At 75.2% G+C, this 53,986-nt stretch carries 64 protein-coding genes (2 of these 64 cut by a window edge); 43 read left to right on the forward strand and 21 right to left on the reverse strand.

Features of this window, described 5'->3' with window-relative positions; all coding sequences use genetic code 11:
* The 4 genes in view from ACWIYF_RS03330 to ACWIYF_RS03345 are tightly spaced (at most 42 nt apart) and all read left to right on the forward strand, a layout consistent with a single transcriptional unit that may run on beyond the window.
* Window positions 1-862: the 3' portion of a sensor histidine kinase gene (locus ACWIYF_RS03330; protein ID WP_448626696.1), read on the forward strand. 326 nt of this gene lie to the left of the window's left edge; only the last 862 of its 1,188 coding nucleotides appear in the window; its start codon lies off the left edge, out of view; its stop codon occupies window positions 860-862.
* Window positions 859-1,542 carry a response regulator gene (locus tag ACWIYF_RS03335; protein WP_448626697.1) on the forward strand — a complete coding sequence of 228 codons (684 nt, stop codon included), beginning with the start codon at window positions 859-861 and terminating at the stop codon, window positions 1,540-1,542. Before ACWIYF_RS03330 ends, ACWIYF_RS03335 begins: the two co-directional genes overlap by 4 nt.
* Window positions 1,539-2,312, forward strand: a complete 774-nt coding sequence (locus ACWIYF_RS03340) for an SDR family NAD(P)-dependent oxidoreductase (RefSeq protein ID WP_448626698.1) — start codon at window positions 1,539-1,541, stop codon at window positions 2,310-2,312. Before ACWIYF_RS03335 ends, ACWIYF_RS03340 begins: the two co-directional genes overlap by 4 nt.
* Window positions 2,313-2,354: 42 nt before the next feature.
* Window positions 2,355-2,960: an NADPH-dependent F420 reductase gene (locus tag ACWIYF_RS03345; protein WP_448626699.1), complete on the forward strand. Its 606-nt coding sequence runs from the start codon at window positions 2,355-2,357 to the stop codon at window positions 2,958-2,960.
* A gap of 10 nt (window positions 2,961-2,970) precedes the next feature.
* Here ACWIYF_RS03345 and ACWIYF_RS03350 read toward each other — a convergent pair whose 3' ends face one another.
* Window positions 2,971-3,720, reverse strand: a complete 750-nt coding sequence (locus ACWIYF_RS03350) for a DUF4184 family protein (RefSeq protein ID WP_448626700.1) — start codon at window positions 3,718-3,720, stop codon at window positions 2,971-2,973.
* Window positions 3,721-3,766: 46 nt separating this feature from the next.
* Window positions 3,767-4,456, reverse strand: coding sequence for a TetR/AcrR family transcriptional regulator (locus ACWIYF_RS03355; RefSeq protein ID WP_448626701.1), 690 nt, complete (start codon window positions 4,454-4,456; stop codon window positions 3,767-3,769).
* Window positions 4,457-4,578: 122 nt separating this feature from the next.
* Here ACWIYF_RS03355 and ACWIYF_RS03360 point away from each other — a divergent pair, with 122 nt between their 5' ends.
* The 4 genes from ACWIYF_RS03360 (at window position 4,579) to ACWIYF_RS03375 (ending at window position 8,669) form a co-directional block, all read left to right on the forward strand.
* On the forward strand, window positions 4,579-5,505 hold the full coding sequence (locus ACWIYF_RS03360; RefSeq protein WP_448626702.1) for an NAD-dependent epimerase/dehydratase family protein: 927 nt from the start codon (window positions 4,579-4,581) through the stop codon (window positions 5,503-5,505).
* Between the two features lie 135 nt (window positions 5,506-5,640).
* On the forward strand, window positions 5,641-6,174 hold the full coding sequence (locus ACWIYF_RS03365) for an FABP family protein (protein WP_448626703.1): 534 nt from the start codon (window positions 5,641-5,643) through the stop codon (window positions 6,172-6,174).
* Entirely contained in the window at window positions 6,171-7,877 is a 1,707-nt protein-coding gene (locus ACWIYF_RS03370; protein ID WP_448626704.1) for a DUF885 domain-containing protein, read from the forward strand. Before ACWIYF_RS03365 ends, ACWIYF_RS03370 begins: the two co-directional genes overlap by 4 nt.
* 93 nt (window positions 7,878-7,970) lie before the next feature.
* Entirely contained in the window at window positions 7,971-8,669 is a 699-nt protein-coding gene (locus tag ACWIYF_RS03375; protein ID WP_448626705.1) for a gamma carbonic anhydrase family protein, read from the forward strand.
* Window positions 8,670-8,672: 3 nt separating this feature from the next.
* On the opposite strand, the gene ACWIYF_RS03380 is transcribed toward ACWIYF_RS03375, so the two are convergent.
* The 5 genes from ACWIYF_RS03380 to ACWIYF_RS03400 all read right to left on the reverse strand — a co-directional run bounded on the left by ACWIYF_RS03380 (window position 8,673) and on the right by ACWIYF_RS03400 (window position 13,723).
* The gene (locus ACWIYF_RS03380; protein ID WP_448626706.1) at window positions 8,673-9,380 is read right to left on the reverse strand and encodes a hypothetical protein; all 708 of its coding nucleotides are present in this window, start codon (window positions 9,378-9,380) and stop codon (window positions 8,673-8,675) included.
* 343 nt (window positions 9,381-9,723) lie between these two features.
* Entirely contained in the window at window positions 9,724-11,007 is a 1,284-nt protein-coding gene (locus ACWIYF_RS03385) for an SLC13 family permease (RefSeq protein ID WP_448626707.1), read from the reverse strand.
* Window positions 11,004-11,459 carry a CBS domain-containing protein gene (locus ACWIYF_RS03390; RefSeq protein ID WP_448626708.1) on the reverse strand — a complete coding sequence of 152 codons (456 nt, stop codon included), beginning with the start codon at window positions 11,457-11,459 and terminating at the stop codon, window positions 11,004-11,006. Before ACWIYF_RS03390 ends, ACWIYF_RS03385 begins: the two co-directional genes overlap by 4 nt.
* Before the next feature lie 35 nt (window positions 11,460-11,494).
* Window positions 11,495-12,802 (reverse strand): Na+/H+ antiporter NhaA, encoded by a 1,308-nt coding sequence (gene nhaA / locus ACWIYF_RS03395; protein WP_448626709.1) that lies wholly within the window; start codon window positions 12,800-12,802, stop codon window positions 11,495-11,497.
* 72 nt (window positions 12,803-12,874) lie between these two features.
* Entirely contained in the window at window positions 12,875-13,723 is an 849-nt protein-coding gene (locus ACWIYF_RS03400) for an aminotransferase class IV (protein ID WP_448626710.1), read from the reverse strand.
* Window positions 13,724-13,761: 38 nt separating this feature from the next.
* Between ACWIYF_RS03400 and ACWIYF_RS03405 the strand changes: the two genes are divergently transcribed.
* From ACWIYF_RS03405 to ACWIYF_RS03445, 9 genes are all read left to right on the forward strand, one after another.
* A complete protein-coding gene (locus ACWIYF_RS03405) occupies window positions 13,762-14,235 on the forward strand; it encodes a Fur family transcriptional regulator (protein WP_448626711.1) in 474 nt (157 codons plus the stop codon).
* On the forward strand, window positions 14,232-15,320 hold the full coding sequence (gene ygfZ, locus ACWIYF_RS03410; protein WP_448626712.1) for a CAF17-like 4Fe-4S cluster assembly/insertion protein YgfZ: 1,089 nt from the start codon (window positions 14,232-14,234) through the stop codon (window positions 15,318-15,320). The genes ACWIYF_RS03405 and ygfZ overlap by 4 nt, the downstream gene beginning before the upstream one ends.
* A complete protein-coding gene (locus ACWIYF_RS03415) occupies window positions 15,317-16,171 on the forward strand; it encodes a 3-keto-5-aminohexanoate cleavage protein (protein WP_448626713.1) in 855 nt (284 codons plus the stop codon). Before ygfZ ends, ACWIYF_RS03415 begins: the two co-directional genes overlap by 4 nt.
* A complete protein-coding gene (locus ACWIYF_RS03420) occupies window positions 16,168-16,731 on the forward strand; it encodes an RsiG family protein (RefSeq protein ID WP_448626714.1) in 564 nt (187 codons plus the stop codon). The genes ACWIYF_RS03415 and ACWIYF_RS03420 overlap by 4 nt, the downstream gene beginning before the upstream one ends.
* 8 nt (window positions 16,732-16,739) lie before the next feature.
* Window positions 16,740-17,756: an asparaginase gene (locus ACWIYF_RS03425; protein WP_448626715.1), complete on the forward strand. Its 1,017-nt coding sequence runs from the start codon at window positions 16,740-16,742 to the stop codon at window positions 17,754-17,756.
* Window positions 17,757-17,844: 88 nt separating this feature from the next.
* Window positions 17,845-18,354 (forward strand): helix-turn-helix domain-containing protein, encoded by a 510-nt coding sequence (locus ACWIYF_RS03430; RefSeq protein ID WP_448626716.1) that lies wholly within the window; start codon window positions 17,845-17,847, stop codon window positions 18,352-18,354.
* Window positions 18,351-19,109, forward strand: coding sequence for a hypothetical protein (locus tag ACWIYF_RS03435; RefSeq protein ID WP_448626717.1), 759 nt, complete (start codon window positions 18,351-18,353; stop codon window positions 19,107-19,109). Before ACWIYF_RS03430 ends, ACWIYF_RS03435 begins: the two co-directional genes overlap by 4 nt.
* A 130-nt stretch (window positions 19,110-19,239) precedes the next feature.
* Window positions 19,240-19,548, forward strand: coding sequence for a DUF2516 family protein (locus tag ACWIYF_RS03440; RefSeq protein ID WP_448626718.1), 309 nt, complete (start codon window positions 19,240-19,242; stop codon window positions 19,546-19,548).
* Complete coding sequence (locus tag ACWIYF_RS03445) at window positions 19,545-20,018, forward strand: PaaI family thioesterase (RefSeq protein ID WP_448626719.1); 474 nt, start codon at window positions 19,545-19,547, stop codon at window positions 20,016-20,018. The genes ACWIYF_RS03440 and ACWIYF_RS03445 overlap by 4 nt, the downstream gene beginning before the upstream one ends.
* A 61-nt stretch (window positions 20,019-20,079) precedes the next feature.
* On the opposite strand, the gene ACWIYF_RS03450 is transcribed toward ACWIYF_RS03445, so the two are convergent.
* Window positions 20,080-20,283 (reverse strand): PspC domain-containing protein, encoded by a 204-nt coding sequence (locus ACWIYF_RS03450; RefSeq protein ID WP_448626720.1) that lies wholly within the window; start codon window positions 20,281-20,283, stop codon window positions 20,080-20,082.
* A 23-nt stretch (window positions 20,284-20,306) separates the two neighbouring features.
* Here ACWIYF_RS03450 and ACWIYF_RS03455 point away from each other — a divergent pair, with 23 nt between their 5' ends.
* Complete coding sequence (locus tag ACWIYF_RS03455; RefSeq protein ID WP_448626721.1) at window positions 20,307-20,819, forward strand: O-acetyl-ADP-ribose deacetylase; 513 nt, start codon at window positions 20,307-20,309, stop codon at window positions 20,817-20,819.
* Here the strand turns inward: ACWIYF_RS03455 and ACWIYF_RS03460 are convergent.
* From ACWIYF_RS03460 to ACWIYF_RS03470, 3 genes are all read right to left on the reverse strand, one after another.
* A complete protein-coding gene (locus tag ACWIYF_RS03460; protein ID WP_448626722.1) occupies window positions 20,809-21,669 on the reverse strand; it encodes a spermidine synthase in 861 nt (286 codons plus the stop codon). The genes ACWIYF_RS03455 and ACWIYF_RS03460 overlap by 11 nt on opposite strands.
* A 4-nt stretch (window positions 21,670-21,673) precedes the next feature.
* Window positions 21,674-22,441 carry a maleylpyruvate isomerase family mycothiol-dependent enzyme gene (locus ACWIYF_RS03465; RefSeq protein ID WP_448626723.1) on the reverse strand — a complete coding sequence of 256 codons (768 nt, stop codon included), beginning with the start codon at window positions 22,439-22,441 and terminating at the stop codon, window positions 21,674-21,676.
* A gap of 132 nt (window positions 22,442-22,573) precedes the next feature.
* Window positions 22,574-23,428, reverse strand: coding sequence for a class I SAM-dependent methyltransferase (locus ACWIYF_RS03470; RefSeq protein ID WP_448626724.1), 855 nt, complete (start codon window positions 23,426-23,428; stop codon window positions 22,574-22,576).
* 34 nt (window positions 23,429-23,462) lie between these two features.
* Here ACWIYF_RS03470 and ACWIYF_RS03475 point away from each other — a divergent pair, with 34 nt between their 5' ends.
* Window positions 23,463-24,473 carry a UDP-N-acetylmuramate dehydrogenase gene (locus ACWIYF_RS03475; RefSeq protein ID WP_448626725.1) on the forward strand — a complete coding sequence of 337 codons (1,011 nt, stop codon included), beginning with the start codon at window positions 23,463-23,465 and terminating at the stop codon, window positions 24,471-24,473.
* 60 nt (window positions 24,474-24,533) lie between these two features.
* Here ACWIYF_RS03475 and ACWIYF_RS03480 read toward each other — a convergent pair whose 3' ends face one another.
* Window positions 24,534-25,319, reverse strand: coding sequence for an SDR family oxidoreductase (locus tag ACWIYF_RS03480; RefSeq protein ID WP_448626726.1), 786 nt, complete (start codon window positions 25,317-25,319; stop codon window positions 24,534-24,536).
* 100 nt (window positions 25,320-25,419) lie between these two features.
* Here ACWIYF_RS03480 and mshA point away from each other — a divergent pair, with 100 nt between their 5' ends.
* The 3 genes from mshA to ACWIYF_RS03495 are packed head-to-tail and all read left to right on the forward strand — an operon-like array spanning window position 25,420 to window position 28,861.
* A complete protein-coding gene (gene mshA, locus ACWIYF_RS03485; RefSeq protein ID WP_448626727.1) occupies window positions 25,420-26,754 on the forward strand; it encodes a D-inositol-3-phosphate glycosyltransferase in 1,335 nt (444 codons plus the stop codon).
* Window positions 26,751-27,293: a YbjN domain-containing protein gene (locus ACWIYF_RS03490; RefSeq protein WP_448626728.1), complete on the forward strand. Its 543-nt coding sequence runs from the start codon at window positions 26,751-26,753 to the stop codon at window positions 27,291-27,293. Before mshA ends, ACWIYF_RS03490 begins: the two co-directional genes overlap by 4 nt.
* Window positions 27,290-28,861: an MFS transporter gene (locus tag ACWIYF_RS03495; protein WP_448626729.1), complete on the forward strand. Its 1,572-nt coding sequence runs from the start codon at window positions 27,290-27,292 to the stop codon at window positions 28,859-28,861. Before ACWIYF_RS03490 ends, ACWIYF_RS03495 begins: the two co-directional genes overlap by 4 nt.
* A gap of 10 nt (window positions 28,862-28,871) precedes the next feature.
* Here ACWIYF_RS03495 and ACWIYF_RS03500 read toward each other — a convergent pair whose 3' ends face one another.
* On the reverse strand, window positions 28,872-29,630 hold the full coding sequence (locus ACWIYF_RS03500; protein WP_448626730.1) for a methyltransferase: 759 nt from the start codon (window positions 29,628-29,630) through the stop codon (window positions 28,872-28,874).
* Between the two features lie 60 nt (window positions 29,631-29,690).
* On the opposite strand from ACWIYF_RS03500, the gene ACWIYF_RS03505 reads away from it, so the two are divergent.
* A complete protein-coding gene (locus ACWIYF_RS03505) occupies window positions 29,691-29,990 on the forward strand; it encodes a hypothetical protein (protein WP_448626731.1) in 300 nt (99 codons plus the stop codon).
* Window positions 29,991-30,024: 34 nt separating this feature from the next.
* Complete coding sequence (locus ACWIYF_RS03510; RefSeq protein WP_448626732.1) at window positions 30,025-30,792, forward strand: phosphoglyceromutase; 768 nt, start codon at window positions 30,025-30,027, stop codon at window positions 30,790-30,792.
* 93 nt (window positions 30,793-30,885) lie between these two features.
* On the opposite strand, the gene phoU is transcribed toward ACWIYF_RS03510, so the two are convergent.
* Entirely contained in the window at window positions 30,886-31,545 is a 660-nt protein-coding gene (phoU, locus tag ACWIYF_RS03515; protein WP_448626733.1) for a phosphate signaling complex protein PhoU, read from the reverse strand.
* Between the two features lie 198 nt (window positions 31,546-31,743).
* Here phoU and ACWIYF_RS03520 point away from each other — a divergent pair, with 198 nt between their 5' ends.
* Window positions 31,744-32,934, forward strand: coding sequence for a sensor histidine kinase (locus ACWIYF_RS03520; RefSeq protein ID WP_448626734.1), 1,191 nt, complete (start codon window positions 31,744-31,746; stop codon window positions 32,932-32,934).
* Window positions 32,931-33,611: a winged helix-turn-helix domain-containing protein gene (locus ACWIYF_RS03525; RefSeq protein ID WP_448626735.1), complete on the forward strand. Its 681-nt coding sequence runs from the start codon at window positions 32,931-32,933 to the stop codon at window positions 33,609-33,611. The genes ACWIYF_RS03520 and ACWIYF_RS03525 overlap by 4 nt, the downstream gene beginning before the upstream one ends.
* A 31-nt stretch (window positions 33,612-33,642) precedes the next feature.
* Here the strand turns inward: ACWIYF_RS03525 and ACWIYF_RS03530 are convergent, their stop codons facing one another.
* Together ACWIYF_RS03530 and ACWIYF_RS03535 are read right to left on the reverse strand one after the other, a co-directional pair.
* The gene (locus ACWIYF_RS03530; RefSeq protein ID WP_448626736.1) at window positions 33,643-33,852 is read right to left on the reverse strand and encodes a DUF3072 domain-containing protein; all 210 of its coding nucleotides are present in this window, start codon (window positions 33,850-33,852) and stop codon (window positions 33,643-33,645) included.
* A gap of 10 nt (window positions 33,853-33,862) precedes the next feature.
* Complete coding sequence (locus ACWIYF_RS03535; protein ID WP_448626737.1) at window positions 33,863-34,054, reverse strand: hypothetical protein; 192 nt, start codon at window positions 34,052-34,054, stop codon at window positions 33,863-33,865.
* Window positions 34,055-34,135: 81 nt separating this feature from the next.
* Between ACWIYF_RS03535 and ACWIYF_RS03540 the strand changes: the two genes are divergently transcribed.
* Window positions 34,136-35,209, forward strand: coding sequence for a helix-turn-helix domain-containing protein (locus ACWIYF_RS03540; protein WP_448626738.1), 1,074 nt, complete (start codon window positions 34,136-34,138; stop codon window positions 35,207-35,209).
* Here the strand turns inward: ACWIYF_RS03540 and ACWIYF_RS03545 are convergent.
* On the reverse strand, window positions 35,102-35,914 hold the full coding sequence (locus ACWIYF_RS03545; RefSeq protein WP_448626739.1) for a hypothetical protein: 813 nt from the start codon (window positions 35,912-35,914) through the stop codon (window positions 35,102-35,104). The two genes, ACWIYF_RS03540 and ACWIYF_RS03545, sit on opposite strands and share 108 nt — an antisense overlap.
* 32 nt (window positions 35,915-35,946) lie before the next feature.
* On the opposite strand from ACWIYF_RS03545, the gene ACWIYF_RS03550 reads away from it, so the two are divergent.
* Genes ACWIYF_RS03550 through ACWIYF_RS03560 form a run of 3 tightly spaced genes read left to right on the forward strand, consistent with a single transcriptional unit; the run spans window position 35,947 to window position 38,381 of the window.
* Window positions 35,947-36,315 carry an iron chaperone gene (locus ACWIYF_RS03550; protein WP_448626740.1) on the forward strand — a complete coding sequence of 123 codons (369 nt, stop codon included), beginning with the start codon at window positions 35,947-35,949 and terminating at the stop codon, window positions 36,313-36,315.
* 45 nt (window positions 36,316-36,360) lie between these two features.
* Window positions 36,361-37,305: a Ppx/GppA phosphatase family protein gene (locus tag ACWIYF_RS03555; RefSeq protein WP_448626741.1), complete on the forward strand. Its 945-nt coding sequence runs from the start codon at window positions 36,361-36,363 to the stop codon at window positions 37,303-37,305.
* Window positions 37,305-38,381, forward strand: coding sequence for a hypothetical protein (locus ACWIYF_RS03560; RefSeq protein ID WP_448626742.1), 1,077 nt, complete (start codon window positions 37,305-37,307; stop codon window positions 38,379-38,381). The genes ACWIYF_RS03555 and ACWIYF_RS03560 overlap by 1 nt, the downstream gene beginning before the upstream one ends.
* A 74-nt stretch (window positions 38,382-38,455) precedes the next feature.
* Here the strand turns inward: ACWIYF_RS03560 and ACWIYF_RS03565 are convergent, their stop codons facing one another.
* Complete coding sequence (locus ACWIYF_RS03565; RefSeq protein ID WP_448626743.1) at window positions 38,456-39,022, reverse strand: type 1 glutamine amidotransferase domain-containing protein; 567 nt, start codon at window positions 39,020-39,022, stop codon at window positions 38,456-38,458.
* A gap of 62 nt (window positions 39,023-39,084) precedes the next feature.
* Between ACWIYF_RS03565 and ACWIYF_RS03570 the strand changes: the two genes are divergently transcribed.
* From ACWIYF_RS03570 to ACWIYF_RS03595, 6 genes are all read left to right on the forward strand, one after another.
* On the forward strand, window positions 39,085-39,825 hold the full coding sequence (locus ACWIYF_RS03570; RefSeq protein WP_448626744.1) for a hypothetical protein: 741 nt from the start codon (window positions 39,085-39,087) through the stop codon (window positions 39,823-39,825).
* Window positions 39,822-40,649, forward strand: coding sequence for a pyrroline-5-carboxylate reductase (proC, locus tag ACWIYF_RS03575; protein WP_448626745.1), 828 nt, complete (start codon window positions 39,822-39,824; stop codon window positions 40,647-40,649). The genes ACWIYF_RS03570 and proC overlap by 4 nt, the downstream gene beginning before the upstream one ends.
* A 342-nt stretch (window positions 40,650-40,991) precedes the next feature.
* A complete protein-coding gene (locus tag ACWIYF_RS03580) occupies window positions 40,992-41,255 on the forward strand; it encodes a helix-turn-helix domain-containing protein (RefSeq protein WP_448626746.1) in 264 nt (87 codons plus the stop codon).
* Window positions 41,256-41,572: 317 nt separating this feature from the next.
* Window positions 41,573-41,671: a 30S ribosomal protein bS22 gene (locus tag ACWIYF_RS03585; RefSeq protein ID WP_012854759.1), complete on the forward strand. Its 99-nt coding sequence runs from the start codon at window positions 41,573-41,575 to the stop codon at window positions 41,669-41,671.
* A gap of 10 nt (window positions 41,672-41,681) precedes the next feature.
* Window positions 41,682-42,788: an NAD-dependent epimerase/dehydratase family protein gene (locus ACWIYF_RS03590; RefSeq protein WP_448626747.1), complete on the forward strand. Its 1,107-nt coding sequence runs from the start codon at window positions 41,682-41,684 to the stop codon at window positions 42,786-42,788.
* 7 nt (window positions 42,789-42,795) lie between these two features.
* On the forward strand, window positions 42,796-43,692 hold the full coding sequence (locus ACWIYF_RS03595) for a lysophospholipid acyltransferase family protein (RefSeq protein ID WP_448626748.1): 897 nt from the start codon (window positions 42,796-42,798) through the stop codon (window positions 43,690-43,692).
* Between the two features lie 3 nt (window positions 43,693-43,695).
* Here ACWIYF_RS03595 and ACWIYF_RS03600 read toward each other — a convergent pair whose 3' ends face one another.
* From ACWIYF_RS03600 to ACWIYF_RS03610, 3 genes are all read right to left on the reverse strand, one after another.
* A complete protein-coding gene (locus ACWIYF_RS03600; RefSeq protein WP_448626749.1) occupies window positions 43,696-44,646 on the reverse strand; it encodes an HAD family hydrolase in 951 nt (316 codons plus the stop codon).
* Window positions 44,647-44,730: 84 nt separating this feature from the next.
* The gene (locus ACWIYF_RS03605) at window positions 44,731-45,870 is read right to left on the reverse strand and encodes a DUF5667 domain-containing protein (RefSeq protein WP_448626750.1); all 1,140 of its coding nucleotides are present in this window, start codon (window positions 45,868-45,870) and stop codon (window positions 44,731-44,733) included.
* A 133-nt stretch (window positions 45,871-46,003) separates the two neighbouring features.
* Window positions 46,004-46,711, reverse strand: a complete 708-nt coding sequence (locus tag ACWIYF_RS03610; protein ID WP_448626751.1) for a sigma-70 family RNA polymerase sigma factor — start codon at window positions 46,709-46,711, stop codon at window positions 46,004-46,006.
* A 217-nt stretch (window positions 46,712-46,928) separates the two neighbouring features.
* On the opposite strand from ACWIYF_RS03610, the gene ACWIYF_RS03615 reads away from it, so the two are divergent.
* From ACWIYF_RS03615 to hemB, 7 genes are all read left to right on the forward strand, one after another.
* A complete protein-coding gene (locus ACWIYF_RS03615; protein WP_448626752.1) occupies window positions 46,929-48,452 on the forward strand; it encodes an AMP-binding protein in 1,524 nt (507 codons plus the stop codon).
* On the forward strand, window positions 48,449-48,697 hold the full coding sequence (locus tag ACWIYF_RS03620) for a glutaredoxin family protein (RefSeq protein ID WP_448626753.1): 249 nt from the start codon (window positions 48,449-48,451) through the stop codon (window positions 48,695-48,697). Before ACWIYF_RS03615 ends, ACWIYF_RS03620 begins: the two co-directional genes overlap by 4 nt.
* 194 nt (window positions 48,698-48,891) lie before the next feature.
* Window positions 48,892-49,554, forward strand: coding sequence for a redox-sensing transcriptional repressor Rex (locus tag ACWIYF_RS03625; RefSeq protein WP_448626754.1), 663 nt, complete (start codon window positions 48,892-48,894; stop codon window positions 49,552-49,554).
* Window positions 49,551-50,915, forward strand: coding sequence for a glutamyl-tRNA reductase (locus ACWIYF_RS03630; protein ID WP_448626755.1), 1,365 nt, complete (start codon window positions 49,551-49,553; stop codon window positions 50,913-50,915). The genes ACWIYF_RS03625 and ACWIYF_RS03630 overlap by 4 nt, the downstream gene beginning before the upstream one ends.
* A complete protein-coding gene (gene hemC / locus ACWIYF_RS03635; protein WP_448626756.1) occupies window positions 50,912-51,871 on the forward strand; it encodes a hydroxymethylbilane synthase in 960 nt (319 codons plus the stop codon). The genes ACWIYF_RS03630 and hemC overlap by 4 nt, the downstream gene beginning before the upstream one ends.
* Before the next feature lie 44 nt (window positions 51,872-51,915).
* Complete coding sequence (locus ACWIYF_RS03640; RefSeq protein ID WP_448626757.1) at window positions 51,916-53,457, forward strand: uroporphyrinogen-III synthase; 1,542 nt, start codon at window positions 51,916-51,918, stop codon at window positions 53,455-53,457.
* Window positions 53,454-53,986, forward strand: partial view of a porphobilinogen synthase gene (hemB, locus tag ACWIYF_RS03645; RefSeq protein ID WP_448626758.1) — the 5' portion only. It continues 445 nt past the right edge of the window; 533 of the gene's 978 nt are visible here — the first part of the coding sequence; its start codon is at window positions 53,454-53,456; the stop codon falls past the right edge of the window. Before ACWIYF_RS03640 ends, hemB begins: the two co-directional genes overlap by 4 nt.

Here is a 53,986-nt window from a genome sequence, read left to right on the forward strand (position 1 = left end):
CACCGCGATCCTGCTGGCGCAGACGACGGCGATCCTCGTCGGTCCCGACAGCTCCGTCGCCAACGTCGCGTACGCGGTCGGGCTCTACGGCGGTGCGTGGCTGGCCGGGCTCGCCGTCCGGCGGCGGGCGACCCAGGCGGACACCCTCCGCGCCCTGGCCCGCCAGTTGCGGGAGGAGCAGGAGACGCTGGCCGGGATGGTGGTGGCCGCCGAACGGTCGCGGATCGCGCGGGAGCTGCACGACGTGATCGCGCACAGCGTCAGCGTCATGGTGGTCCAGGCCGGCGCCGCCGAGCAGCTGCTCTCCTCCGATCCCGCCCGCGCCCGCCGGGCGCTCGAGGCGGTCCAGGACACGGGGGCGCAGGCGGCGGCCGAACTCCGCCGGCTGCTCGGGGTCCTGCGCGCGGGTCCGGACGACGAGGGGCTCACGCCGGCGCCCGGTCTGGCCGACGTCCCCCGGCTGCTCGACCGGCTGCGCCTGGCCGGGCTCGACGTCGAGCACCGGACCGAGGGGACCGCCCGGCCGCTGCCCCCGGGCGTGGACCTGGCGGCCTACCGCGTGGTGCAGGAGGCGGCGACCAACGTGCTCAAGCACGCGGCCGCCAGCCGGGTGACGGTCACCGTCCGGCACACGGCCGCCGACGTCACGGTCACGGTGCAGGACGACGGCCGTGCCCGCCCGCAGGGCGCCGTGGGCGGGCATGGCCTCGTCGGCCTCCGGGAGCGGTGCGTGCTCTACGGCGGCGTGCTGCGCGTGGACGCCGGCCCGGCGGGGTTCACCGTCGAGGCGTGCCTGCCCCGGGGCGACGCCGCCGGGACCGCACCGCTCCCGGCGACCGCGGACCAGGAGGCGCGGCCGTGATCCGCGTCCTCGTCGCCGACGACCAGGCGCTGATCCGCGGAGGGCTCCGGCTGATCCTCGACGAGCAGCCCGACATCACCGTGGTGGGGGAGGCCGCCGACGGCCGCGACGCCGTCGTCCAGGCCCGGGCGCTGCGGCCGGACGTCGTCCTCATGGACGTCCGGATGCCGGTCATGGACGGGATCGAGGCCACCCGGCGGCTGCTCGCCGACGCCCCGCCCGACCTGCGGGTGCTCATCCTCACGACCTACGACCTGGACCGGTACGTCTACGACGCGCTGCGGGCCGGAGCCAGCGGGTTCCTCCTGAAGACGGCGCCACCGCGCCAGCTGCCGGACGCCGTCCGCGAGGTCGTCGCCGGGGACGTGATGCTCGCGCCCGCGGTCACCCGGCGGCTGATCGAGACGTACCTGGAGCGCCCGCCGCGGCCCGAGGGCGTCCCCGCGCCGCTGCGCGGGCTGACCGAGCGCGAACGGGAGGTGCTCCGGCTGGTGGCCCGGGGGCTGTCCAACGCCGAGATCGCCGGCGTGCTCTTCCTCGGGCAGGCCACGGTGAAGACCCACGTGCTGCGCGTGCTCGCCAAGCTCGGCGTGCGCGACCGCACCCAGGCCGCCGTCCTGGCCTACGAGTCGGGCTTCGTGCGCCCCGGCGAGGCCGACCGGGACGCGGTGGTGCCGTGACCGGCTCGTACGTGGTGACCGGCGGCGGCCGCGGGGTGGGGCGGGCGATCGTCGAGCGGCTGGTGGCCGACGGCGGCACCGTGGTCGTCCTCGAGCGCGATCCCACCGCGGTCGCCTGGCTGGCGGCGCACCCGCAGGGCCCGCGGCTGATCCCCGTCACCGGCGACGCCGGCGACGAGGCGGTCACCGAGGAGGCCGCCGACCGGGCCACGGCGGCCGGGCCGCTGCGCGGCTGGGTGAACAACGCCGCCGTCTTCCGGGACGCCGGCGTGGCCGTCACCCCGCCGGCGGAGGTGCTGGCCCTGATCACGGCGAACCTCGCGCCGGTGGTCACCGGCTGCACGACCGCCGTCCGCCGGTTCCTCGCCGCCGGCGGTGGCGGGGCGATCGTCAACGTCTCCAGCCACCAGGCCCAGCGGCCGGTCCGCGGCGCCCTGCCGTACGCGACGGCGAAGGCGGCCGTCGAGGGGCTCACCCGGGCGCTCGCCGTCGACCACGGCCCCGACGGGATCCGGGTCAACGCCGTGGCGCTGGGCTCGGTCGACACCGAGCGCTACCAGGAGTTCCTGCGCGCGCAGGGGCCGGAGGCGGCGGCCCGCACCTCCGAGCAGATGGCGGTCCTGCACCCGCTCGGGCGGGTCGCCACCCCCCACGAGGTGGCCGCCACCGTCGCCTTCCTGCTCTCGGACGCCGCGGCCTTCGTCACCGGCGCCGTGCTCCCCGTGGACGGCGGCCGCGCCGCGCGCGGACCGGACCCCGAGGAGGCCTGAGCGCCTTGCCGGCGCGCCCGGCCGGGTCGACGATGACCGGCCGTGGACATCGGCATCCTGGGCAGCGGGGTCGTCGGCCGGGCACTGGCCACCGGGTACGCCCGGCACGGGCACCGCGTGCGGATCGGCACCCGGCAGGCGGAGATCGAGGGCGTGCCCACCGCGTCACCGGCCGAGGTCGCCCGCGTCGCGGAGCTCGTCGTCCTGGCGGTGCAGGGACGGGTCGCCGTCGAGCTGGTGCGCTCGGTGGCCGACGAGCTCGAGGGCAAGGTGCTGGTCGACGCGACCAACCCGTTGGACATGTCCTCCGGGGGCCCGGCCCTGTTCGTCGGGACGACGGACTCCCTCGGCGAGCAGGTGCAGCGCACGGTGCCGGGGGCGCGGGTGGTCAAGGCCTACAACACGGTCGGCAACGCGCTCATGGTCGACCCCGAGCTGCCCGGCGGCCCGCCCACCATGTTCATCGCCGGGGACGACGCCGACGCCAAGGCCACGGTGACCGCGCTGCTGGAGGAGACCGGCTGGGACGTCGCCGACCTCGGCGGGATCGAGGCCAGCCGCTGGCTCGAGGCGATGTGCATGGCCTGGGTCGCCTACGGCGCGCGGACCAGCAGCTGGACGCACGCCTTCCGGCTGCTGCGGGGGTAGTGCGCCCCGGTCAGCGCCGGCCGGGGGCAGCGCTGCGCCGGCGGGCTGCGTGCCAGCCGACGGCCAGCAGGACGCCGACGACGAGAACGGCGCCGCCGGCCCACCGCGCGCCCGGGAAGACGGCGTCGTCGAGGCCGGCCGCGCTGCCGGCGGCCGCCGCGCCGAACCCGGCCCCTACGGCGAGCAGACCCGGCCACACCCACCGGGTGGCCGGCCGCGGCTCGACGGGGACGGGCGGGGTGCGCCGCCACCACCGGACGAACCAGACCAGCAGAACGACCCCGCCGGCCAGGCTGCTGACGTACTGGAGCCAGCGGTAGCCGGGCACGGGGCCCCAGGTCGCGGCCAGCGCGGGGAGGTGCTCGGTGCCCCAGCGGCGGGCGTGCGTGAACTCGTCCCAGAGCACGTGCGTGGCCGCGCCGAGCACGAGCGCACCCACGAGCAGCAGGGCCTGTCGCGCCGAGGCCACCCGGCCGGCCGGCACGGGGCGGACCCATCCCTCGAGCCGCGCCCGCAGCGGCGCCGGGGCGGTGGCCAGCGCCGGCGCGGCCAGCAGCCCGTGCCACACCAGCCAGGCCAGCGCGCCCAGCAGCAGGTCGGTCGTGACGACGGCGAGCGCGGTGTGCGTCGCGTACCACTGGGGCAGCGGCAGGTAGTACGGGAGATCGGGGGCCATGCTGCCGAGAACCAGCGCCGACGCGGGCAGCGGCGTGCGCAGGAACGGCAGCACGGCCGCCGGGTGGCTACCGGTGAACGGCACGGGACTCCCTCACGACGCGCGGGACAGCGGCGGCGACCCGCCCGGGTCAAGCGCGGCCGAGGCCGACGAGGCCGGCGAGCTCGCCCATCGCAAGGTCGAAGTAGCGGTCGGCGTCCTCCACCGATCCGACGAAGTGGCCGAACAGCTCGAAGCTGATCGTCCCGTAGATCGAGCTCCAGGCCAGCAGTGCCCGCACTCGCACCGCCTCGTCGAGCGCGGGGTGCTCCCCGCCGAGGACGTCGACCGCGTCGTCGCTGATCAGCCCGGGGTCGCGTTCCCCCTGGGATTCCGGCAGCAGCCCGGCACGGGCGGCGTCCCCCAGGATCCGGCCGAGCAGGACGCCGACGCGCGCGGCCGCGGGGACGGTGTCCTGCGGCGCCCGGTAGCCCGGCACCGGCGAGCCGTAGAGCAGGGCGTACTCGTGCGGGTGCGCCTGTGCCCAGGTCCGGACGGCCCGGCACACGGCCAGCCAGCGCTGCCCGGGCGGCGCGGACGGGTCGTCCGCCTTCTCGGCCGCCGTCCCGAGCGCGTCGTAGCCGTCAATGATCAGCCGGGTCAGCAGGTCGTCGCGGCTCGGGAAGTACCGGTAGAGCGCGGACGACGCCATGCCGAGCTCGCGCGCCACCGCCCGCAGCGACAGCGCGGCGGCGCCCACCTCGGCCAGCTGGCGGCGGGCCGCGTCGGTGATCTCGGCGGTCAGCTCCGCGCGGACGCGCTCACGGGCGGTGGTAGGCACCGGGCCATGCTGACCGACGAGAACGGTGAACGCAAGTGCGAGCACTGCTCTTGACAAGTCGCAATCGTCACATGAGCATCGTCCGCATCCGAGAGCACCGCTCACAAACCCAGGAGAACGTCATGGCACTGCACGTCATCGTCGGCAAGGGCCCGGTCGGATCGACGACCGCAGATGACCTCGTCGCCCGCGGCCACCAGGTGCGCATCCTGTCGCGCAGCGGTGGTCGCTCCACCGCCACCGTGGAGCACCGGCAGGTCGACGCCACCGATGCCGACGCGGTCGCCGCCGCCGCGCAGGGTGCCGCCGCGCTCTACAACGCGGTCAACCCGCCGTACCACCGCTGGGCCACCGACTGGCCGCCGGTCGCCGCCGCGCTGCTGTCCGCCGCCGAGCGCACCGGCGCCGTCCTGGTCACCATGGGCAACCTCTACGGCTACGGCCGGCCGTCCGGGCCGATGACGCCGGACTCTCCGCTGGCGGCGACCGACACGAAGGGCCGCGTCCGCGCGCGGATGTGGGCCGACGCGCTCGCCGCCCACGAGGCCGGCCGCGTCCGGGTGACCGAGGCGCGCGCCGCGGACTTCGTCGGCCCGCAGATCCCGGGCAGCCACTCGCACCTGATGCGCCAGCTGCCCGCGCTGCAGAAGGGCCGGCGCGCCTGGGTGGTGGGCGACCCCGACGTCCCGCGCGGCTGGTCGTACCTGCCCGACGTCGCCGCCACCCTGGTGACCCTCGCGACCGACGAGCGCGCGTACGGCCGGGCCTGGCACGTGCCGAGCGCGATCCGCTCCCAGCGCGAGGCGCTCACCGATCTCGCCCGCGCCCTCGGCCGCCCGGCGCCGCGGGTCAGCGGCATCCCGTGGGGCGTGCTGCGGGCCATCGGCGTCGTCTCGCCGCTGATGCGCGAGGTGGTCGACGTGAGGCACCAGTTCGACCAGCCCTACGTCATCGACGCCTCCGCCACCACGGCGGTCTTCGGCCTGACCGCGACCCCCTGGGACGAGGTCGTCGCCGCGGCCACGGGCCGGCTGCGCACGGCCGCCTGAGGAGCGGCTCCGGCGCCGTCCTACGGTGGGGGCCATGGTCTCTGCCTGGGTCCTCGTCGCCCTGACGGCGCTGGCCGCGCTGTGCAGCGCGTACGGCGCCTACCGGGTGGCGCGCCGGCCGCGGGGCGTTCGCCGGTGAGCACCCCGACCGAGCTGCCGGTGCCCGACACCGCCGACGTCCGCACCGGTCCGGAGGTCGACGACGGCCTCCTGGCCCTGCTGCCGCTGCTCGGCGAGTGGCACGGCGAGGGCCAGGCGGCCGGTCCGGACGGCGACCACCGCTTCGGCCAGTGGATCCGGTTCGCCCACGACGGGCGCGGGTTCCTCAGCTACGAGGCCCGGTCCTGGCGGCTCACCGACGACGGGCAGATCGTCGGGCCGGACTCGCGCGAGTCCGGGTTCTGGCGGCCCCGCGGCCGCGACGACGTGGAGCTGCTGGTGGCCAGCCCCGATGGCTGGGTGGAGATCTACGTGGGCCGCGCCCGGACGACGACCAGCTGGGAGCTCGCCACCGACGTCCTGGCCCGCACCCCGGACGCTCCCGACGTCGTCTCCGCCGTCCGGCTCTACGGCATCGTCGAGGGCGCGCTGATGTACGCCATCGACCGCGCCGGGCCCGATCAGCAGCTGCGACCCACCATGTCCGCCCGACTCGAACGGATCCGATGACCGCCGCCGCAACACCCGCCACGCCCCGTCAGGTCGCCGACACCTACGTCGAGGCGGTCAGCGACCTCGACCCCATCGTCGCCACCGCGCTGGGCAACCGGCCCGGCGACGACCGGTTGCCGGACCTGAGCCCGGAGGGGCTCGAGGCCGAGGCGGCCCTGGTCCGCGACACCCTGGCCGACCTGGACCGCGTCCTCGCCGAGAACCACGCCCTCGAGGACGACCCGATCGAGCGGCGCTGCGCCCGGCTGCTGCGGGAGCGGCTCGAGGCCGACCTCGCGTCCCACGAGCTGGGGGAGGGCTTCCGCTCGCTGAACAACCTGTTCAGCCCGCTGCACTCGACCCGCCAGGTCTTCTCGCTCATGCCCGCGCAGTCGGAGGAGGACTGGGCGGTCCTCGCCCGCCGCCTCGCCCGGGTGCCCGAGGCCTACAACGGCTACCGGCAGACGCTGGAGGAGGGCTCGCGGCGCCGGCTGTTCCTCGCCCCCCGGCAGGTCGAGACGGTCGTGGGCCAGCTGGGGGAGTGGCTCCAGGGCCCGTACTTCGCCACGTTCGTGCAGGCCGGCCCCGAGTCGCTGCGCGGGGAGCTGGAGACGGCGGCGCGCGCGGCCGACGAGGCGGTGGCCGGGATCCGCGACTACCTGCGCGACACCTACCTGCCGCGCACCGCGGGGACGCCGGATGCCGTCGGCCGGGAGCGCTACGCCGTCGCCGCGCGCCGGTGGACCGGCTCGGACCTGGGCACGGGCGGCGGGCTGGAGGAGGCCTACGCCTGGGGCTGGGCCGAGCACCAGCGGATCCTGGCCGAGCAGCGGATCGAGGCCGACAAGGTCGTCGCGGGCGCGACGCCGATGGAGGCCATGCGCTGGCTCGACGTGAACGGCGAGGCGGTCGAGGGCGTCGAGGCCGTCCGGGAGCGCCTGCAGGCGATGATGGACGAGGCGATGAACGCCCTCGACGGCACGCACTTCGACCTGGCCGGGCCGGTGCGCCGGGTCGAGGCGATGATCGCGCCGCCCGGCAGCGCCGCCGCGCCGTACTACACGCGCCCGGCGCTGGACTTCTCCCGGCCGGGCCGGACCTGGCTGCCCACCCTGGGCCGCGAGCGCTTCCCCCTCTGGGACCTGGTCTCGACCTGGTACCACGAGGGCGTTCCCGGCCACCACCTGCAGCTGGCGCAGTGGGTCTACGTCGCCAAGGACCTCTCGAACTACCAGACCTCGATCGGGTCGGTGGGGGCCAACGTCGAGGGCTGGGCGCTCTACGCCGAGCGGCTCATGGACGAGCTCGGCTTCCTGACCGACTCCGGTGCCCGGCTGGGGTACCTCGACGCGCAGCAGATGCGCGCCGTCCGCGTCGTGGTCGACATCGGCATGCACCTGGAGCTGCCCATCCCGGACGATGCCGAGGGCGCGATCGCCGACTCCCGCGGCAAGCCGTGGACGCCCGAGCGGGCGCGGGCCTTCTTCGGCGAGAACAGCGGCCGGGACCCGCAGTTCCTCGACAGCGAGCTGGTGCGCTACCTGGGCATCCCCGGGCAGGCGATCAGCTACAAGCTGGGCGAGCGGGCGTGGCTGGCCGGCCGCGAGGCCGCGCGGCGCAACCGCGGCGCCGGTTTCGATCTCAAGGCCTGGCACATGGCCGCGCTGTCGCAGGGCTCGCTCGGCCTCGACGACCTCGAGTCGGAGCTCGCCCGCCTGTAGCAGGGTGAGACGGCCCTCGACGCGTCGGGACGGCCGGAGTAGTTTCGCTCGCCTCCAGCTCGGGTCCGAGGTCCGTCGGAGGGGGCGAGCGGGATGACCGCCCGAGAGCACTACCTGCATCCCGTGGGCCGCGGCGCGGTGTTCGTCGAGCACCGGCACGCGCGGCCGACGGTCGACGAGTCCGCGTACGTGGCGCCGAACGCCGTGATCTGCGGAGACGTCACGATCGGTCCGCACAGCCGGATCCTGTTCGGCGCCGTCCTCACGGCCGAGGGCGGTCCGGTCGTGATCGGCGCGCACTGCATCGTCATGGAGCAGGCCGTCCTGCGCGGCGTGCCGCACCATCCCCTGCACGTCGGCGACAACGTGATGGTGGGTCCGCATGCGCACCTGACCGGTTGCACGATCGACGGGGACGTCCGCGTGGCCACCGGGGCGACGGTGTTCAACGGCGCGCGGCTCGAGACGGGCGCGGAGGTCGAGTTCGGCGCCGTGGTGCACGTCAACACCCGCGTCCCGTCGGGCGCCGCGGTGCCCATGGGCTGGTTCGCCGGTGGGGACCCGGCCGAGCTGGTCCCGCCGGGTGACTGGGAGCGGATCAGGGCGCTGATGGGCCCGCTGGACTACCCGGGCACCGTGTTCGGGGTGAGCCCGCCGCCGGGGGAGTCCGCGATGCCGGACATCGCCCGGCGGTACACGCGATCGCTGGCGCTGCACCGCTACGACGTCGTGCTCAACCCGGCCGAGGAGAAGGTCGCCGGCCTGGCCGCAGGTGCCGCCACTACTTCTTGACCGCTACTCCGGCGGCGGGTTGACCGGGTCGCTGTCGGGCGTCACCGGGTCGTCCGGCTCGGCCGGCCACGCCTCGACGCCGTCGGTGTCGAGCAGGGCTTCGACGGCGGCCGCGCCGGCGCCGACGTAGCTGCTCATCAGGTCGATGTCGGTGACCACGCACCAGCTGCGGTCGGCGGGGAACCACAGGTTCGGCCCCTGCTCGGCCGGTTCCGGCGCGAAATTGGCGGCGGCCAGCGCGAGCGGGCCGCGGACCAGCCGGTGGCCGCGCGTCCCGAGGACGAGGGTGCCGGCGTCGGCGGCCGCATCGGTCCAGACGCCGAACCAGCAGTCGTCGGGAGTCGCCGTGTGCCGCGCCAGGACGGCGGCCACGCGGGCGGCGACCGCGGCCGGCAGGTGACCCTCGGCGGGGGAGTCGTTCCACAGCTCGGGCTGGTCGTCGTCCGCCATGTAGTCCCAAGCGCCGGTGATCGCCGGCCACTGCATCAGCCGGTGCGCCGTCCGGTCGTTGAGCGCGGCGACCGCGGCCCACGGGACCTCGACGTCGTCGTCCCCCTCGTAGCTGATCGCCGGGTGCAGGACGCGGGCGTAGGCCGCGAAGACCGGCGGCACGAGCGAGGCGACGGTGGGCGGCTCGGCCGGGGCGAGCCCGGCGGTGATCCAGGCGCCGGCGGAGACGTCGCTCTCCACGGGGCGGCCGGCGAGCTGCACGCGACCTCCCCCCGAGAACGGACAACCCCCGGGCTGCTCCGCGGCGCCGGCCCCTGCGGGAGCAGGACGGCTGCACGCGGGCCGACTGGACAAGTGTCGGCGGCCCGGGGGTCGGGTGACTGTCCGGTTCTCGCTCGCCGCCGTACGACGGACGGGCGATCATGCCGTCGTTCGAAGGTCTCTCCGAACGGGCGGCCCATCTGGACGGCGGCTAGCGGACAGCCACCTCACGAGTCCGATAAGCATGCAAAGTTCGGACCACCTCCTCTCTCGTGTACCTCGACGGTACGTCGGGATTCCGGGGGTCGGCAACGGAGATTCTCGGCTGTGAGCGAACGGCGCATCAGCCCAGGAGGAAGTAGCGCAGGTAGAGATAGGGGACGCAGAGCAGGACCGTGACGACGGTGACCAGCAACCCGTAGCGCGCGAACTGCCAGAACGTGATGCGGTAGCCGTTCTTCTCCGCTATTCCCAGCATGACCACGTTGGCGCTGGCGCCGATGACGGTGGCGTTGCCACCGAGGTCGGCGCCCAGAGCGAGAGCCCACCACAGCACCGAGCCCGGGTTGCCCGTGTCCTCGGCCAGCGAGGCCACCAACGGTGCCATGGTCGCGACGTAGGGGATGTTGTCGACGATGCCGGAGAGCACCGCCGACGCGCCCAGGAGCAGGAAGGTTGCCGTCTGCGCACTCCCGCCGGTGGCGGCGGTGGCCCACTCGGCGAGCTGACCGATGGCGCCGACGTGGATGAGTGCGCCGACCATGATGAACAGCCCCGCGAAGAACAGCAGCGTGGGGGCCTCAACGTCGGCCAGGTAGTCCCGCGGCGGAACGCCACTGATGAGCACCAGCAACCCGGCACCGAGCAGAGCGACGACCGCGGGTGCATAGCCGGCCGCCGCACTGACCACGAAGCCGACGAGGACGGCGAGCAGAACGGCGCCGGACTTCACCAGCAGCGGCGGATCGGAGATGGCCTCCCGTTCCTCTAGTTCCATCACTTCGGCGGCCCGCGCCGACTGGTACACGAAGGCCGACCGGAACATCAGCCGGCAGAGACCGATCAGCGCCGCGAGGAGGACGACGACGATCGGGGCCAGATTGAGGGCGAAGTCGTTGAAGCTCAGCCCGGCGCGGCTGGCGATGATGATGTTCGGAGGGTCGCCGATGAGCGTCGCGGTACCGCCGACGTTCGACGCGAACACCTCAGCGAGCAGGTAGGGGACCGGTGGGACCGCGAGGCGGTGACAGACCAGCAGTGTGACGGGCGCGACCAGGAGCACCGTGGTCACGTTGTCCAACGCGGCCGAGGCGACGGCCGTGATCACCACCAGCATGACCATGACCCGGAACGGCCGGCCGCGGGCCTTCTTGGCCGCCCAGATGGCCACGTACTCGAACACGCCGGTCCGTCGCATGACGCCGACGATGATCATCATCCCCAGGAGCAGGCAGATGACCTCCCAGTCGACCCCTGTCTCCGGGCTGTGGAAGGCGTCCTCGAAGTCCACCACGCCTGCGGCCAGCATGAGCCCGGCGCCGACGAGCGCCACCTTGACCCGGTGGACCTTCTCCGAGGCGATCAGGACGTAGGCGGTCACGAAGACCGCGACGGCGAAGATCGTCACGCCGGGCGGGTAGCGAGCAGCACGTCGAGCAGGCGGGGCAGCGTGACGCAGCCGCTGAGCAGTTCGTTCTCCACCACGGCGACCAGCGGGCTGTGCGTCCGCGCCATGAGCACGGCGAGTTCGAGCACGGTGTCATCCGGGTTGGCCACGGCGAGGTCCACGTCGGCCGGGTCGGAGAGGAGTTCCCGCACCTTCCGGCCCGCGAGTTCGCCCAGCAGCCGGTCCGACGCCCGCTCGCTGATGACCCGGGCCAGGGTCGCGTCGTCCTGCACGTAGCGGGGGATGACGAAGCGCAGCACCTGCGTGCCCGGCAGGATCCGGGTCGGCCGCCCGCTCGGTTCGCAGACCACGATGCCGGGCAGCCGCTGCTCGGCCATCATCCGCGCGGCGTCCAGCGCGTCGTCGTCCATCCCGATGGAGGGATAGGGCACCGCCAGGTCACGGGCGAGCACGTGGGGCAGGTTATCGACGAACGAGGCAGGAGTGATCACCCCGCGGCCCGGCCCCGCTGGTAGACGTCCGGCACGCCATCGCGGTCGGCGTCGCGCTGTTCCTCCTCCTCGATCCGCTGGTACCGCCGGTTGCGCAACCGCAGCAGCACCGTGGCCAGCAGCGCGGCGGTCAGCGTGCCCACCAGGACTCCGACCTTCGCATGTTCGTCACGCATCGATCCGGCGCCGAACGCCAGCTCGCCGATGAGCAGCGACACGGTGAAGCCGATGCCGCCGAGGAGCGACAGTCCGACGACATCGGCCCACCCGAGGTCGTCGTCCAGCCGCGCGCGCGTGAACCTGGCGACCAGCCACGTGGCGGCGGTGATGCCGATCGCCTTGCCCGCCACCAGGCCGACCACGATGCCCAGGGCCACCGAGTCGGACAGTGCGGCCCCGAGCCCGGACAGCCCGCCCACGGTCACCCCTGCGGAGAGGAGTGCGAAGACCGGGACGGCGACACCCGCCGAGATCGGGCGGAAGCGGTGCTCGAAGTGCTCGGCCAGGCCGGGACCGACCTCCGGACCGCCCGCGGCCCGGCTGCGCACGACCGGGACGGTGAAGGCCAGCAGCACTCCGGCGACGGTGGCGTGGACGCCGGAGGCGTGCACCAGGCCCCAGGTCAGCAGCGCAAGCGGCATGAGCAGCCACCAGGAGCGGATCCGCTTGTGGACGGCGAAGGCGAAGGCGGCCAGCGGCAGGAGCGCCAGCAGCAGCGGCCCGACCGAGAGGGCCGACGTGTAGAAGACCGCGATGACCAGGATGGCGAGCAGGTCGTCGACGACCGCCAGGGTCAGCAGGAACGTGCGCAGGGCGCTGGGCAGGTGCGTGCTGATCACGGCCAGCACGGCGAGGGCGAAGGCGATGTCGGTCGCCGCGGGGATCGCCCAGCCGGCCAGGGCGCCGTCCCCGGCGCCGAGATTGACCAGCGAGTAGAGCAACGCCGGCACGGCCATGCCCCCGACGGCGGCGGCGACGGGCAGCGCCGCCTTCCGCGGGTCGCGCAGGTCACCGGCGACGAACTCGCGCTTGAGCTCCAGCCCCGCGACGAAGAAGAAGATGGCCAGCAGCCCGTCGGCGGCCCAGGTACCCAGGGTCAGGTCCAGGTGCAGGGACGCCGGCCCCATCCGGGTGTCCCGCAGGGCGGCGTAGGACCCGGCCCAGGGCGAGTTGGCCCAGGCCAATGCCAGCACGGCCGCCAGCAGCAGGAGACCCCCGCCGACGGTCTCCTTGCGAAGGACACCGGCGATCCGGCGGCCCTCGTCCAGGGAACCGCGGGCGAACAGCCGCATGGGTGTGGTCATCGGGTGCGTCCTCTTCTGCGGGGTCGGTCAGGGCATCTGCCGACCAGACTTCCCGGCGCACCGCTACCGACCCTACCGGCCGAGCAGCTCCCGCACCCGGGCCGTGAGTCCCGCGTCGCCGCGCCGGACGCCGTCCAGGGTGTGCACCGTCGCGACACCGCGGACGCCGGAGACCAGCCACACCGCGTCGGCGGCGTGCAGGTCCTCGACCGTGCCGTGGACCGACGCCGTCGGCCACCCGGCCTCGGCGGCGCGGGCGAACAGCCGGGCCATCGTCGTCCCGGCGAGGATCCCGGTCTCCAGCGGCGGCGTGCGCAGCCCGCCGTCCGCCGCCCAGACGACGGTCGACGTCGGGCCCTCCAGCAGCCGCCCCTCCAGCGAGGTGAAGACGACGTCGTCCGCGCCCTTCTCGTGCGCGTGCCGCAGCGCGGCCATGTTCACCGCGTACGACAGCGTCTTCGCCCCGCCGAGCAGCCACGGCGCCTGCCGGCGGAAGTCGGCGGGCACGCCCAGGCCGAGGGTGAGGACGGCGATGCCCTCCGCCCGCTGCCGCAGCACCTCGGCGGTCACCGGCGACAGCACCGCCAGCACCGTGGGCGCGCAGCCCGCACCGAGGCCGCGGGTCAGGTAGAGCCGGCAGGCGCCCTCGACGTCGGCCGGCCACTTCTCCAGGACCGCGGCGACCAGCGCCCGCCAGGCCGCCTCACCCGGGTCGGTCAGCCCGAGCAGCGCCGCCGAGCGGGCCAGCCGGGTCAGGTGCGCGTCGAGCCACGGGGTGGCGCCGGCGACGACGTCCACGGACTCGAAGACGCCGTCCCCCCGGGCCAGCCCCTGGTCGAAGGCGGTCACCACCGGCTCGTCGGCGGCGACCGTGCGCACCTCGCCGTCCTGCCACACCGCAACGCGTCGACTGTCCGCCACGGCCCCAGCCTGCCGTACCCCCGGCATAGGCTCGCCGGGTGGCGCACGACTCCCCGGCCGCCGGGCCCGACGCGCCGCTGGCGGAGCGGCTGCACGCCCGCGGCCTGCGGCTGACCTCGCCGCGCCGGCAGGTGCTGGCCGCGGTGGAGGCGCTGCAGCACGCCACGCCGGAGACGATCGCCACCCGCCTGCGCGAGCAGGCCGGCCCCGGCGGCACGGCACCCGACACCTCGACCGTCTACCGCAACCTCGAGGTCCTCGAGCGGCTCGGGCTGGTCTGGCACACCCATCTCGGCAAGGGCGCGCCGGTGTACCACGCGGCCGCCGAGCACGCGCACCTGCACGTGGTGTGCCAGTCGTGCGGCACCGTCGCGTCGGCCGCCCCGGACCTGCTCGACGGCGCCGCGGAACGTCTCGCGGACGAACTCGGTTTCACGGTGGACGTGGGGCACGTCGCGCTGTCGGGCACGTGCCGCGACTGCCGAGAACGAGCCGGAACGGAGCACGTATGAACCCCCTGCTGGGACGCCCGGGCGCGGTCGCCGTCGAGGGCGGCACGGTCGCCGCCCACTACGGGGACCCCCTGCGCGAGCAGCGGCTGCTGGCCGAGGGCGCCGGGCTGGTCGACCGCAGCGACCGCGACGTGCTCGCCGTCCCCGGTGCCGACCGCCTGACGTGGCTGCACAGCCTGACCAGCCAGCACCTCGAGCGCCTCGCCGACGGCGCGGGCACCGAGGCTCTGGTGCTCTCGCCGAACGGGCACGTCGAGCACCACCTGGTGCTCGCCGAGCTGGGTGGGACGACGTGGGCCGACGTCGAGCCCGGCACCGGCGCCGCGCTGCTGGCCTTCCTGCAGCGGATGGTGTTCATGCTCCGCGTCGAGCCCGCGCTGGTCACCGACCGGTGGGCGGTGCTCTCGCTCGTCGGCCCGCGGTCGGCCGACGTCCTCACCGCCGCCGGGCTGCCCGTCCCGGACGGCGTCACGGCCCTGGACGGCGGCGGCCTCGTCCGGCGGATGCCCCCGATCGGCGACGGCGCCGGCGTGTACGACCTGCTGGTGCCGCGGGCCTCGGTCGGCGCGGTCGCCGACGCGCTGCTGGCCGCGGGCGCGGGTCCGGCGGGCGTCGACGCGTACGAGGCCCTGCGGGTCGAGGCCCGGCGTCCGCGCTTCGGCGTCGACACCGACCACCGCACCATCCCGAACGAGCTGCAGTGGCTCACCACGGCCGTCCACCTGGACAAGGGCTGCTACCGCGGCCAGGAGACCGTCGCCCGGGTGCACAACCTGGGCCGGCCGCCGCGGCGGCTGGTGCTGCTGCACCTCGACGGCGTGAGCGAGCAGCTGCCGCCGCCCGGCACGCCCGTGCAGGCGGGGCCGCGGGAGGTCGGCCGGGTGGGCACCGCCGTCCGGCACCACGAGCTCGGCGTCGTCGCCCTGGCGCTGGTGAAGCAGTCCGTGCAGCCGGGCACGCCGCTCACCGTGGGGACCGCCACCGCGGCGATCGACCCCGACGACGCCCCGGCCGAGGTCGACGCCGACGTCGCCGCCGCCCGCGAGCGCGTGCGCGCCGTCCGGTCTGCGAACATGCGGGCGTGACCTCCGGCACCCTCATCACGCTCGCGCCGACCGGGGCAGAGTCGGCCAAGGCCGACGTCCCGGCGCTGCCGGTGACCGTCGACGAGGTCGTGGCCACCGCGCGCGACTGCCAGGCGGTCGGCGCCGCCGTGATCCACCTGCACGTCCGCGGCGAGGACACCCGCCCGACCCTCGACCTCGGCCGCTGCCGCGAGGTGGTCCAGGCGGTCCGCGAGGCCACCGACCTCATCGTGCAGATCTCCACCGGCGGGGCGGTCACCGACCCGTTCGACCAGCGGCTGGCCGTGCTCGACGTCGAGCCGGACGCGGCGTCGCTGTCGCTGGGCACGGTGAACTTCGGCCGCGACGTGTTCAGCAACCCGTGGGACCTCATCGTCGAGCTGCACACGCAGATGCAGCAGCGCGGTGTCGTCCCGGAGTACGAGGTGTTCGACCTCGGCCACCTGGCCACGCTGCAGCGGCTGCTCGACCGGTACGGCCCGCCCGCCGGCGGGCACGTGCACGTCGACCTCGTCATGGGCGTCCCCGGCGGCATGCCCGGGACGACGCAGGCGCTCGCCGCGTGCCTGCCGCTGCTCCCGCCAGGCTCGAGCTTTGCGGCGACCGGCGTCGGGCGTACCTCGCTGCCGGTGATGCTCGCCGCGCTGTCGGCGGGCGGGCACCTGCGGGTCGGCATGGAGGACACGCTGACCTACGCTCCCGGCGAACCAGTGCGTGACAACGCACAGTTGGTGGCGCGCGCGGCCGGGCTCGCCCGCATCGCCCAGCGGCCGCCGCTGACGACCGACGAAGCCCGGGCGCTGCTCGGCATCCCCACCGACAGAGACCTCGCAGTGGAGGCGACCCCGTGAGCCCTTCGAAGCCGAAGCCGTCCCCCGCCGGGGGCGCCGCCGTCGACGCGCTGCTCGACCCCGCCTTCGTCGAGAACGCGGTGCGCCAGCCGATGGGCGAGGTCCGCCGGCTGCGCCGGCAGGCCGAGCAGGAGGAGGTCAACCTCTCCTACACCCGCCGCCTGCTGCAGGGCCGGCTGGACATCGTGCGCCGCGAGCTGCAGCGCCGCGCCGAGGACGACGGCCGCTCGCTGGTCGACCTGCTGCCGGAGATCCTCGCCGAGAAGGGCCGCGGGCCGGCGCACGGGCTCGGCCGGCACCAGACCGTCCAGCCCTCGGCCCCCGAGGAGTACGAGTCCTGGGTCAACGGGCTCACCGACGTCGACCTCTCGGCGATCACCGAGCTGCCCGATGCCGACCTGGAGCGGGCCGCCCGCGCGCTCGCCGAGGCCGAGAGCGGGCTGTCGGAGCGCCGCCGCGGCGTGCAGCAGGTGATGGACGCGCTCGCCGCCGAGCTGGGCCGGCGCTACCGCGACGGCGAGGCCGACGTCGCCGCCCTGCTGGCCGACGAGGGCCGGTAAGGACCCCCGTGCCCCCCACACGGCTCGCAAGCTCGCCGCGCGGGTCCCTGCACGGGGGCCGGGAATGGCCGGACAACCCGGTGCTGGTGGAGGTCTGGCGGTCGGGCTTCCTCGAGTCGGTGCACCGCGGGGCGATGGTCGTGCTCGACCCCGCCGGGGCGGTGCTGGCCGCCGCGGGGGCGGTCGACCGGCCGATCCTGCCGCGCTCGTCGAACAAGCCCGTGCAGGCGACCGCGCTGCTGGCCTCCGGCTGGTCACCGCGCTCGGCGGAGGAGCTGGCCATCGGTGCCGGCTCGCACTCCGGGGAGGACGGCCACCGCGAGCTGGTCGCCGGGATGCTGGCCGCCGCCGGGCTCGGGCCCGACGCCCTGGGCTGCCCGCCGGCGCTGCCTTCGCACGAGCCGACCCGCGCCGCCTGGGTGGCGGAGGGCCGGGCGCCCGAGCGGCTGGCGATGAACTGCTCCGGCAAGCACGCGGCGATGCTGTCGGCGTGCGTGGCGGCCGGCTGGCCGACCGAGGGCTACCTCGAGCGCGACCACCCGCTGCAGCTGGCCGTCGAGGCGCGGCTGGCGGAGACGGCGGAGGAGCCGGTCGCCGCCGTCGTCGTCGACGGGTGCGGCGCACCGCAGCACGCGCTGACCCTGACCGGGCTGGCCCGCGGCGTGCTCTCCCTGGTGGAGGCGGCGCCGGGCAGCCGGGAACGGTCGGTGGCGGACGCGATGCGGGCCCACCCCTGGTACGTCGCCGGCACCGGCCGCGAGGACACCGACCTGATGGGCGCGGTCCCGGGGCTGCTGGTCAAGGGCGGCGCCGACGGTGTGCACGTCGCCGCGCTGCCGGGCCGCGGCGCGGTCGCGCTCAAGCTCGACGACGGCGGCGACCGCGGCCGCACGCCCGCGCTCGCGGCCGGCCTGCGCCGGCTCGGGGTGCGCACCGACCGGCTCGCGCCGTGGTTGCTGACGCCGGTCAACGGCGGCGACGGAGTGGTCGGCGAGGTGCGCGCCGCGCCGTCCGTAATCCCCTGAGCTGCGCTTTCGGGTGTGAATAGAGTCACTCCACCCTGCTAGCTGCCCCGCTTGCAACTGCTAGCACCCTGCGCCTAGTGTGACTGGTGTGCAGAAGCCCACGGAGTTCGTGCGGGAGCAGGTGACGACGGTCCGCGAGAAGGTGGACCGGGTTGCCGGCTCCGTTGCGGAGACCGTCGCCGCGGCCCCGTCCGCGTCGCAGGTGGGTGAGTTCATCCGCGAACAGCGCAGCGCCGCCCGTGTGTCGTTGCGCGAACTGGCCCGCACCGCCGGGGTCAGCAACCCGTACCTGTCCCAGGTCGAGCGGGGCCTGCGCAAGCCGTCGGCGGAGATCCTCGCGGCGATCGCCAAGGGACTGAAGATCTCGGCCGAGTCGCTCTACGAGCAGGCCGGGATCCTCGATCGGCGGCCCGGCAATCCGGACACCGTGGCGGCCATCCGCTCGGACACCGCGCTGTCGGAGCGGCACAAGGCGGTCCTGCTCGAGCTCTACGAGACCTATGTCCGCGAGCACGCGGCCGGCCCCCAGGACTCTTCCCGCCCCGCACACGTTTCCCCCGGGGCCACGCGCCCCCGGACCGACAAGGAGTCGGCATGACCCCCACCCAGACCGTGAAGCAGTACGGCGAGACCGCCGTCAAGCTCTACAAGACCCAGCTGCTGGCCACCATCGGCGCCGGTGACCTCGCCGTCGAGCGGGCCAAGACCGTCGTCGGGTCGCTCCGCTCGCGCGCCGAGGCGCTGCCGGGCGAGGCCAAGGTCCAGGCCGACCTCGGCGTCAAGGAGGCCCGCACCCGGGCCACCGAGGCCGCCGGCCAGGCCCGCGCCGCCGCCCAGCAGTTCCGCACCTCGATCCGGCCCGACGCGGTGCGCACCACCGTCGCCGGCCTCGTGGAGACCGCCCGCACCCAGGCCGTCACCACCGTCGAGTCGCTCGCCGAGCGCGGCGCCCACGTCGTCGACGAGCTGCGCCAGCAGCCCGGGTTCCGCCGTGTCGTGCGTCGCGCCGAGCGCGCCGTCGACACCGTCGAGGACAAGCTCGAGGACGTCCTCGAGGACACCGCCGAGGCCGTCCAGGACGCCTCCAACGAGGTGACCTCGATCGCGCAGAAGACCGCCGCGAAGGCCGCCAAGGTGGCCGACAAGGCCGAGCAGGCGACCGCCGAGGTCGCCGAGTCCGCCAAGGACAAGGTCGAGGCCGTCGCCGAGGAGCCGGCCAAGCCGGCCAAGCGGGCGCCGAGCAAGACCACGGCCGCGCGCAAGAGCACGCCGGCCAAGGCGTCCGCGCGGGTCACCCGCGCCCGGACCGCCAAGCCGGCCGACCCGACCGCCGTCCCGGCCAAGAAGGCCTGACGCCGGATCGTCCCCCAGGTCCAGGGCCCCGGAGCTGCGCGCAGCGCTCCGGGGCCCTGTGCCGTCCGGGCGCGGTTCGGCGCCCGTCGCAGCTCCGGGAACCCGGGCCGCGGCGGGTACGCTCGTCGCCGTGGGTTTCGACGGGCTGTTCATGACGGGCCTGCACTACGCCGTCTTCGTCCTGGCGGCGTGGGCGTTCGTCGACGCCCTCATCCGACCCGCGACGGGCTACGTCGCCGCCGGCAAGCTGACCAAGCCCGCCTGGGTGGCCATCACCGGCCTGTCGGCGCTGGTCGAGTTCGGCATGACACCGCTGGCCACCTTCCCCGTGCCGCTGGCCGGCTTCCTGTGGCTGCCGGCCGTCGTCGCGGCCATCGTCTACCTGGTCGACGTCCGGCCCGCGCTGCGCGGTCTGCGCCGGGGCAACAGCAGCTGGTGACCGGCGGGCTGCCGGACCTGCCCGCTCTCGATCCCGCCCGCGAGGCGCGGATCCGCGCGAGTTTCGCGGCCCAGGCCATGCTCGCCACCCTGGGCGCGACGGTCGCCGACGTCGGCCCGGGGCGGGTGGTGCTGGAGATGCCGAGCGACCCCCGCTTCGGTCAGCAGCACGGCTTCACCCATGCCGGGGCGATCACCACGCTGGTCGACACCGCGTGCGGCTACGCCGCCTTCTCGCTCATGGCGGCGGACCGCGAGGTGCTCACCGTCGACTTCTCCGCGAACTTCCTGGCTCCGGCGGTGGGGCAGGCCTTCCGCGCCACCGGCACCGTGCTGCGGGCCGGCCGGACGCTGGTGATCACCCGGGGTGAGGTGCACGCGCTGGCGGAGGGACGCGAACCCCGGCTGATCGCGGCGATGCAGGCGACGATGATGGCGGTGACCCCGCCGTCGGCCGAGCCCGGGGCCTGAAGGACCCCCTTCCCCCCACCCCTCGCACGCTCGGGGCGGGACCCTGAAGGGGGCCGTTCCATCAAGCTCTCGTGTCCGGTGGGATGACGATCCACAGCACGATGTAGGCGATGAACTGCGGGCCGGGCAGGATGCACGAGAGCACGAACGCCAGGCGCAGGGCGCCGGGGGACATGCCGTAGCGGCGGGCGATGCCGGCGCAGACGCCGCCGAGCACCTTGTTGCGGGTGTCGCGGGTCAGCCGACGGGACACGGGCGCGGACATGACCCCGACCCTACGGTTCCGGCATGGAGTTGCGGGCGGTTCCCGGCGATCTCACCGAGGCCGACGTCGACGTCGTGGTGAACGCCGCCAACCCCGGCCTGCTCGGCGGCGGCGGGGTCGACGGCGCCATCCACGCGGCCGGCGGGCCGGCGATCCTGGCCGAGTGCCGCGCCCTCAAGGAGCGCCTGCCCGGCGGCCGGCTGCCCCGCGGCGAGGCGGTGGCGACGACGGCGGGGCGGCTGCCGGCGCGGTGGGTGGTGCACACCGCCGGACCGATCTGGTCGGCGACCCAGGACCGGTCGGCGGTGCTGCGCTCCTGCTACACCTCGAGCCTGCGCGTCGCCGACGGCCTGGGCGCCCGCACGGTGGCCTTTCCGGCGATCTCCGCGGGCGTCTACGGCTGGCCGCTGGACGACGCCGCCCGGCAGGCGGTGGCCGCCGTGCGGTCGGCCTCGGTCGACCACGTGACCGAGGTGCGGTTCGTGCTGTCCTCCGCCGGGGCGCTCGCCGCGTTCGAGGCGGCGCTCAGCGGCTGAACACCTCGGGCGGCGGCTCGGGGGAGGGCTGCGCCTCGGCATCGGGGATCGGGCGGGCGTCGCCGGCGAAGGCGTCGAGATCCGCACCCTCGACGACGCGCGACGGCATCGGATCGCCCGCGCAGCGCCGGACCAGCGCGGCGATCGGCAGCGGGGCGTCGGACGCGACGGCCACCAGGTTGCCGAACCGCCGTCCGCGCAGGGTGCCGGGCTCGGCGAGCAGGCAGACGTGCGTGAAGACGCTGCGCAGGGTGGCGGCCTGGGCGCGGGCGTAGGCCAGCGGCGGGCCGTCGGCCACGTTGGCGGTCAGGACGCCGCCGGGCCGCAGCACGCGGTGCGCCTCCCGGGCGTACTCCACCGTCGTGAGGTGCGCGGGCGTGCGGGCGCCGGCGAAGACGTCGCTGACGACGACGTCGGCGCTCGCGGTGTGCATCGCGGCCAGCGCCGCCCGCGCGTCGGCGCCGCGGACCCGCACGCGGGCGTTGCGCGGCAGCGGCAGGTGCGCGCGGACCAGCTCGGTGAGCGGCTCGTCCAGCTCGGCCACCCGCTGCCGCGACCCGGGCCGGGTCACCGCGACGTAGCGCGCGAGGGTGAGCGCGCCGCCGCCCAGGTGGACGACGTCGAGCGGGCGGCCCTCCTCGGCGGCGAGGTCTAGGACGTGGCCCATCCGGCGGACGTACTCGAACTCCAGGTGGGTGGGGTCGGCGAGGTCCACGTGCGACTGCGGCGTGCCGTTGACCAGCAGCATCCAGGAGCCGTCGCGGTCGGCGTCCCCGAGCAGCTCGGCGGTGCCGCCGAGCACCGGCGTGGGCCCCGGCGGGAGGGGGTCGTCCCTCCTGCGTCGCGCCATGCCGTCAGCGGCCGCGCAGCAGCGCCTCGGCCGCTGCGTCGCCTTCGACGCGGACCTCGGCCGGGCGGCCCCACAGGTGCAGCAGCAGCTCGGTGCCGGCGCCCGACAGCCGCGCGCCGGCCGCCCCGGAGTGCTCCGTCGCGAGCTGGACGGCCCCGTGGGTCACCCGGACCTCCCACTGCCGGCCGGTGTCGGTGTCGGTCACCGCGACGACCGCCTCGGCCGACACCAGCGGCTCGGTGTGCGCCCACCGTGGGACGACGATCCCCAGCAGCTCGTCGACGCCGTCCTCGGCCAGCTCGGGGTCGAGCGGGGCGTGCGGCACGCCGGCGGCGGCCTCCAGGTCCATCCGGTGGACGGCGAGCTCGTGCGCCTGCCGCCGCGCCCAGGAGGCCGCGACCTTGGGGGCCGCCGGGCTCATGTGCCAGGCGGGGGACCCCGGCGGCACGGTCCGCAGCGCCCGGACCAGCTCGGTGTGCCCGGCCGCGTACCAGTCGAGCAGGTCGCCGTCCGGCGGCTCGACCGCGCGCGGTGGGCCCTCGGTCGTGCCGGCGCGCACGATCGCGGTGGCCCAGCGGTGCACGGCGCCCAGGTGGCCGACCAGGTCGCGGGCGGACCAGGCCGGCACCCAGGGCACGCGGGTGTCGAGCCCGCCGTCGGCGGGGGTGAGGCCGGCCGCGAGCTCCGCGGCGAGCACGCCGAACCGCTCGCCCTCCTCGACGACGGCCTCGATGCACCGCTGGCGGAGGCGTTCGCCGGCGAGGGAGGTCACCGCCCCATCGTGCCGGAGCGGGTGCCCGGTCCACGCGGGTGGTCCGCCCCCGACGTGGGCGAACGTCCCTGTCGACGATCTTCCAGCTGCCCGTGCCCGCTGGGCGCACGGGCCTGCCCGCGGCGAGGCGGATCAGGGCGCGACGGCCGACCAGCGCACGGTCACCTCGCCCTGCTTCCACCGGCGGCTCGAGCCGACGAACGGCCAGCCCTGCTCGGCCATCGCCTCGACGGCCGCCGCCCACCGCTGGCGCGGGCCGAACGTCGAGAGCCCGGCCGCGGCGGCCCAGGCCGCGTCGAAGGCGCGCAGGAAGGTGTGCACCGGCCGGCCCGGGACGTTGTGGTGGATCAGCGCCTTGGGCAGCCGCTCGGCCAGGTCGGACGGCTTGCTCAGGTGGCCGACGCGGGCGGACAGGGTCAGCGTCAGGGGCCCGTCGGCATCGAGGGCCACCCACGCCGCCCGCCGTCCCCACTCGTCGCAGGTGCCCTCCACGAGAACCCCGCCGGGGCCGAGCGCGGCGCGCATCGTGTCCCACGCGCGGGCCGCGGACTCCTCGTCGTACTGGCGCAGCACGTTGAACGCGCGCACCAGCACCGGCGCCAGCCCGGCGAGCTCGAAGCCGCCCACGCGGAAGTCCACCCGCGGCGGGTCGCGGTCGGCGGCGACGGCGGCCACCCGCTCGGGGTCGATCTCGAGGCCGACGACCTCCAGGCCGGTCACCTCTGGGGCCAGCCGCTCGGCGAGCTCCAGGGTCGTGACGGCGGAGGAGCCGTAGCCGAGGTCGACGACCAGCGGCCGGGCGGCGTCCCGCAGCCGGGGGACCTGGGTCGCGAGCAGCCAGCGGTCGACGCGGCGGAGGCGGTTGGCGTTGGTGGTGCCGCGGGTCGGCAGGCCCAGCGCGCGGGCCCGGCCGGCGGCCAGCCGGGGCGCCTTCTTCCGCGGCGGCAGGGTGGCCCGCTGCTTGTGGTCCCCGCCCGAGCCGTTCACCGGTCCGGAGGGTAGTCGCGGTTAGCGTGGGGGCGTGCAGGTCCGACACGACGCCCGGCTCGCCGATCTCACCACCCTCGCGGTGGGCGGCCCGATCGAGCGGCTCGTGGAGGTCACCGACGCCGCCGAGCTCGTCGCCGCCGTCCGCGAGGCCGACGAGGCCGGCACGCCGCTGCTCGTCCTCGGTGGCGGTTCGAACGTGGTCGCCCCCGACGAGGGCTGGCCCGGGGACGTCGTCCTGGTGCGCAGCCGCGGCGTCGCCCGCACCGGCGACTCGCTCGTGGTGCAGGCCGGCGAGGACTGGGACGCCCTCGTCGCGCGCACCGTCGAGGAGGGGCTGGCCGGCGTGGAGGCGCTCTCCGGCATCCCCGGATCCACCGGCGCGACGCCGGTGCAGAACGTCGGCGCCTACGGCCAGGAGGTCGCGCAGACGATCACCGCGGTCCGCGTCTGGGACCGCGCGGAGAAGAACGAGCGCACCCTGACACCGGCCGAGTGCGGGTTCGCCTACCGCGACAGCCGGCTCAAGCGCGATCCCGGCCGGTTCGTCGTCCTCGACGTCACGTTGGCGCTGCACCCGGGCGAGCTGTCGGCGCCGGTCGGCTACGCGGAGCTGGCCCGGGCGCTGGGCGTCGAGCTGGGGGAGCGGGCCCCGCTGGCCGACGTCCGCGCGGCGGTGCTGGCGCTGCGGCGCGGCAAGGGGATGGTGCTCGACCCCGCCGATCCGGACAGCCGCAGCGCCGGGTCGTTCTTCACCAACCCGATCGTGCCTGCCGAGCGGGCCGTCGAGGGAGCCCCGAGCTGGCCCGCCGGCGACGGGCTGGTCAAGCTCAGCGCGGCCTGGCTCGTCCAGTCCGCCGGCTTCGGCCGCGGCACGCGGGACGGGCACGTCGGGACGTCGTCCCGCCACAGCCTCGCGCTCACCACCGAGGACGGCGCCACCGCCGCCGAGCTGCTCGCCTTCGCCGACCGCATCGTGACCGCCGTCCGCGAGCAGTTCGGGGTCACCCTCGAGCGCGAGCCCACCGCCGTCCGGGCGCTTTAGCCCCGGCCCCCTCCCGGGCCCCGCCCCGAGCTTGCGAGGGGTGGGGAGGAGGGGGTCCTTCTACTGCTCCCGGGCGACCTTGTGCTGGGCGGCCTGCGCGATCGGCCGCACGACCATCAGGTCGACGTTCACGTGGTGCGGGCGGGTGACCGTCCAGGCGATGCAGTCGGCGATGTCCTCGGCGACCAACGGCTCGCGCACCCCGCGGTAGACGGCGTCCGCCTTCTCCTGCGAGCCCAGCCGGTTGCGGGAGAACTCGTCGGTGCGCACCATCCCGGGCGCGATCTCGATCACCCGCACCGGCTCGCCGACCAGTTCGAGCCGCAGCGTCTCGGCCAGCGTGTGAACGCCGTGCTTGGCGGCCGTGTAGGAGGCGCCGCCCTCGTAACTGGTCAGGCCGGCGGTGGAGCCGACGAACACCACGTCGCCGGCGCCCGAGGCCCGCAGCGCCGGCAGCAGCGCCTTGGTCATCCGCACCGTGCCCAGCACGTTGACGTCGTAGGCCCGCTGCCAGGAGTCCAGGTCCGCCTCGGCCACCGGCGCGGCGTCCCAGGCGCCGCCGGCGTTGTTGACCAGGACGTCGACCCGGTCCAGCGCCGCGCAGAACGCCTCGACCGACGCGGGGTCGGTCACGTCCAGCGGCGCCGCCCGCCCGCCGATCCGCCCGGCCAGCTCGGTCAGCCGGTCGGTCCGCCGCGCTCCCAGGACGACGTCGAAGCCCTCGGCCGCGAGGCGCTCGGCGGTGGCGGCGCCGATCCCGCTGGAGGCACCCGTGACGACGGCGACGCGGCCGGTGCTCGGGAGCGGGACGTAGGCACCTGGTCGGGGGATTGAGGGACCGGACATGTGGTCATCCTGACGTTGTTGCAGGATGGAGAGTCGGCAGGGGTGCGTTGAGCCCCCTGTGCAACCAGCATTCGGACACAGCTCGGGCGGGAGGTCTCGCGTGCCCGCTCGCCGCTTCCGCCGGTCGGGGCCGCCCCGGCGGGTGGCCACCCTCTCGGTGCACACCAGCCCCCTCGACCAGCCGGGTGCCGGCGACGCCGGGGGCATGAACGTCTACATCGTCGAGGTTTCCCGCCGGCTGGCCGCCCGCGGTATCGAGGTCGACGTGTTCACCCGCGCCACCTCCAGCGAGCTGCCGCCGGTCGTGGAGATGAGCCCGGGCGTGACCGTCCGCCACGTCAGCGCCGGCCCGTTCGAGGGCCTCGGCAAGGAGGAGCTGCCCGGCCAGCTCTGCGCGTTCACCGCCGCGGTGCTGCGCGAGGAGGCCCAGCACGAGCCCGGCTTCTACGACGTCGTCCACTCGCACTACTGGCTCTCCGGCCAGGTCGGCTGGCTGGCCCGCGACCGGTGGAGCGTGCCGCTCATCCACACCGCGCACACGCTGGCCAAGGTGAAGAACGCCGCCCTCGCCGCGGGCGACCACCCCGAGCCCCGCGTCCGCGTGGTCGGCGAGGAGCAGGTGGTCGCCGAGGCCGACCGGCTGGTCGCCAACACCGAGGAGGAGGCGCGCCAGCTGGTCCGGTACTACGGCGCCGACCCGCATCGCACGCTCGTGGTGCCGCCCGGCGTCGACCTCGACCGCTTCTCGCCCGGCGACCGGGTCGCGGCCCGGCGGAGCCTCGGCATCCGCGAGGACGCCGTCGTCCTGCTGTTCGTCGGGCGCATCCAGCCGCTGAAGGCTCCCGACCTGCTGCTGCACGCCGCGGCGCGGATGCTCGCCGACGAACCGGGCCTGCGCGACCGGCTCGAGGTGCACGTGGTGGGCGCCCCGAGCGGCTCCGGTCTCGAGGCGCCGCGCCAGCTCGAGCAGCTGGCCGCGGCCCTGGGCATCGACGACCTGGTCCGCTTCGCCCCGCCCCAGCCGCCGCACCGGCTGGCCGAGCACTACCGCGCCGCCGACGTGGCCGTCGTCCCCAGCCACAACGAGTCCTTCGGGCTGGTCGCCCTGGAGGCCCAGGCCTGCGGCACGCCGGTGGTGGCGGCGGCGGTCGGCGGCCTGCCGACCGCGGTGCGCGACGGGATCTCCGGCGTCCTCGTCGAGGGGCGCGAGCCCGCGGACTACGCCGCCGCGATCCGCAGCGTGCTCGCCCGGCGCCCGTTCCTCGCCGCCGGCGCCCGACGGCACGCCGCGCGCTTCTCCTGGGACCGCACCGCCGAGTCGCTGATCGAGGCCTACACCGCCGCCGCGGGCGAGATGGCCGCCCGCACCGCGGCGGCTCCGGCCCGGACGCTGGCGCCGATCCGGGCGCTGCCCGGCGCCCAGGTCGCGCGATGACGGAGGTCGTGGAGCGGCTGGACGAGGTGATCGGCCGGACGCTGCGCGACAGCGAGCTGGCGCACGAGCACCCGGCCCCCGGCCGCTGGCTGGTCGACCTGCCGGGCACCAAGAAGCTCAAGACCGTGTGCGGGCTGATCGTCGGCGAGCACGCGCTGCGGGTGGAGGCGTTCGTCTGCCGCCAGCCCGACGAGAACCGCGAGCAGCTGTGGACGTTCCTGCTGCAGCACAACGCCCGCATGTACGGCGTCGCGTTCTCCATCGACAGCGTCGGCGACATCTACCTGACCGGCCGGCTGCCGCACGCCGCGGTGACGCCCGAGGAGATCGACCGGATCCTCGGCGCGGTGCTCACGTACGCCGACGACTCGTTCAACACCATGCTGGAGATCGGGTTCGGCACCTCGATCCGGCGGGAGTGGGCGTGGCGGGTCAAGCGCGGGGAGTCGCTGCGCAACCTCGAGGCCTTCGCCGCCTTCGCCGACCCGGACGCCGCCCGGCGCCCGGGTGCCGCCCGGAAGGACGACGCCGGGACGTGACCGCGACGGACCGGGCACGCGCGACCGGCGCCGCCGACGAGGAGCGGCCCGGCTACGCCCGGCGGTGGTGGGTCCTCGCGACCATGACCGTCTGCCTGCTCGTCGTGATCACCGGCAACACCACGCTCAACGTCGCCCTGCCGACGCTGCAGCGGGAGCTCGGCGCGACCCAGGGGGAGCTGCAGTGGGCGGTGGACGCCTACATCGTCGTGTTCGCCGGGCTGCTGTTCTCCTGGGGCGTCGTCGGCGACCGCATCGGCCGCCGGCGGGTGCTGCTCATCGGCCTGACCGTCTTCGCCCTCGGCTCGCTGCTGGCCGCGTTCAGTGGCAGCCCGCTGGAGCTGATCGCCTGGCGGGCGGTGATGGGGGTCGGCGGGGCCGCGGTGCAGCCCACCACCCTCGCCGTGATCACGAACGTGTTCCCACCCGATGAGCGCGGCCGGGCGATCGGCATCTGGGCGGCCACGGCCGGGATCGCGGTCGCCGGCGGTCCGCTGGCCAGCGGTCTGGTCCTCGAGCACTTCTGGTGGGGCGCGATCTTCCTGATCGGCATCCCGGTCTGCCTGCTCGGCGTCGCCGGCACGCTCGCGTTCGTCCCAGAGTCGCGCGACCCGTCGCCCGGACGGCTGGACCTCGGCGGTGTGCTGCTGTCGATCGGCGCGCTCGCCGGGCTGGTCTACGGGATCATCCGCGGCGGCGCCGGAGCGGGCTGGGGCGACCCCGGTGTGCTCGTGCCCCTGGTCGGCGGCGTGGTGCTGCTCGGCCTGTTCGTCTGGCTGCAGCGCCGCTCGAGCCACCCCGCCCTCGACGTCTCCCTGTTCCGCAACCCGGCCTTCTCCGCGGCCGCCGGCGCGCTCGGGCTGAACTTCTTCGCGCTGATGGGCGCGACCTTCTACCTCGTCTACTACCTCCAGGGCGCGCGCGGCTACGGCCCGCTGCAGAGCGGCGCCATGCTGATCCCGGTGGCGGTCGGCATGGCGATCATGGCGCCGCAGAGCTCCCGGCTGGCCCAGCGCTGGGGCCCCAAGGCGGTCTGCGCCGGCGGCTTCGTTCTCATCGGCGCGTCCTTCCTCGGCATCCAGCTGCTCGACCTGGTCTCGCCGGTCTGGTTGCTGATCGTCGTCCTGTCGGTGCAGGGGCTGGGGATGGGCGCGGTCATGGCACCGGCGACCGAGTCGATCATGTCCGTCGTCCCCCGGGAGAAGGCCGGCGCCGGGGCGGCGGTGAACAACTCCGTCCGGCAGGTCGGCGGCGCACTGGGCGTGGCCATCCTCGGCTCGCTGCTCACCGCCGCCTACCGGGCCGATCTCGGCGACCGCGTCACCGGCCTGCCCGCGGGGGTCCGGGACGAGGCCGGGGAGTCGATCGTCGCCACCCTGGCGGCCGTCCGGCGGATCGTCGCGGGGCAGGACGCCGACGCCGCCCGCGCCGCCGGCGCGGTGGTCGACCCCGCCCGCGAGGCGTTCGTGTCGGCCATGCACGTCACCGCCATCGGGACCGCGGCCGCCGCGTTCGTCGCCGTCGTCGTCGTGCTCGTCTGGCTGCCGGGACGACGCAGGGCGACGTGAGCCGCCGGGATCAGCCCGCGGACCCCGGCCACCAGAAGGTCGTCGCCGTCCGGGGCCGGTCGTCGGGGAACCGCGCCATCGCGGCGGCGACCTCCGGCTCCCGGGACACGGGCAGGCACAGCCGCCGCCGGGTGAACGCCAGCACCTCCTCCGGGGCGCCGTCGCGGAACGGGTCCGGTCGCTCCCAGGTCGCCCACTCGGGCGCGATCCCCAGCTCGTCGAGCACCTCGGCGAACAGCGCCGACGTGGGCCCGTCCGGCCGGTCCTGGCCGTGGAAGTGCCGCCACAGCGGCGCCAGCGACGTCCACGGGTGGACGTCGGTCAGCTCCACCACGACCCGCCGCCGGGCGTGCCGGGTCAGGGCGGTCAGGAACGCGTCGACGTCCGGCACGTTGTAGACGACGTTCGCGGCGACGGCGACGTCCGCGGGCGGGACCTCCTCCGCGATGTCGGGCCACCGGCCGCACCAGGTCCGAACCGGGATGTTCCCGGCCGCCGTCCGGTAGAGGGCCAGCATGGCCTCGGACTCGTCCACGGCCAGCAGCTCGGCCGCCCCCGCCGGGATGCTCGCCGCCCCGCCGCCGCAGCCGACGTCCAGCACGCTGCCGGGCAGCCCGCCGCGGACGGCGTCCAGCGTGCTCGCCGACCTCCGACCGGTGCCGAACAACCCGGGCGGGAACCCGTAGGGCGACTCCGGGGCGGCGGCGAGGATGGACGGGTCGATCGCCCAGGCCGCGAGTTCGTCGGCCCAGCGCTGTGCGGCACTCACGGGGGAGATCCTGCCCGGACCGGTACGGATCGCCCCGTCCAGCCGCTAGCGTGGACGCCGATGGACGGCACCACGGCGCAGCAGCGCTTCGTCCGGGCGCTGATGGGCGTCGTCGCCGCCTCCGCGCTCGTGTACCCGATGCTGTTCTGCGCGGTGCAGCTCGTCTTCGCCCAGCTGTTCACCGTCGACGTGGTCGCGGTGGTCGTCTGGCTCTCCGTCGCCATGGTCTGCAGCGTGGGGCTGGTCGCCGCGCTGCGCTGGGGCGCCGCCCGGCGGATCCGCAGCTACTGGCTGCTGCTGGGCCTGGCCCCGCCGGCGGTCTACGAGCTCTGGCTGTTCTGGCCGGCGATCACCGCCTGAGCCGTCGGCCGCCCGATCCGGCAGGATGGCGGCCGTGACTGCGACTTCGCCCGGGCCCGGGACGCTGGTGCTGCTGCGCCACGGCGAGAGCGAGTGGAACAAGGCCAACCTGTTCACCGGGTGGGTCGACGTCCCGCTGTCGGAGAAGGGCCGCGAGGAGGCGGCCCGCGGCGGTGAGCTGCTGGCCGAGACCGGCCTGCTGCCCGACGTCTGCCACACCTCCGTGCTGAAGCGGGCGATCTCCACCGCGGAGCTGGCGCTGGCCGCGGCCGACCGTCAGTGGATCCCCGTGAAGCGCTCCTGGCGGCTCAACGAGCGGCACTACGGCGCGCTGCAGGGCAAGGACAAGGCCGCCACCCTCGCGGAGTTCGGCGAGGAGCAGTTCATGCTGTGGCGCCGCTCCTACGACACCCCGCCGCCGCCGATCGACCCGGCCAGCGAGTACTCCCAGGACGACGACCCGCGGTACGCCTTCCTGCCGCCCGAGGCTCGGCCGAAGACCGAGTGCCTCAAGGACGTCGTCGTCCGGATGCTCCCGTACTGGTACGACGCGATCGTCCCCGACCTGCGCAGCGGGCAGACCGTGCTGATCGCGGCGCACGGCAACAGCCTGCGCGCGCTGGTCAAGCACCTCGACGGCATGGGGGACGACGAGGTCGTCGGGCTGAACATCCCCACCGGCGTCCCGCTGCGCTACGACCTGGACCCGGACCTGCGCCCGGTCAAGCCCGGCGGCGAGTACCTCGACCCGGAAGCCGCGGCCGCGGCCATCGAGGCGGTCAAGAACCAGGGGAAGAAGTAGGAAAGGACGCCGTCCCTCTCACGCCTCGCACGCTCGGGGCGAGCCTCGGGACGGGGCCTCGGGGCGAGCCTCGGGACGGGGCCGCGGAACGGATCAACCGTGATTGGCGTGCATCTCCCGCTCGCCGGTCACGAGAAACACGACGCGGCGGGCCACGCTGACCGCGTGGTCGGCGAAGCGCTCGTAGTAGCGGCCGAGCAGCGTGATGTCGATGGCCGACTCCATGCCGTGCGGCCAGTCCTTGGACAGCAGCTCGCGGAACAGCTGCCGGTGCAGCTGGTCCATGAGGTCGTCGTCGGCCTCCAGGTGCTTGGCGGCCTCGACGTCGAGCTTCGCGATCACGGTCGCGGTCTGGGCGACGAGCCGCTCGGCGACGTGGCCGGCCTCGAGGAAGATCGGCCGCACCTCCGCCGGCACCGCGTGGTCGGGGAACCGCATGCGGGCCAGCTTGGCCACGTGGGCGGCGAGGTCTCCCATGCGCTCGAGGTCGCCGACGATCCGCATCGCGGCGGTGATGGTGCGCAGGTCGGTGGCGACCGGCTGCTGCTGGGCGAGCAGGGTGAAGCAGCGCTGCTCGATGCTCTCCCGCGCCGCGTCGATGTGCTCGTCTCCCTCGATCACGAGATCCGCCAGCGCGACGTCGGCGTCGAGCAGGGAGGTGGTCGCCTTGCTCATCGCCGAACCCACCGCGTTGGCCATCTCGACGAGGCAGTTGTTGATGTCGGCCAGTTCCTCGCGGTAGTGCTCGCGCACGGTCCCCGCCCCTCTCACCGGAGCCCGTGCCCCGGTCGTCGTCGCGCGTTACTCCGGCAGGGTAGGAGGACGTGGGGGTGCCGGAGCGGTCGGCGAGGTGAACGCGCGGCCACACGGGGATGAACAGTCCCCCGAGCAGGGTGACGTCCGACCGGCGGTGCGTCCTCCCGTGCTCACCACCGCCCTAGCATCGAGATCGTGAGTCCGCTGGTCGCGTTCCTGGTCGGCCTCGCCGTCGGCGCCGGCGTGGTCGCGGCCGTGCTGTACCCCCGGTGGCGTTCGGCGCGCGCGGGGCGTCCCGCCGACCCGCCCGCCGCGCCCTCGGAGGCGGCGCTCAGCCGGCGGCTGGTCGATCTCATGGATCCCGCCGTCGTGCTGCTCGACGCCGATGACGTCGTCGTCCTGGCCAATCCCGCCGCCCGCGCGCTCGGCATCGTCCGCGACACCCGGTTGCTGGTGCCCGAGCTGCTCCGGCTGGCCCTGGAGGTCCGCACCGGGGGCAGCCGCCAGCGCGACGTGCGGCTGCCCGGTGGCCTGGTCGGCGGCGGTCCGCGGTTGATGAGCGTGCACGGCGTCCGGCTGGACAGCGGGGCGGCGCCGCCACCCGGTCCGGTGGCGCTCGTGCTGCAGGACGTCACCGAGGTCCGCCGCGGCGAGGCCGTCCGCCGGGACTTCGTCGCCAACGTGGGCCACGAGCTCAAAACGCCGGTCGGCGCGCTCGCGCTGCTCGCCGAGGCCCTGGCCGACGCCGCCGACGACCCCGAGACGGTGCGGCGGTTCGCGGCGCGCGCCGGCCACGAGAGCGAGCGGCTCGGCCGGCTGGTGCGCGAGCTCATCGACCTCTCCCGGCTGCAGGGCGCCGAGCCGCTGCCGGACCTCGAGCCGGTCGGTGTCGACACGGTGCTCGCCGAGGCGGTCGACCGGACGCGCACCGCCGCCAACGCCAAGCGGATCACCATCGCCAGCGGCGGCGAGCGCGGGCTCGTCGTCCGGGGTGTGGAGGCGCAGCTGGCCACGGCGGTGACCAACCTGCTGGCCAACGCCGTCGCCTACAGCCCCGAGGGGACCCGGATCGCCGTCGCGGCGCGGGCCCGGTCCGGTTTCGCCGAGATCGCGGTGACCGACAGCGGCATCGGCATCCCCCGCGCCGACCGCAGCCGGGTCTTCGAGCGCTTCTACCGGGTGGACCAGTCCCGGGCCAGCCGCACCGGCGGCACCGGGCTCGGCCTGGCCATCGTCAAGCACGTCGCCAGCAACCACGGCGGGTCCGTGAGCGTCTGGAGCGAGGAGGGCGTCGGCTCGACATTCACGCTCCGGATCCCCCTGGCGACCGACCAGTCACCGGCGGACGACGTGGTCGCCGCCGACGCCACGAGAGGACGGACATGACGCGGGTGCTGGTGGTCGAGGACGAGGAGTCGTTCTCCGACGCGCTGTCGTACATGCTCAAGCGCGAGGGGTTCGAGACCGCCGTCGCAGCGACCGGGCCGGACGCCCTCACCGAGTTCGACCGCGGCGGCGCGGACGTCGTCCTGCTCGACCTCATGCTGCCGGGGCTGTCGGGCACCGAGGTGTGCCGCCAGCTGCGCAGCCGCAGCAGCGTGCCCATCATCATGCTCACGGCCAAGGACGCCGAGATCGACAAGGTCGTCGGTCTGGAGCTCGGCGCCGACGACTACGTGACCAAGCCGTACTCCGCGCGCGAGCTCGTCGCCCGCATCCGCGCGGTCCTGCGCCGCCGCGGTGAGGCCGACACGCCGGCCGAGGCGGTGCTGGAAGCCGGACCGGTCCGCATGGACGTCGAGCGGCACGTGGTCGCCGTCGACGGGGCCCAGGTCGCGCTGCCGCTCAAGGAGTTCGACCTGCTCGAGCTGCTGATGCGCAACGCGGGCCGGGTGCTGACCCGCATGCAGCTCATCGACCGGGTCTGGGGCTCCGACTACGTCGGTGACACCAAGACCCTCGACGTCCACGTCAAGCGGCTGCGGGCGAAGATCGAGCCGGACCCGGCCAACCCCCGCTACCTGCTGACGGTCCGCGGCCTGGGGTACAAGCTGGAAGCCTGACGCGGGACCGTCGGCCGGTGGGCCGACAGGGTCATCGGCCTCTGCCGGTCTCCTCCTGCAGCTCGTCGATCTTCCGCGAGGCGTCGGCCTTGGTCAGGTCGTCGGGAACGTCCTCGCCGGCCTCCCGGGCGAGGGTCTCCAGGTAGCTCTGCTGCGCGCCGGTGGCGGGCTCGTCGCCGGTCACCCAGTCGGCCGGGTCCTTCTCGGCGGTGCGGTCGGTGTTCGCCTGCGATTCGCTCATGTGTTCGAGTCTAGGCGTCGACGAGCTCGCGCGCCTCCCGACGCTGCTGCTCCCAGCGGCGCCCGGTCCGGTACACGTGCGTGTGGCCGTGGGGGCACTCGACGGTCATGGCGATGTGGGTGGGGTGGTTCGTCACCGCGATGATGTGCCGCTCGGCGACCAGCTCGTCGGTTCCGGTGACGGGGCAACGGATGAGGAACATGAGGAGAGCGTGCTCCCGGTTCCCCTCGCGCACGAGTGGCAGGACTGACCGCTAGCGCATTTTTTCTGCCACACTGTCGGCATGTCCGGTCGCGCCCGTCCCCTGGTGGTCAGCGTCGTCGTCGGCGACGGTCTCGTCGGCAGTATCGGGCTGGGGGTGGCGGCCGAGGTGTTCGGCTACGACCGCCGGCAGATGGGGTTGCCCCGCTTCGACTTCGGGCTGGTCACCGAGGCGCCGGGGGTGGTCCGCACCGACACCGGCATCCCGATCACCGTCGAGCACGGGCTCGACCGGCTGGAGCGCTCCGACATCATCACGATCACCGCGTGGGAGGCGTTCGACCGCGTGCCCTCCCCGCAGCTGCTCGACGCGCTGCGGACGGCGCACGGCCGCGGCGCGATCATCGTCAGCCAGTGCACCGGCGCCTTCGTGCTGGCCGAGGCGGGGCTGCTCGACGGGCTGCGGGCCACGACGCACTGGAAGTGGGCCGGCGAGCTCGCCGAGCGCTTCCCCGCCGTGCAGGTGGACCCGTCGGTGCTCTACGTCGACAACGGCCGGCTGATCACCGGCGCGGGGACCGCCGCCGGCGTGGACGCCCTGCTGCACCTGGTCCGCCGCGAGTGGGGCGCCGCCGCGGCCAACGCGCTGGCCCGCGAGATGGTCGTGCCGCCGCACCGGGACGGCGGTCAGGCCCAGTTCATCGACGAGCCCGTCGCCGCGTGCGAGGACGACCTGCTCGGCGCCGTCCTGGAGTGGGCGGGCAACCATCTGGCCGAGAACATCGACGTCGAGACCATGGCCCGCCGCGCGCTGATGAGCCCGCGCAGCTTCGCCCGCCGGTTCCGGGCCACCACCGGGACGACGCCGCACGCGTGGCTCCTGGGCCGCCGGCTGGCCGCGGCCGAGGCGCTGCTGGAGAACAGCGACGCCCCGGTGGAGGAGATCGCCCGGCTGGTCGGCTTCGGCACCGCGGCCGGCCTCCGCGAGCAGTTCACCCGCCGGCGCGGGGTCTCGCCGCGCGCCTACCGGCAGACCTTCCGCGCCGCGTCAGCCGCCGGGACGGCGCCGGTGCAGCTGGACGAGCACCGGCTCGGGGCTGGCCGGGTGCGGCGCGACGAGGCCGGCGTCGAGTCGCGCCTCGGCCAGCCGGCGTAGCTCGGCGTACGCCGCCCCGCCGATGAGGGCGGTCAGCTCGGCCGCGTAGGTCAGCACCAGCGGCTCGGCCGACACGTGCGCGGCGGGGGAGCCGGTGCACCACCAGTGCAGGTCGTGCCCGCCGGGGCCCCAGCCGCGCCGGTCGAACTCGCCGACCGTCGTCATCAGCACCTTCGTGCCGTCGGGGCGCTCCACGTGCTCCTGCTCCCGGCGCACCGGCAGCTGCCAGCACACGTCCGGCTTCGTGCTGAGCGGGTGCAGGCCGGTGCGCAGCGCCATCCGGTGCAGCGCGCAGCCGGTGCCGCCCGGGTGGCCCGGCCGGTTGAGGAAGACGCACGCGCCGTCCACCACCCGGGTGCGCAGCGAGCGGACGCCGTCGCCGGAGTCGTCGGCGTCGTCCTGCTCGGTCCAGTTGCCCCGGCCCACCGGGGCGAGCTGCCAGTCGTCGTCGGTGAGGTCGGCGACGGCGGCCGTGACCCGCAGCAGGTCGTCCTCCTCGGTGAAGAAGGCGCCGTGGCTGCAGCAGCCGTCGTCCGGCCGGCCTTCCACGACACCCGCGCAGCCGCGGCCGAAGATGCAGGTCCAGGCCGACGTCAGCCAGGTGAGGTCGGCCCGCACCAGGTGCTCGGGATCGGCCGGGTCGGGGAAGGTCACCCACTCGCGCGCGAAGTCGAGCGGCACCTCGGGCGGCGGCTCGTCGGGCACGCCGCCAGCCTAGGCACTGCCATCCTGGGCCCGTGATCGCGCCCAACCCCGACGTCGACACCTACGTGGAGCAGGCCCCCGAGAACCGCCGGGAGGGGTTGCGGCTGCTCCGCGACCTCTGCCGGGAGCACCTGCACGGGTTCACCGAGATCGTGCGCTACCGGATGCCGGGCTACGTCCGCGAGGAGGGCGCCGAGGGTGAGATCGGCTTCGCGGCGCAGAAGCAGTACCTCTCGTTCTACGTGACCCGCACCGACGTCATGGCCGCGCACCGCGACCGCCTGATCGGGCTCGACGTCGGCAAGGGCTGCATCCGGTACCGGCGCACCGACCAGATCGACGTGGCCGTGGTGCGCTCCATCCTCGAGATGACAGCGGCGACGCGGGGTCCCGTCTGCTGATCCGCCGGGTGCGTGTCCGTGACCGGTGGCGGGCAGACTGTGACCATGCGGCTGGGAGTTCTGGACGTCGGGTCGAACACGGTGCACCTGCTCGTGGTCGACGCCCACCCCGGCGCACGCCCGACGCCGATGCACGACGACCGCTCGCTGCTGCGCCTCGCCGAGGAGATCGGTACGGACAACCGGCTGTCCAGGACGGGGGAGAAGGCGCTGGTCCGGTCCGTGCAGAAGGCCTGCGAGCAGGCCGAGAAGCAGGGCTGCGAGGACTTCCTGGCGCTGGTCACCTCGGCGATCCGGGAGGCCGACAACGGCCTGGAGGTCCTCGACCGCGTGCGCCGGCAGACCGGGGTGGACCTGCGGGTGCTCTCCGGCGAGGACGAGGCGCGGCTGACCTTCCTCGCCGTCCGCCGCTGGTTCGGCTGGAGCGCGGGACGGCTGCTGGTGCTCGACATCGGTGGCGGTTCCCTCGAGTTGGCCGCCGGGGTGGACGAGGACCCCGACGTCGCGCTGTCCCTCCCGCTGGGCGCCGGGCGCATGACCCGGCGGTTCCTGCCCGAGGCGCGCACCGGCGGGCGCCCCGACCTCAAGGCGCTGCGGGCTCTCGACGAGCACGCCGCCGAGCTGCTGGAGCCGGCGGCGCGCAAGCTCCGCGGGGCGGGTCCGCCCGACCTGGTCGCCGCCACCAGCAAGACCTTCCGCACCTTGGCGCGGCTCACCGGCGCCGCGCCCTACTCCGCCGGGCTGCAGGTCGACCGCCGCCTGAGCCTGTCGGGGCTGGGTCAGCTGGTCGGCTTCGTCTCCCGGATCGAGTCCGGAGCGCTGGCCGAACTGCCCGGCGTCTCGCCCGACCGGGCGCACCAGATCCCGGCCGGCGCGGTGGTCGCGCAGGCCGCGATGCGCGCCCTCGACGTGCCGACGGTGCGTCTGTGCCCGTGGGCGCTGCGGGAAGGTGTCATCCTTCGTCGGCTCGACTTGTTGGAAGGGGCGTGATGGCCGCACCACGGCAGGACCCCGAGACCGGGGGGCGCTCGCTGGCCGAGATCCTGCGGGAGGCCGGCATCGAGTCCCCGACGCGGGGACGCCGCCGCCGGGACGATGCCGACGACACCGGCATCCGGCAGCGCCGTGCCGCGGCGGAGGGCGAGGCGGACACCGGCGGCATCGGCGGCCGGCCCTACGGACGGCGCGCCAGCGACCTGCACGTCGCGGAGCGGGCCGCGGATCCGGTGACGGCGGCCATCCCCGGCGTGCGCCCGTCGGGCAAGCCCGGCGTCCCCGGCGCCGCCGCGCAGACCGGTGTCGTGGGCGAGCGTCGTCCCGACGAGCGACGGACGCCGGAGCGCCGGGCGGGCGACCAGCGGGCGGGTGGTGACCGCCGGCAGGGCGACCGCCGCCGCGACGACTCGACGGGCCGGGTGGCCGACCGCCGGGTGGACGAGAACCGCTCGACGGGCCGGGTGGCCGACCGCCCGCTGGACAAGGACCGCTCGACGGGCCGGGTGGCCGACCGCCCGCTGGACGACGACCGCTCGACCGGTCGGGTCGGCGACCGGCGGCAGGCCGACCGGCGCCTGGCGGACCGGCGCGCGGACGACCGGCGGCTGGGGGAGCGGCTGCTCGAGAACCGCCGGGCCACCGGGAGCGCCGCGGCCGCCCCGACCGCCGAGGAGCGGCGTCCCGGGGGCGTGCCCGCGCCGGCGGCGTCGCGCGAGGACAACCCGTCCACCGGGCCGATCCCGGTCGTCGCCGACGACCTCGAGGCCGAGGACCTCGACAGCACGCCCAAGGAGAGCGCGCTCGCCTGGCTGCGCTTCGCCGGCGAGCTGGTCATCGCCCTGGCCGCCGGTGTCGGGATCTTCTTCCTGTTCACCGTGATCTGGGAGATGGTCCCGCACCTCGCCGTCGTGGTGGCCCCGCTGGCGGTCACCGGGCTGGTGGCCGGCGTCGGCGCCTACCGCCACAAGATGGCGCGCGAGCCGGTGGGGCCGAAGCTGCTCGCCGTCCTGGTCTTCGCCGGCACGCTGCTGACGGTCGCGCCGGCCGCCAGCCTGATCGCCACCGGTTAGGCGATCACACCGGCCTGACTGCGCGCCAGTCCGCTCCTCGCTCATTCCTCGCTGCGATGCTCCCGGCGCTGTCCTCAGGCGTCGACGCTCTCCCCCGCCGGCTGACCCGCGAACTCCTCCACGATCGCGGCGCAGAACGCGTCGAGGTCGTCGGGCTTGCGGCTGGTGATCAGGTTGCCGTCGACGACGACCTCCTCGTCGACCCAGTTCGCGCCGGCGTTGCGCAGGTCGGTCTGCAGCGACGGCCACGAGGTCATCCGGCGTCCCCGGACGACGTCGGCCTCGGCGAGCACCCACGGGGCGTGGCAGATCGCCGCCACCGGCTTGCCGGCGTCGAAGAAGGACTTCACGAACGCCACCGCGTCGGCGTCGGCCCGGATGAAGTCGCCGTTGATCACGCCGCCCGGCAGGACCAGCGCCGCGTAGTCGTCGGGGTCGGCGTCGCCGAGCGTGGCGTCGACCTTCTTCGTGTCGGCCTTGTCGATGTGGTCGTAGGCGGTGATCGAGCCGGCCTCCAGGGAGACCAGCTCCGGCTCGGCGCCGGCGTCCTCGAGCGCCTGCCACGGCCGGTCGAGCTCGACCTGCTCGACGCCGTCGGTCGCCAGGACGGCGACCTTCATCCCCTCAAGTTCTCCAGCCATGCGGGCGCCGCTACCCCGGCCCCCGAACGGGCACACACGCCCTGAGCACTACGGTTCCGGTCGTGCGCGTGCTGAGCAGACCCGAGGTGCACCGCCTGCTGGGCCGCTCCCTCCCGGGCCGCTTCGTGGCCGGCCCGGCGATCGACGACGCCCTCCGGGTCGCCGGCGAGCTGGTCGCCTCGGGCCGCCGGGTGGCCCTCGAGCACACCGCCGCCGACCCCGGGGACGACGAGGCCGAGCTCGCCGCGCTGATCGGGCGGGTGCACGCCGCCGGGCTGGCGCCGGACTGCGACCTGACCCTCGCCGTCGGCCGGCTGGGCGCCGCGCGGGCCGGTGCGCTCGCCGGGACGGCCACCGGAGCCGGGCTCGGCGTGGCCCTGGACGGCCCGGCCGCCGACGTCGACCGGCTGGCCGCGGTCTGGCCGGGCGCCGCCGTCGTCGTGGCGGCCCGCGAGCCGGGGGCGGAGGAGCGCTGCCGGGCGTTCGCCGGCCGGCGGGTGCGGCTGACCGACGGGCGCGGCACCACGGCCGACCTGGCCTTCGTGCGCTGCCTGAACGTCCTGATGGCCGGCACCGGCCACCCCGGCGTGGCCACCACCGACCCCCGCCTGATCGCCATCGCCGGAGAGCGAGCGGCGTGGAACGAACGCACCGCCGACACCTGGGAGCACGTCATGCCGTGTGGAGTACGCACCGACGAGCAGCGGCGGCTGGTGGCCGCCGGCTACCGGGTGCGGGTGACGGTGCCGTCCGGCCCGGGCGCCCTCGCCGCCGTCGCGCGCCGCCTGGTGGGCCGGGCATGAGCGGCGGGCTGGCCATCATCGGCGGCGGGAAGATCGGTGAGGCGCTGCTGTCGGGGCTGATCCGGCGCGGCGGCGCCGAGGGCATCGTCGTGTGCGAGCGCAGTCCGGAGCGGGCCGCCGAGCTGGAGCAGCGCTACGGCGTGCCGGCGGTCGACCTGGCCGAGGCCGCCCGCCGCGCCCGCGCGCTGCTGGTCGCCGTCAAGCCGCAGGACATCGGCACGCTGCTGGACCGGCTGTCCGGGCACGTGGACGCCGCGCGGCACCTCGTCGTCTCCGTGGCCGCCGGCGTGCCGACGGCGAGGATCGAGGCGGCCCTGCCCGCCGGCACACCGGTGGTCCGGGTCATGCCGAACACGCCGGCGCTGGTCGACGAGGGCATGAGCGTGCTCTCCGCGGGCTCCCACGCGGAGGAGGCCCACCTCGACGAGGCCGAGGCGCTGCTGGCGGCCGTGGGGCGGGTGCGCCGGGTGCCCGAGGCCCAGCAGGACGCGGTGACGGCGCTGTCCGGCAGCGGGCCGGCCTACTTCTTCTACCTGGTCGAGGCGATGATCGACGCCGGGATCCTGCTCGGCCTGCCCCGGGCCATGGCCGCCGACCTGATCGTCCAGACCGCCCTGGGCGCCGCGGTGATGCTGCGTGACTCCGGCGAGCACCCGGTCCAGCTCCGCGAGGCCGTCACCAGCCCCGGTGGGACGACGATCGCCGCGATCCGGGAGCTGGAGCGCCACGGCGTCCGCGCCGCGCTCATCGCCGCCATCGAGGCCGCGCACGCCCGCTCGGTGGAGCTGGGGCGCGAGAGCGGCGAGGGGACGTCGGGCCGGTAGCAACGGTCACCTGCGGCAGAACCTGATCAACAGGGAGTCACACGAACCTCTCAGGTCGCTGCGACACGCCTGACATCATGTCGACAGACCGACATAGGTAGAAATCTGCCGAGGACCGAGCGTTCTCCCTGTCCGTTTCTTGTCTCGCATCCGTCACGGTTGTCCCCCTACTCTCTGTGTCAGCGCGTGCGTGCCGCGTAGTCGGTGGGGAAGCCGGCTCGACGACACGCGCTAGGTCCGGAGACGAAGAACATGACCATGCCCCAGCGCCACCACGCTGCTTCCGCCGCTCAGTTCGCCGCTCGCCCGGGTGTCCCGGGTCCGCGTCCGATCGGCCGCCCGATGGCCGCCGCCGTCGCCCGCCCGGTGCCCGCCGCCCACCCGGCCGCCATGCCCGTCGGCCGCCCCCACGTCCCGGCCCCGCGTGCGGCCGTGGCCTTCCTGACCGTCGCCGAGGTCGCCGCCATGATGCGGGTCTCGAAGATGACCGTGTACCGCCTCGTGCACGCCGGCGAGCTCTCCGCCGTCCGCGTCGGCCGGTCCTTCCGCGTGCCGGAGCGCGCCGTCCAGGACTACCTGCGCGACGCCTACACCGACATCGCCTGAGAAAGGACCCCGTCCTCCTCACCCCTCGCGCGCTCGGGGTGAGCCTCTGGACGGGGCCGGCCTGAGCCGCTGCGTCCCGCCTGCGCGGATCCCTTCGGGATCCACTCGGCGCGACAGTGCTGTTCCTCCCTTCGGAGTCTCCGGTTCGCCCGCGGCAGCGTCGCCGCGGGACGGCCGGTAAGCTCGGGCGGCCAGCGACGGCCCCACCGCAGCGGAGCTGTCGCGCCAGAGCTGATCACCTCGCGCGGTGCCCGGCGCGGCCATCCGGCCGTCCGCCCGGAGCGCTGTGCGGCGAAACGACGTCGGGAGCACAGGCCATGGGTTCGGTCATCAAGAAGCGGCGCAAGCGGATGGCGAAGAAGAAGCACCGCAAGCTGCTGAAGAAGACCCGCGTCCAGCGACGCAACAAGAAGTGAGCTGACGCTCGTGCCGCCCGCGGTCGTCCTCGTCACCGGTGTCAGCCGGTGGCTGGGGGGTGCCCTCGCGGCCGAGCTCGCCTCCGACCCGTCGATCGAACGGGTCATCGGCGTGGACACCGTCCCGCCCTCGCCCGACATGCTCCGCCGGCTCGGCCGCACCGAGTTCGTGCGCGCCGACATCCGCAATCCGCTGATCGGCAAGGTCATCGCGAACGGGTCGGTGGACACCGTCGTGCACATGAACATCAGCTCCACACCCGCCGGTGCCGGCGGGCGGGGGCCGATGAAGGAGCTCAACGTCATCGGGACGATGCAGCTCCTGGCCGCCTGCCAGCGGGCGGCGTCCGTGCGGCGGTTCGTGCTCAAGTCGACCAGCGCCGTCTACGGCGCCTCGTCCCGCGACCCCGCCGTCTTCACCGAGAAGATGCAGGCCCGGCGCGTGCCGTCGGGCGGTTTCGCGCGCGACAGCGTCGACATCGAGGGCTACGTGCGGTCCTTCGCCCGTCGCCGTCCGGACGTCGACGTCGCGATGCTGCGGTTCACCAACTTCATCGGCCCGCGCATCGACTCGCTGCTCACCGGCTTCTTCCGGATGCCGCTGGTGCCGACGGCGCTGGGCTACGACGCCCGCGTGCAACTGCTGCACGAGGACGACGCGCTCGCCGTCCTGACCCGGGCGACGACCGGCGACTTCACCGGCACGGTGAACGTCGGCGGGGAGGGCACCCTGCTGCTCTCGCAGTGCATCCGGCGGCTCGGCCGCGTCCAGGTGCCGATCCCGTCGCCCGCGCTCGGTTCGGTCGGCCGGCTCTCCCGCCGGTTCGGCTTCGTCGACTACTCCCCGGAACAGATGCGCTTCCTCAACTTCGGCCGGGTGGTCGACACGACGGTGCTGCGGACCGAGTTCGGCTACACGCCCCGGTACTCGACGGCGGCCGCGCTGGACGACTACGCCACCACGGTGCCCCCGGTGATCCCGCCCGACCTGGTCGGCGCGGCCAGCGACCGGCTGCGCGGTGTGGTCGAGCGGGTCGGCGACGGCGCCGCGGCGGTGGGGAACCGGCTGCGTCCCGCACCTCCGGCGCCCGGCCTGCGGGCGGTGCGCGATGCCTGAGGCGCGCGTGATCCCACTCCGACCGGACGACGACGAGCCGCACACCCCGCCGCCGTCGTCGGCGCCGAGCTGGGAGGAGCAGATCGCCGGCGGCGTGGAGTTCCTCCGCCGGCGCCTGACCGGTGACTACGAGACCGATGAGTTCGGCTTCGACCCGGACCTGGCCGACCATGTCCTGCTGCCGCTGCTCCGGCCGTTGTTCAACAAGTGGTTCCGGGTGGAGACCCAGGGCCTCGAGCACGTGCCCTCCACCGGCGGCGCGCTGGTGGTGGCCAACCACTCGGGCACCCTGCCGGTCGACGCGCTGATGACCACGGTGGCGCTGCACGACGAGCACCCGGCCCAGCGGCGGCTGCGGCTGCTCGGCGCCGACTTGGTCTTCGAGCTGCCGTTCGTCGGCACGATGTCGCGCAAGATGGGCACGACGCTGGCCTGCAACGAGGACGCCGAACGGCTGCTCACCGAGGGCGAGCTCGTCGGCGTCTTCCCCGAGGGTTTCAAGGGCATCGGCAAGCCCTTCCGCGAGCGGTACACGCTGCAGCGGTTCGGCCGCGGCGGTTTCGTCACAGCGGCGCTGCGGACCGGCGTGCCGATCGTCCCGTGCGCGATCGTCGGGGCCGAGGAGATCTACCCGATGGTCGGCAACGCGAAGACGGCCGCCCGGCTGCTCGGCCTGCCGTACTTCCCGGTCACGCCGACGTTCCCGCTGCTCGGCCCGCTCGGGCTGGTGCCGCTGCCGTCGAAGTGGCTGATCGCCTTCGGCGAACCCATCGAGACGGCGTCCTACGGCCCCGCCGCCGCGGAGGACCCGATGCTGGTCTTCAACCTCACCGACCAGGTGCGCGAGACCATCCAGCACTCGATCTACCAGCTGCTCCTCCAGCGCAAATCTGTGTGGAGGTAGGGCTCACCGCCAGGGCAGCAGGCTGCGCTTCGGCGGGATGACCGGGATCGGCGGCGTGGTCTTGCGGCGGACGGCGATGGTCCCGCCCACGACCGCACCCGACAGCACCGCGGCGGCGACCGTCGGCACGCCAATCTTGGCCGCCTTGCGGCCGGTGCGGAAGTCGCGGATCGTCCAGCCCCGCGACCGCGCCACCGCCCGCAGCTCGGTGTCCGGGTTCACGGCGATCGCGGTGCCGCAGAGGCTGAGCATCGGCAGGTCGTTGGCCGAGTCGCTGTAGGCGGTGCAGCGGGACAGGTCCAGCCCCTCCCGCTCGGCGAGCGCGCGGACCGCCTCGGCCTTCGCCTCGCCGTGCATCAGCTCGCCCACGAGGCGGCCGGTGTACTCGCCGTCGACCACCTCGGCGACCGTGCCGAGCGCGCCGGTGAGCCCGAGCCGGTGGGCGATGATCCGGGCCAGCTCGACGGGGGTCGCGGTGACCAGCCACACCCGCTGCCCGGCGTCGAGGTGCTTCTGGGCCAGCTGGCGGGTGCCGCCCCAGATCCGGTCGGCCATCAGCTCGTCGTAGATCTCCTCGCCGTGCTGGACGATCTCGGCGACCTGCCGGCCCGCGACGAACGCCAGCGCGTTCTCGCGGATCGTGTGCATGTCGTCGGCGCTCTCGTTGCCCGCGATGCGGAACTTCGCCTGCTGCCACACGAACTGCACCAGGTCGCGGGTGGTGAAGTACTTGCGCGCCGCCAGGCCGCGGGCGAACCAGAACAGCGAGGCGCCCATCATCATCGTGTTGTCCACGTCGAAGAAGGCGGCCGCGGAAGGGTCCGGCGGCACGGCCTCCGGGACGGCGACCTCCGCGGCGGCGGCCGACGCCTCGCCGGCCACGTGCGCCCGCGTCTCGTGATCCAGCAGGCCCGGAGCCTGCGCCGACCGGCCGCGGAACGGCAGACGCGGCACGGACACCTCCCTGACTCTCTTTTCTCCCCCGGAAGGGCACGCCCGTTCGACCCTAACCGGCCGTCGGAACGCCCGTCCCCGAGGTCAGCAGAGGATCGGCGGCAGGCAGATCGGCAGCGGCGTGTCGAGGATCGCCGGTGGGCTGCTCGTGTTCGTGCCCGGGCTGGACCCGGTGCCGGTGTCCCCCGTGCCGGGCAGCGGCGGCAGCGGGAGGCCGGGGGTGGGCAGCGACGGGACCGACGGCACGGTCGCCTGCGGCACCGACGGCGCGCCGGTGCTCCCGCCGGACCCGCTCCCGGAGCCCCCGTCCGAGCCGCCGCCGGAACCGGCGGAGCTGTTCGCGGCGGTGCCGCCGCTCGGCGTCGCGGGGGCGCCCGGCGCCGGCTGCTCGCCGGAGGGCTCCGCGCCCTCCGGCGGGACCTCGCCCGGCACGGTGCCCGGCCCGCCGCCGGCGGTCGACGGCGAGGGCGCCTCCTCGTCGCACGCTGCGGGCAGCGGGCCGAGGGGATCGGTGCCCGCGACGGCCGGGCCAGCCGGGCAGCTCAGCGCCCCCTGCAGCTGTGTCGCCCGGGTGGTGACCGAGCCGAGCAGGTCGAGCGAGGTGTTCAGGGCCTCGCGGGCGCCCTCGGGCACCTCGGGCGCGAGCGCCGAGAGGCCGGCGGACTGCCCGTCCGCCCAGGTGAGCAGGTCCTTCAGCGGGGCATCGCTGTCCGTCTCGGCCGCGCGGGTGGTCAGCCAGGCCGCGCCCTCCGTGGTCTGCGCGTCCATGGTCCGCAGCGTGTCGACGACCAGTTGCGGCGAGGCCTGGGCGAGCAGCGTGTCGAGCTCGTGCAGCCGGGTCGAGGCGAAGTCGAGCAGCGTCCGGCCGCGCGTCGCGTCTCCGGCCAGGGCCAGCTGGGTCTGCTCGGTGCCCCGCTTGAGGCCGTAGAGCGGATCGCCGGGCTGGGCGCCGGTGGACACGGCGACCAGGCCGGCCAGCGCGGTCACCGCCACGGCGGCCCCGGCGAGGCCCGCGGTCAGCCGGCCGCGCCACCGGGCGGCGGCGGTCTCGTAGGACCGGGACGGCGAGAACCGGCGGCGCGCCTCCGGCTCGGGTGTGCGCACGGCGGCCATCGCCACCAGCCGCGCGCGCGTCATCGCCCGGAACTCCGGGTCCGGCTCCCCGTCCAGGGCCCGGCCGAGGTCGCGCAGCCGGGTGACCAGGGCCTCCTCGCGCTCGCCCACGGCGGGACGGCGGCCCGAGGCCGCCGACCTGGCGTTGTGAGCGTTCACAAGAGTCTCCCGGTTCGAATGGCGCCGTCCAGGGTGCCCAACGACGGGACGGTGCGGGGCGTTACGGGGCCGCGGCGGAGTTCTGTCACAGCAGCCCCTCCGGCAACAGCGCGGCCAGCCGTCGGACGGCCCGGTGCTGCAGCGCCTTGATGGCGCCGTCCTTCTTCCCCATGATCGCCGCGGTCTCGGCGACCGAGAGCCCGTGCAGGAAGCGCAGCACGATGCACTCCTGCTGCTCGCTGTTCAGCTGCTGCACGCAGGCGAGCAACTGCTCGTTGGTCAGGTGCGCCACGACGGCGTCCTCCGGGCCGTCGGTGGCGCGGTCGGCGTCGCGCATGTCCGCCGTCGTGACCTCCAGCCGGAACCGGCTGCTCTTCACGTGGTCGCGGATGATGTTGCGGGCGATCGTGATCAGCCACGCGCCGACGTCGCGGCCCTGGAAGGACAGCGAGTCGATCCGCCGGAGGGCGCGCACGAAGGTCTCGCTGGTGACGTCCTCGGCCAGCGTCCGGTCGCCGACCCGGTGGTAGACGTACCGGTGGATCATCGTCACGTAGTGGTCGTAGAGCCGGCCGAACGCCTCCGCGTCGCCGTCCTGGGCCGCGCGCACCAGCGCCCAGACGTCGGTCTGCTCCGCGCCGGCGTCGGCCGGTGCGGCGAGCTCCTCGGCCGCGGGACGCTCCCCGTCGCCCGTCCGCGGGAACGGCGTGGGCCGCGGCCGCGGGATGGGCGACGGCCGCGGATGCGGGGACGGCGGCGCGACCGCGTCCGCTCTCGGCCGGGGGGACGGCATGCGGGCGTTCGACCTCCTCGTCGGCCCGCCGAGCCGACTCCGGCTCCTCCCGTCGGGCCGCACCGGGACGGCGCGGCGCGCATGCTGCGGGGCAAGCCCCATGGTGACAACATCGCTGCAGTCCGTCCACGCCACCCCGACGGGAGCGCTCCTCCGTCCCCCGGCGGGGTGGCCGCTCCACCGCAGCCGACCACACCTGGCGACCAAGGAGATGTCCGTGTCCGACGGCACGTCGCTGTCCGCGCTGGTCCGGGCGGCGGCCCGGCAGCGCCCCGAGGCGCCGGCGGTCGTCGCCGGTGACCGGCGGCTGAGCTGGGGAGAGCTCGACGCCGAGATCGACCGGACGGCGGCCGGCTATGCCGCCCGCGGACTGGCGCCGGGGGAGCGGGTGGCCGTGCAGCTGCCCAACGGCGTGCCGTGGCTGTGCGCGGCGATCGGCGCGCTGAGGGCCGGGCTGGTCGTCGTCCCCGTCAACACCGCCTACACCGACCCGGAGCTCGAGTACGTGCTGGGCGACTCGGGGGCGAGCCTGCTCGTCGTGCGGGGCGAGCGGACCCCGGTCGCCGGTGTCCCCCTGTGCGACGGCCCGCCGGCCGCCGAGGGGCCGCCGCCGGAGGTCGCCGAGGATCCGCAGGCGCTGTCCTTCCTCGCCTACACGAGCGGGACCACCGGGCGCCCGCGCGGCGCGATGCTTCCCGCGGCCGCGCTGCGCGCCAACCAGGAGCAGTGCCTGGCCATGACACCGCCGCCGGTGCGGCCCGACGACCGGGTGCTGCTGGTCCTGCCGCTGTTCCACGTCTACGGCCTCAACGCCGGCTTCGGGCTGGTCGCGGCCACCGGCGCCTGCGCGGTGCTGCAGGAGGGCTTCGACCCCCGCGCGTCGCTCGCGCTGATGGAGCGCGAGCAGATCACCACCGTGCCGGGCGCCCCGCCCCTGTACCAGGCGTGGCTGGCGGTCGCCGACGCCGCCGGCAGCGACGCCGGCCTGCGCCGCGCCTTCGCCGCGGTCCGGCTGGCGACCTCGGGTGCGGCCCCGCTGCCGGCCGAGGTCTGGACGGCGATGCGTGAGCGGGCCGCGGTCACCGTCTGGGAGGGCTACGGGCTCACCGAGGCCAGCCCGGTCGTCGCCAGCACCCTGGCCACGGGCCGCGCCAAGCCGAACTGCATCGGCGGGCCGTTGCCGGGCATCGAGCTCGAGCTGCGCGACACCGCGGAATCGGCCGGCGACGCCGAACCGGGCGAGGACGACGAGGGCCCGGGGGAGATCGTCGTGCGCGGGGCGAACCTGTTCGCCGGCTACTGGCCCGACGGCGCCGACGGTCCGGACGCCGACGGCTGGCTGGCCACCGGCGACCTCGCCTACCGCGACGACGACGGCGACCTGCACCTGGTGGACCGGCGCAGCGACCTCGTGCTGGTCAGCGGCTTCAACGTCTACCCCGCCGAGGTGGAGCGCGTCCTCGAGGCCCACCCCGCGGTCGCCGAGAGCGCGGTCATCGGCGTGCCCGATCCGCGCACCGGCTCGGCGGTCCGCGCCGTCGTCGTCCTCGAGCCGGGGCAGAAGGTGACCGCCGACGAGCTGACCGGGCACGCCGCCGCCTCGCTGGCGCGCTACAAGGTGCCGACGTCGGTCTACTTCCTCCCCGCGCTGCCGCACTCGCTGACCGGCAAGGTCAGCCGCGCCCGGCTGCGCGAGCTCGGACTCAGCGACGCCGACGCCGAGGACGGGGGCGCGGCGTGACGCCGCGGCTGCAGCTGCTCACCCGCGAGGGCTGCCACCTCTGCGAGGAAGCGGCCACCACGCTGGCGCAGCTCGCCGCGGAGGCCGGGCTCGAGGCGCCGGCGTCGGTCGACGTCGACGCCGACCCCGAACTGCAGGCCGAGTACGGCGACCGCGTCCCGGTGGTGCTGCTCGACGGCCGCGAGCACAGCTACTTCACGGTGGACGTGCCCCGCCTGCGCAGGGACCTCGGTCTCGGCCCCTGAGGGGCGTGTGGCAGGGTGGTCCTCACCACAGTGCCACCCGTCCGTGGCCGGTCAGCGGGCCGCGGGGCGCTCGCGACTTTGTTCCCGCGTTCACAAGCGGTTACCGTGGCGGACGCCGGGCGGCATCCCGCCCGGGTTCCCCGAATGTCGCACGCGGCACCAGCCGCCCGCGACCGCTGTGGAGTGGCAGGCCCGTGACGAACCCCCGGCCCCGGACGATCCCGGAGGCCACCGTCGCCCGGCTCGCCGTGTACCTCCGGGTTCTCACCGGGCTGGCCGACGGCGGGCGGAGCACCGTCTCCTCCGGCGAGCTGGCGTCCGCCGCGGGCGTCAACCCCGCCGGGCTGCGCAAGGACCTCTCCCACCTCGGGCCGTGCGGCGTGCGCGGCGTGGGCTACGAGGTGCGCACCCTCCGCGACCGCATCGCCCGCGTGCTGGGCGCCGAGCGGTCGCGCGCCTGCGTGCTGGTCGGCATCGGCAACCTCGGCGCGGCGCTGGCCGACTACGCCGGATTCGGCGGCCGCGGCTTCGAGTTCGTCGGCCTGTTCGACGCCGCGCCGTCCCGCGTCGGCCAGCGGATCGGCGGCTCGACGGTGCGCCCGGTCGAGGAGCTCGAGGACGTCGTCGCCGCGACCCAGGCCTCCATCGGGGTCATCACGACACCGGCCGAGGTGGCGCAGTCGGTCTGCGACCGGCTCGCCGCGGCCGGGGTGAGGAGCATCTTGAACTTCGCGCCGGTCACGCTCTCCGCCCCGCCCGGGGTCGACATCCGCCAGGTCGACCTCTCCGTCGAGCTGCAGGTGCTGGCCTTCCTCGGCCAGCAGCGGGTGGTCCCGGCCGTGGGAGGCATGGCATGAGCCTGCTCGCCGTGGGCGTGAGCCACCAGACCGCCCCCGTGGCGCTGCTCGAGCGGTTCGCGATGGGTGCCGACGACACCGCGAAGGCCCTGCACGAGCTGGTCGAGAGCGACCACGTGAGCGAGGCCCTGGTGCTGGCCACCTGCAACCGGGTCGAGGTCTTCGCCGAGGTGGAGAAGTTCCACGGCGGCGTCGCCGACGTCAGCCGGATCCTCGCCCGCCAGGTCGGCGGGACGGTGGAGGAGCTCTCCCCGTACGTCACGGTCCACTACGAGGACCAGGCCGTCGCGCACCTGTTCACCGTCGCCGCGGGCCTGGACTCGATGGTCGTCGGCGAGACGCAGGTGCTCGGGCAGCTGCGCGCCGCGTACGCGCTGGCCCAGGACGAGGGCACGGTGGGCCGGGCCCTGCACCCGATCGCCCAGCGGGCGCTGCGCGTCGGCAAGCGCGTGCACGCCGAGACCGGCATCGACCGCGCCGGCGCCTCGCTGGTCTCCGCGGCGCTCGACCGGGCCGAGGCCCGGCTGGGCAGCCTGACCGACCGGTCGGTCCTCGTCGTCGGGGCCGGCTCGATGGGCGCGCTCGCCGCGACCACGCTGGACCGCCGCGGCGCCGCGGTGACGGTCAGCAGCCGCACCGCCGCGCACGCCGCCCGGCTGGCCGAGACCGTCGAGGGCCGCGCAGCCGACCTCGCCGAACTGCCCCGGGAGCTGGCCGCCGCCGACGTGCTCCTCACCTGCACCGGCGCCAGCGGCATCGTCGTGAGCACCGAGGTCGTGGCGGCCGCGATGCGGTCCCGGGACGTCGCCGACCGGCAGCTGGTCGTCGTCGACCTCGCCCTGCCGCGGGATGTCGACCCCGGCGTCGCCGCCCTGCCCGGCGTGCACGTCGTGGACCTCGCGCTGCTGCAGGGCGAGCGCCAGGCCGGCGGGCCGATCGCCGGGTCCGTGGCCGCCGACGACGTCGCCGCCGCCCGCGACCTCATCGACACCGAGCTGTCGCTGCTGCGCGCCGAGCGGCAGGCGGCCGCCGTCGCGCCGGCGATCTCGGCGCTGCGCAGCCAGGCCGCCGAGGTGGTCGACGCCGAGCTGCTGCGGCTGGCCGGCCGGGTGCCCGACCTCGACGCGCGCGCCCGGGCGGAGGTCGCGCGCACGGTGCGCCGCGTCGTCGACAAGCTGCTGCACGAGCCCACCGTCCGGGTCAAGGAGCTGGCCAGCGTCCCGGGCGGCACCGACTACGCCCACGCGCTGCGCGCGCTGTTCGGCCTGGGCATCGACGCCGAGGTGGAGGCCGAGCACGCCACGCTCGCCGAGGCCGTGACCGTCGACCCCGAGGACCTGCGCCCCGGCGGCGTCTCATGACCGCTCTGCAGACCCCACGCGCCACCGCCACCCTGCGGCTGGGCACCCGGCGCAGCGCGCTGGCCCTCACCCAGTCGCAGTGGGTCGCCGACGCGATCACCGCGGCCACCGGCACCCAGGTCGAGCTGGTGCACATCGTCACGGAGGGCGACCGGTCCTCGGCCGCGATCGCCCAGCTCGGCGGCACCGGCGTCTTCGTCGCGGCCATCCGCCGGGCCCTGCTCGAGGGCACCGTCGACCTCGCCGTGCACAGCTACAAGGACCTGCCGACCAAGCCGGAGCCGGGGCTGACCCTGGCCGCCGTCCCGCTGCGGGAGGACCCGCGCGACGCGCTGGTCGCCCGCGACGGGCTGACCCTCGGCGAGCTGCCGCCGGGCGCGAAGGTCGGCACCGGCGCCCCGCGCCGGGTCGCCCAGCTGCGCGCGCTCGGCCTCGGGCTGGACGTCGTCCCGATCCGGGGCAACGTCGACACCCGGATGGGCAGGGTGGCCCCGGGCGATCTCGACGCCGTCGTCCTCGCCCGGGCCGGGCTGACCCGCCTGGGCCGGCTGGACGCCGTCACCGAGACGCTGGACCCGCTGCAGGTGCTCCCCGCTCCCGCGCAGGGCGCGCTGGCGGTGGAGTGCCGGGCCGACGACGAGCGCACCCGCGAGCTGCTCGCCCCGCTCGACGACGCGGGCACCCGCGCCTGCGTGCTCGCCGAGCGCAGCGCGCTGGCCGCGCTGGAGGCCGGCTGCAGCGCGCCGGTCGCCGCCTACGCCGAGATCGCCGAGGGCGAGACCGGCCCCGAACTGTTCCTCCGCGCCTCGGTGACGGCCCTGGACGGCAGCGACGCCGTCCGGGACTCGATCACCGGCCCGCTCGGCGACGCCGCGGCCCTCGGCCGCGCGCTCGCCGCCGAGCTGCTCGACCGCGGTGCCGCCGAGCTGATGGCGGCCCCCGCAACCACCCCCTGACCCCGCACACGCCCTGTCCCCAGGGCCAGAACCAGGAGCACCTGATGACCCGCAAGACCGCCGGCGCGCCGGCCGGCAAGGTCGTCTTCGTCGGCGCCGGTCCCGGCGACCCCGGGATGCTGACCGCCCGCGCGAGCGAGGCGCTGGCGTCGGCCGGCGTCGTCCTCGTCGACCCGGAGGTGTCGGTCGCCGTCCAGGACGTCGTCCGCGAGACCTCCCCGGCCGCCGAGCTGACCCCCGCCGCCGGAGAGCCGGCCGAGGTGGCCAAGGCCGCGGTGGCCGCGGCCAAGAACGGCGCGGTCGTCGTCCGGCTGGTCGCCGGCGACCCGTTCACCTCGGAGGCCGTCGTCAAGGAGGTGCTCGCCGTCGGCCGCACCTCCGTCGCCTTCGACGTGGTGCCCGGCGTGGCCACCGCCACGGCGGTGCCGGCCTTCGCCGGCGTCGCCCTGGGCGGGACGGCGCTGACCGCCGACCTCTGCGGCGGCGTCGACCTCGGCGCGCTGGCCGGGGCGGCCGGTGCCACCGGCGGCACGATCGTGCTGCAGGGCACCGCCGAGCAGCTGCCCGAGGCGGCGGCCCGGCTGGTCGAGGGCGGCCTGTCCGGCAGCACCTCCGTGGTCGTGACCACCGGCGGCTCGGGCACCGGCCAGAAGAGCGTCGTCGCCAAGCTGGCGGCGGTCGCCGAGAAGACGGCCGGGATCGAGTCCTTCACCGGCGCCGTCGTCGCCACCGTCGGCGCGGCCGTCGACAAGCGCGGCAAGCTCTCCTGGTGGGAGAGCCGGCCGCTGTTCGGCTGGCGGGTGCTGGTGCCGCGCACCAAGGACCAGGCCGGCGAGATGAGCGAGCGGCTGCGGGCCTACGGCGCGGTGCCGGTCGAGGTGCCGACGATCGCCGTCGAGCCGCCACGCAGCCCCGCGCAGATGGACCGTGCGATCAAGGGCCTGGTCACCGGCCGGTACGGCTGGATCGTCTTCACCTCGGTGAACGCGGTGAAGGCCGTGCGCGAGAAGTTCGCCGACCTCGGCCTCGACGCCCGCGCGTTCGCCGGTGTCAAGGTCGCCTGCGTGGGGGAGTCGACCGCCGACGCCGTCCGCGCGTTCGGCATCGTGCCGGAGCTGGTGCCCAGCGGTCAGCAGTCCAGCGAGGGCCTGCTGGCCGACTTCCCGCCGTACGACGACGTGTTCGACCCGATCAACCGGGTGCTGCTGCCGCGGGCCGACATCGCCACCGAGACCCTGTCCGCCGGCCTGGTCGAGCGCGGCTGGGAGGTCGACGACGTGACCGCCTACCGGACCGTCCGGGCGGCGCCGCCGCCCGCGCCGGTGCGCGAGGCGATCAAGGGCGGCGGCTTCGACGCGGTGTGCTTCACCTCGTCGAGCACGGTGCGCAACCTGGTCGGCATCGCCGGCAAGCCGCACGCCAAGACCGTCGTCGCGGTGATCGGCCCGGCGACCGCGGCCACCGCGCAGGAGTTCGGCCTGCGGGTCGACGTCCAGCCGGAGACCGCCGCCGTGGCGCCGCTCGTCGACGCGCTGGCGGAGTTCGCCGCCGCGCGCCGGGCCGAGGAGGAAGGCGGCTCGAAGTGACGGCCGGGTTCGCGCGCGGGCGCCGGCTGCGGTCGACGCCCGCGTTGCGGCGGCTGACCGCGCAGACCCGCCTGGCGCCGGCCGACTTCGTGCTGCCGGTCTTCGTCAAGCAGGGCATCGACGCCCCGGTGCCGATCTCCTCGATGCCGGGCGTCGTCCAGCACACGCTGGACTCGCTGCGCAAGGCCGCGCACGAGGCGGCCGAGGCCGGGATCGGCGGGCTGATCCTCTTCGGCATCCCGTCGGAGAAGGACCCGGTCGGCTCGCAGGCCGACGCCGCCGACGGCATCGTCAACGTGGCGCTGCAGCAGCTCAGGAGCGACCTGGGTGACGAGCTGGTGCTCATCGCCGACCTGTGCCTGTGCGAGTACACCTCGCACGGGCACTGCGGAGTGGTCACGCCCGCCGGCGTCGTCGACAACGACCCGACGCTGGACCGCTACGCAGCCGTGGCGATCGCCCAGGCCCAGGCCGGCGCCCACGTCATCGCACCCAGCGGGATGATGGACGGCCAGGTCGCGGCGATCCG

The organism is Geodermatophilus sp. URMC 64 (assembly GCF_053502555.1).

Excerpts from the sequence above, each read along its gene's own strand:
- ACWIYF_RS03360 (WP_448626702.1), top strand. The coding sequence starts at position 4,579 with ATGGCACTGCACGTCATCGTCGGCAAGGGCCCGGTCGGATCGACGACC.
- ACWIYF_RS03370 (WP_448626704.1), top strand. The coding sequence starts at position 6,171 with ATGACCGCCGCCGCAACACCCGCCACGCCCCGTCAGGTCGCCGACACC.
- ACWIYF_RS03375 (WP_448626705.1), top strand. The coding sequence starts at position 7,971 with ATGACCGCCCGAGAGCACTACCTGCATCCCGTGGGCCGCGGCGCGGTG.
- nhaA (WP_448626709.1), bottom strand. The coding sequence starts at position 12,802 with ATGACCACACCCATGCGGCTGTTCGCCCGCGGTTCCCTGGACGAGGGC.
- ygfZ (WP_448626712.1), top strand. The coding sequence starts at position 14,232 with ATGAACCCCCTGCTGGGACGCCCGGGCGCGGTCGCCGTCGAGGGCGGC.
- ACWIYF_RS03435 (WP_448626717.1), top strand. The coding sequence starts at position 18,351 with ATGACCCCCACCCAGACCGTGAAGCAGTACGGCGAGACCGCCGTCAAG.
- ACWIYF_RS03450 (WP_448626720.1), bottom strand. The coding sequence starts at position 20,283 with ATGTCCGCGCCCGTGTCCCGTCGGCTGACCCGCGACACCCGCAACAAG.
- ACWIYF_RS03455 (WP_448626721.1), top strand. The coding sequence starts at position 20,307 with ATGGAGTTGCGGGCGGTTCCCGGCGATCTCACCGAGGCCGACGTCGAC.
- ACWIYF_RS03460 (WP_448626722.1), bottom strand. The coding sequence starts at position 21,669 with ATGGCGCGACGCAGGAGGGACGACCCCCTCCCGCCGGGGCCCACGCCG.
- ACWIYF_RS03480 (WP_448626726.1), bottom strand. The coding sequence starts at position 25,319 with ATGTCCGGTCCCTCAATCCCCCGACCAGGTGCCTACGTCCCGCTCCCG.
- ACWIYF_RS03490 (WP_448626728.1), top strand. The coding sequence starts at position 26,751 with ATGACGGAGGTCGTGGAGCGGCTGGACGAGGTGATCGGCCGGACGCTG.
- ACWIYF_RS03505 (WP_448626731.1), top strand. The coding sequence starts at position 29,691 with ATGGACGGCACCACGGCGCAGCAGCGCTTCGTCCGGGCGCTGATGGGC.
- ACWIYF_RS03525 (WP_448626735.1), top strand. The coding sequence starts at position 32,931 with ATGACGCGGGTGCTGGTGGTCGAGGACGAGGAGTCGTTCTCCGACGCG.
- ACWIYF_RS03530 (WP_448626736.1), bottom strand. The coding sequence starts at position 33,852 with ATGAGCGAATCGCAGGCGAACACCGACCGCACCGCCGAGAAGGACCCG.
- ACWIYF_RS03535 (WP_448626737.1), bottom strand. The coding sequence starts at position 34,054 with ATGTTCCTCATCCGTTGCCCCGTCACCGGAACCGACGAGCTGGTCGCC.
- ACWIYF_RS03540 (WP_448626738.1), top strand. The coding sequence starts at position 34,136 with ATGTCCGGTCGCGCCCGTCCCCTGGTGGTCAGCGTCGTCGTCGGCGAC.
- ACWIYF_RS03555 (WP_448626741.1), top strand. The coding sequence starts at position 36,361 with ATGCGGCTGGGAGTTCTGGACGTCGGGTCGAACACGGTGCACCTGCTC.
- ACWIYF_RS03560 (WP_448626742.1), top strand. The coding sequence starts at position 37,305 with ATGGCCGCACCACGGCAGGACCCCGAGACCGGGGGGCGCTCGCTGGCC.
- ACWIYF_RS03565 (WP_448626743.1), bottom strand. The coding sequence starts at position 39,022 with ATGGCTGGAGAACTTGAGGGGATGAAGGTCGCCGTCCTGGCGACCGAC.
- proC (WP_448626745.1), top strand. The coding sequence starts at position 39,822 with ATGAGCGGCGGGCTGGCCATCATCGGCGGCGGGAAGATCGGTGAGGCG.
- ACWIYF_RS03580 (WP_448626746.1), top strand. The coding sequence starts at position 40,992 with ATGGCCGCCGCCGTCGCCCGCCCGGTGCCCGCCGCCCACCCGGCCGCC.
- ACWIYF_RS03585 (WP_012854759.1), top strand. The coding sequence starts at position 41,573 with ATGGGTTCGGTCATCAAGAAGCGGCGCAAGCGGATGGCGAAGAAGAAG.
- ACWIYF_RS03610 (WP_448626751.1), bottom strand. The coding sequence starts at position 46,711 with ATGCCGTCCCCCCGGCCGAGAGCGGACGCGGTCGCGCCGCCGTCCCCG.
- ACWIYF_RS03630 (WP_448626755.1), top strand. The coding sequence starts at position 49,551 with ATGAGCCTGCTCGCCGTGGGCGTGAGCCACCAGACCGCCCCCGTGGCG.
- hemC (WP_448626756.1), top strand. The coding sequence starts at position 50,912 with ATGACCGCTCTGCAGACCCCACGCGCCACCGCCACCCTGCGGCTGGGC.
- ACWIYF_RS03640 (WP_448626757.1), top strand. The coding sequence starts at position 51,916 with ATGACCCGCAAGACCGCCGGCGCGCCGGCCGGCAAGGTCGTCTTCGTC.